This window comes from Limnohabitans sp., from assembly GCF_038134685.1.
In the GTDB taxonomy this organism is placed as follows: domain Bacteria; phylum Pseudomonadota; class Gammaproteobacteria; order Burkholderiales; family Burkholderiaceae_C; genus Limnohabitans_A.
The window spans coordinates 1-51,724 of sequence record NZ_JAYPVP010000017.1; the positions used below are offsets into that span (position 1 = coordinate 1).

Here is a 51,724-nt window from a genome sequence, read left to right on the forward strand (position 1 = left end):
GTCTACTGGGTCTACTGGGTCTACTGGGTCTACTGGGTCTACTGGGTCTACTGGGTCTACTGGGGTGCTGCGGACGGTGGAGCTAGACAGTGCCACCCCACTGGCTACAAAGCCACCGATGAGGGCACTCATGGATGTTTGCGTAGCGGGCAGAACAGATGCACTGGCAGTCGATACCACGCTTTCCCAAATAAGCACTTCACTCACAGCGCTGTCTGCCAGCAAAGTATGGCTGCTGACCTGGATATACGCTTGAGCCGTATTTTCGGTAACTATGACAAATTCACTGGCGGACTCAACCGCGGCAATTGACGGATCGTTTGGATAGAAATCCTGCAATTCGAGCGTTGTTCCTGACTGTAGCTCCACATGAAGGTCCCGGTTTTTTCGCTGTACCTTCTTGACGCTTTGTATTTGGTCCGTAGCGGCGTCTACGATGCGATAACTGTTGCCCGGCTGCGTCCTGACGACGACAGGGCCTGGTTCAATCGGAAGTTTGAGCAGTGTGATGCCCGGATCAACGGGCTGCGTGGCAAATTCTTTCGAAAATTGAGTCGATTGCTGAAGCAAAAGTTGAGCCATGTGAGATCCAGATCGAGATGAGTTTGATCAGCTCGATTTTTCGATCGAATGGCTCAAAAAATGATAAATCTTGTAAAGGGAAACTTGAGGATTTCAGATCCAGCGATTCATTTGACTGCCGATCCATAGGGCCTGGAGATGGCTTGTCTTGAGTTTGTCTGGAATCTGATGAGCGCGAATGTGCTCACTGGGGTTGGGGAGTTGGACTTTTTGCTTTGTCGTAAACAAGGTGATGATCAGACGCAGTTTTTGCTTGGTGCAACTTTTGACGAGATCTTGAATGAGCAGTTCGAGTTCGGACGTGCTGCGATCGAGTTCGATGATGAGTAAACCAAACGTACGTTGATTCAGAAGAAGCATGGCTTCCATAATGGAGCCTGTAATCTGGATCATTTCTTGATGACCAATTCGTAGCCAACCTTCTTGTTGGGCCGCTAATTTCTTGGAGTCATCTGTGATGAGCAGCACGCAGTGTTCTGTGGGTTGGTCACTGATGGCGATAGGAAAGGGGTGCTTGTGCAGGTAATCCAGCACGGATTGTCTGTGTAGCCTGCGGTGTCCACCCGATGTCCGCCAGCCCATGATTTGCTTTTCGTCGGCCAGTTTTTGCACTGTGACTGTCGATAGGCCAAGAATTTTGGCTGTTTCGCCAGAAGTGATGAAGATCTGTCTCTGGTTTGTTTGTTTAGGGGTTTTGGGCTTCATGAGAGCTCTTGCGCTGTTCAAATGAACGTATGTCAGTGATATTCGTCATTGGACTTGCAGCGTGCTGGCTAATTTATTAATTCTCGTAAATTCATTAAATGTTTTAAAAATCAGTCCGCTGCCAATGGAATGTCCAGTGCAATCCATGCCAGTGGCGTGACGCTGTCGCGATAGGGAATTTGCATATGAAATTTGCCTTCGTGACGCAGCGTGGTGGTTTTGACAAATTTGAGACCGAGTCCAAATCCTTTGATGTCTTGGAGTGGTTGTAAATTTCCAATGGGGTTGAGGATTTCGATACGTGCCATGGATTGCTTTTGATCGTGGTGGATCGATGTGCGGATGGTGACTTGGCTACCCGATACACCATGTCGGATTGCGTTGTGCAGAAGGTTGAGCAGTGCGCGGATCACGAGGTGTGTATCTACCATGACGCGAAAGAGAGAGTGGGTTTCAATGAGCTGAAGTTGCACTTGGTGTTGCTCAGCCAGTGGTTGTGCCTGCTCGATAGCGTCGTCTAGCAAGTCGCTGAGCAGGCAGCTGGTGAGGTGCAAGGGCATTTCCTGGGCTTGGCTGTGGACGATGAAGCCGTCCATCATGTCCATGAGCCGCTGTGCACTTTGAGAGATCTGTTCTGCACAAGTCTGTACTTGGGGCATGTTGCCGACGGGCAGCTGCAGCAGTCGCTTTTTGAGAGCCAAGATGGTAGCGATGGGCGTGCGCATATCGTGCGACAGGAACTGAAGTGTTTGTTCGCGTTGTATCTGATGTCGTTGATTGGCCGTGATGTCGGTGAGTGTGATGAGTTTGAGTTTGTACGAGTCGGCGCTTTGAATTTCTGAAGTTTCCAGCACAAAGTAAAGGTTGGGCAGGTTGTATTGACTGAGACTGACGATGATTTCCTCCTTGCTGGATGAGGTAGCCCGTGATGTGGATACTTTCAGAGCGCTGATCAATTGTTCAAAGTCGTAGTGAGTGCTCTGGTTGGTTGCGAGATTCAACTTTCTGGCCAGGCTGTTCATAGCCTGGTTGCTGATCAGGTGTTTGTTGTTGATGTCAAAGATGGCTACAGGAGCCGGGATTTGCTGCAGGATGTTGTTGAGCAGCTGAAGATCGTTGGTTTGAAGTTCAATAGCGGTATTGAGTTTTTTGACGACGCGGTGTGTCTGGTCGGTGAAGGGGTCGAATGTTGGCTGCGAAGAAGGTTCTGGGATGGCCTCTCCAAGCTGCAAAGCGGTGCTGTGCTGCGTTTTTCCAAGTTGGTCTTTGATTGCGCTGACGGTGGTCATGAGCCTTCGCCATGACCAGAAGCCACCCATGAAGCTGATGACGATACCGCACGGAACGATGTTGATCCAGATGTTGAATCTGCTGAGCAAGACATAGTCAATGACACAGATTGCAGTCAACGCCGCTGCGGTGACAACAAAGACTCTGGATGGATTGCTCCAGAAGAGCAGCAGCGAGATGAGGGTCAGTAAAATGGCGCCCAGAATCCATGCTGTTGAATCCGGGAGAACATTGATCCATTGGTCGTTGAGGGCTTCGTTGAGGATGCTGGCAACGATATAGATACCCGGGGTGCTTGCACCGTTGATGCCAGAGTAGATGGTGGAGTGGTTGTCTCCCAGGCTGGAACTCGTCAGTCCGATCAGGATCCATTTGTCCTTGAAGATATCGCTTGCCAAGTATGGGCTCTGTACGTCGGATAGAGAGATGGTGGTGAAGCCTACTTCAGGATCGACCATCCGGAATCTTTGAGATGTTTGTCTCTGGTTGTAGGTTTTGACTTTGTCAATTGCTTTAGGGTCTCCGCTTCGCAGCACCATGGCCAGTGCCATGTGAGGTAATTGGTTGATGCTGTGGGGAATACTGCGGCTGATACCGTCCAGGTCGTAATTGAGCTGGATGTGCCCATACGTTTTGACTGCATGGGCCAGGCTGGGGGTCGTTTCCATGCTTCGCTCTGGTGGCGCTGGCAGGACGACAGGCAGGTCTTTCATGGCATGGGCCAGTTGTACGTCGTCATCTGTGGCATCAATAAAAAGCAGGTCCAGACCGATGGCTTTGGGTCGGTTGGCTGGATCGCTCATGCGCTGCAGGAGATGGGCGTAATGTCTCCGCTTCAAGGGCCAACCCCCCAGTTCTTCAAGGGTGCGATCGTCAATGCCTACTACAACGATGTCGGATCTGGCGGTGTAGCCCTTCTGCATCAGCATGGAGTCGTAGAGCCGTAAATTGGCGCTGCTGCCAAACATCATGTGGTGCAGGCCGCTCAGCAGCAGCTGCGCGCATAGCAGGGTGATCAGCCAGTCAAGAGCTGGGTGGTGCTTCCAGCCTGCTGGAATCAAGCGCATCGTCACTGCGATGCGACAGTTCTGGGGCTGGACAAGATGAAGTCACCTTGTGTCCTGATAGCCTGAGACGGTTGAGCACTTGAAGATGATGAGTTGTACTCAATACTCCACTGGTAGTGCCCAGGCTTGAGCCCTGCTGCGATCATGCTGGCCATCGTGCCTGATATTTGTGTGCTCAGCATGGTTTGTGACGTCTGACCCTGGATGTGTTTGAGCTCAAAGCGCTTGATGTGTCCTTGTGCTTCACTCAAGTCAAATGGAATGTTGCAAGCTGGCTGACCACACATGGCATAAGTGGCTGATGGCCCTTTAAGCCCACTGGGGGTAATGGACGCGGCCCGGTAGAGTTCTGCCGCCGACGTTGGATTTACCGGCGGTAACACATACGGTGATGGCGTGATGTGTGGAGTCTCCTCCACCGAGGTGTTGGCATTGGCAAGTTTCTCGATGGCATAAGCGCTTGCATGTGTGACGGGCAGGAAGACCCAGCCTTGAGTTTGGCTGTTGTGCGATAGCTGTGGCGCCGGCAGCAACTTTTCTGGCTCGTGGCTTTGACCTTCTGCGCTGATCACAAGTCCTTCGAGTTTGTCGATGGTCGTCGCCTGTTGATCTGAGTTGCCGTGAGCCTGGACTTTCCCTTCGAGTACTTCAATCAGGGTGTCTTGTTGCTGCGGTGAGAGGCCCACTCGGAATTGTGTGCCGCGAACACCGGTGGTTGCTTTAGGGGTCTGGACTTCGATGCGCGAGCGAGCAGGACGCTGTTTGTAGATGTCCAGTCCCAGTCGACCTTGAAGCAGGCGAATTTGTACCAAGGGTGCTTTATGCAGCACTTGCTGACGCAAGACGTCCAGGCGTACGACCGCACCAGAGGGAAGATACAGGCGCGATCCGTCTTGAAGCAGCAGGCCAACCTTGCATCCGATCGGAACCTTGATGGTGCTGCCTTCTGCCAGCCATTGGTCTGGCGCCAGGACTCTACCGTCAGAAAGCTCGGGTAAGAGTGTGCCTGTGCAAGTCATTTGCGAGACGCGCAGTGGAGATGAGTCCTGACGTAGCCAGCTTTGCGGAACTTTAAGTGCGTGACCTGGCCGCAAAGCAGTAATGCTGTGGCTCGGGTTTATTGTCTTGAGTTGATGCAGCGCTTGCGCACTGTCCTCAGGCAGTTGCAAGTCTCCAATCAGACTTGCCAAAGTATCTCCAGGCTGGACGGTGTAGGACGTGAGCTCATGAGGCTCGGTGCTGGGCGCGAATGCCTCCGTGCAATGAGCGCTGCTGTGCAGGCAAATAACGGCTGCAAAGGTTTTAAAGAGGTGTTGAGGTACGGAATTCATCTGATGAACTTTCTGCACTGATGATTCGATAACCAAATCCATGAATGGCTTTGAGGCGCAGTAACCTGGAGGTTGCCGACAAGTCGAGCTTGATGCGGATTTGAGAGATATGCACATCCAGTGTTCGAGAGCACGCGTCATCATCTCTGCCCCAAATGTGGGTCATCAAGCGCTTTCGCGACAGGGATCGTCCCGTGTTCTCGAACAGGAACAGGGCCAGGTTGAATTCCTTTTCAGACAGCTTGGCCACTTGGTGGTTACCTTGCGATGTCCATTGCACTGTGTTGTCCAGTCGGTTGAAGGTGTAGCCTGTGAGCTTTTGCAATGAAGTGTTCTGGCCATCGTTCTTGTAGGCCCTGCGCCCGAGGGCGGCAATGCGTGCCATGAACTCGTTTTCCCTGAGTGGCTTGGCACAGTAATCGTCAGCTCCGCAAGTCAGGGCGTAGACGATTTCTTGTTCAAATTGCCGGCTGGTCAGGAAAAGAACCGGGATGGCGCTGTTGAGTTCTTCGCGAACATGTTGGAGAACGCGAATGCCACTGAGGTCAGGCACGTTCCAGTCCAGCACCAACATGTCGAATGTCTGGCGCTGCAAGGCTTTGAGCAAGGCTTTTCCGCTCGTGAAAATTTCCGCTGTGTGCTGGGCGTTCTGGAGCAGGTCCTGGGTATGTTGAGCCAGGATGTACTCGTCTTCAAGAATGGCGATGTGCATGGTCTTATCGCTCGTTGAGGGCGCCTCCAAAGGCTTTGTGCAAAGGTTTGGTGAGGTAGCTCATGATCGAGCGGCGTCGGGTCTGGATGTCAATGCTCGCGGTCATCCCGTGCTTGAGCATGTCGGTACGTAGCTTGGCTTGCTCGGAGGTGGGGTTCAGCTTTACGTGTACTCTGTAGTAAGTGCTGGAAACACCGGCTGGGCTGGTTTCATTAAGGGTGTCTGAGCTGATGTAAGTGAGTACGCCTGTCATGGTGCCGTAGGTGCTGTAGTCAAAGGCATCAAACTTGATGGCGACGGGCAAGCCTGTGTGAAGTTGGCCAATGTCGGCAGGGTTGACCTTGGCTTCAATGACCAACTCGCTGTCAGTGGGAGAGATTTGCATCAATTCGTCTCCGGCGCGCAGAACTCCACCTACCGTGTTGACCTTGAGGTACTTGACGATGCCTGCTGTGGGTGTTGTCAATTCAGTGTGCTCAAGGACACTTTGTCGTTCTTCCAGTTTGTGCTGATGGGTAGATAACTCGTCGTGGAGGCGGATGACTTCTAGCCTTGCCTCTTGCTGGTATTTGTTGCGGACCGACTGGAGTCGACTTTCGATTTCGCTGACTTGGCGTTGTGTGCGCAGCACTTCCACTTTGCTGGCATCGCCTGTGGTGAAAAGGTTGAGGTTCATTTGATGTTCCTCCAGCGCTAGCTTCAGGGCGGTGCGCTGCGCATGGAGTTCGTCATCAAGTCCCTGACGACGCTGTAGGTAATGCGCCATTTGGGCCTGTATGAATTCAGGGTATTGCTGCAAAGGGTCGGTAAAAACGGGTGTCCTCAGTTGCGCTTCTGCATGTGCCCGGATGAGAGCGATCTGTAGTGAGGCTACTTTGGCCTGCGTTTCTGAATAGGCTGCATGGCTACGGTCTTTCTCCAGGACGGCCAGTCGCTCGCCTGCCTCTACTTGTTGACCTTCGTGTACAAGGATCTCGGACAGTACGCCACCATCTGCCGTCTGGATGATTTGGGTTCGTGTGCCAGGAATGATCTGGCCTGTCGCACGTACGCTTTGGTCGATATCAAACCAGCTGGCCCACGCGATGAAGCCGGTCAGACCGCATGCCATGACCAAGGTCATGCTGGGACGAAAGTTTTGTATCTGGCGTTTCATGTTGCAGTTCCCTGCGGGGTGCCCGCCAAGCGTGCTAAAGCGACGTCTTTAGGAGCATCCAGCACGATTCGGTGCTTGGCGACAACGACGATGCGATTGACCAGCTCTAGCAGCTCGTTTTTGTGGGTGACCAGAATGAGGGTGTCTTCGGGACGCAGGCGTTGCTTGAGGACCTGGATGATGCGATGCTCAATGTTTTTATCCATCGAAGCGGTCGGCTCGTCGAGCAGCCAGATGCGAGGACGTCTGAGGATGACACGTGTGAAGTTGAGCAGCTGGCGTTGTCCTCCTGATAGACCCAATCCGCCTTCGTCAATGACTTGATGTAGTCCTTGCGGATGTGGGTGTATGACGTTGGCCAGCAAGCCGGTTTCCTGCGCAGCAGCGAGGATGGCTTCGTCTCCAGGGTCGGGCATACCCAGAATCAGGTTTTCGCGCAGTGTGCCGGCAAACAGGCGCCCTTCTTGCTGGAGGTAACCCATGCGTTCGCTGAGGACGGGTTTGGCGATGTGTGACAAATCGATACCATCGAGTGTGATGGTGCCGATTTGCGGTTTGTACATGCCGCTGAGCATGCGCAGCAAAGTGGTTTTTCCAGAGCCAATAGGGCCCAGTACGCCTATTTTTTCTCCCGCTGCAATACGCAGATTAGGGATGTTCAGTGCGGGTGTGATGCCGTGACTGAATTGAAGTTTCTCGATGTTATAGTCGCCCCGAACAGTGCTCAGCACAATCGGGTGCTCTATGCCGTGGTGGTCGTCATGCAATGCCCACAAGTGCTCTAGCGATTTGAGTGCTGCTTTTGCATGTGCCCATTGTGTGATTTGTTGAGGCAGTTGGCTGACGGGTGTGAGGATACGGCCAGACAAAATGGTGCAGGCGATCAGAGCACCCATGGTCATTTCTCCCTGTGAGACCCACAGTGCGCCTGTGGCCACTATCAGGACATAAGACAGTTGCTGCATGGCTGCAATCAAATACTGGTTGTGCTCGCCCAGTTGTCGCATGTGTTTGTCTTCCTGCCTGGACTGGTCTGTGTTTTGCATCCAGCGGGTCAGCATGCGCCAGCCGCTTTGTCCCGATTTGATGGTTTCAGCCCCTTCGATGGCTTCGACCAGAAGTCCTGTCTTGCGGTGGCTGGCTTGTTGTACTTGCATGCCAAGTTGTTCGATACGCTGGTGCGACCACACGCCCAGTGCTACTGATGCAAGTAAAAATACGAGTGGGATGACGGCCAGCCAGCCTCCGAGTGCTACCACGACGCAAGTGAATATCAGTGCGAACGGAATTTCCACCAACCATTGCGTCGCGCAATTGGTCAGGAACTGGCGAATGGTTTCGTAACTTCTGAGTTGCGAAGCCAAAGCGCCAACTTTGCGCGGCATCTGATCCAGGCGGATGGCCAGAAATTTGGAATAAACAGCACGGGAGAGTTGCTGATCGACATGGTCAATGATGTTGTCGTACAGGCGCGACCGTGTCCACTTGGCTATCAGTTCGAAGGCTGTGGCGCCAATCACGCCCAAGGTCAGGACCCAGAGGGTTTGACGGGCTGAGGTTGGAATGACCCGGTCATATACCTGCATGCTGTACATGGAAGCCGCAAGTGCAACGATGTTGATCATGACGCTGCCGAGCAGGGCCTCGACAATTTCCCTTCGACGGGTGTTGATGGCTCTTTTGACGTGTTCAAGCACTGGACTGGCGTTGTTGACACTGTCAAAGTGCAGTTGTGTCACCAGTAGCCCACCAAGCGAGGGCAGGCAGATTTCCTGCCAGCCCGCCTTGTCGGTGTTCCAGCTCTCCATGACCCATTCGGATTGAGCAGACTGGCTATGCAAAACAGCCCACCCCGTTTGAGGGCGATGGACCAGACAAGGCAGACAGGTGGGGTCAATTTCCTGCGGATCGCGCCAGCGCAAGCGTATTGTTGGCCAGTGTTTGACCAGAGACTGCAATTGCTTTTTAGGATCTTGTTCTTGTTGGAGGCTGTCGGTCATGGTCACAAAGAGCGCGCTCTTGTCCAGGAATTGACCTTGCCGTTGTGCCAGCCTTAGCAGTGCAGGAAACAATGTGATCATGGGTGTAGTTGTCCAATCTCTCAGGGCGAGGTGGCTGGTTTTTCCAGGCCCCGAGTCAGGATGTGCAGGCGCCAGGCCGCGGTCAGTGCCATGGCCTGTGCCTCTGCGATCTGGACGTGTGCCTGGGTCAGTTCGCGCGCAGCGTTCATCACATCAATCCAGGTTTTTCGGCCTGCATTGAACTGTCGGGCATAGGCTTCCTGGATGGACTGGCTTGCTTGCACGTGCAACGCGAGGCTGGTTATGCGGTCCTGGCTGGCGCGTAGCCAGAGCACTTCTGTCTGTATTTGTTCCCGCAAGTTCCTGTGTGCAGCTTCGACTTCGGCTTCAATAGCGCGTTCCCTTTGCAGCAGGCTGTCCATTTGCTTGCTCAGGCTCAAGCCGGCGCCAGTTGAGGCTGTCAAGCCGATAAACACCCGGTTGCCGGAAAATGCTTGGGGGGTATCGGCACTGCCGGCCTGGTGCTCTGCCCGCACATAAATCTCGGGCCAGCGAGTGGCAGCTTTTTCTTCGCGCTCATGAACTACGATAGCCTGTTGTGCTTTGAGGCGTTCCAATATAGGGGCTTGCTCGATCGCCTGTGCGTGAAGGGCTTCTTCAAATAGAGTATCGATCACAGGTGCCGGGGTGTAAGACGCTTTCAGACTTGAAATGCTCAGGCCCTGGCTGCTGAGCTCTTGTAACCTTGTCAAAGCCACAGCGCCTTGTGTACGCGTGTTTTGTACTTCTGCACGGAGTTGTTCGAGTCTTGCCGTGCTGAGTGTGACCTCGCCCTGAGCTGAGGCGCCTTGCTGGGCCCGATGACTGATTTGTCGTTTCAGCTCAGTATGGATGGCCAGACTGTTCTCCAGGGCCTGATGTTTATGCTCGGCTGCCCACCACTCACCATAAGCCTGAACGATTCGTAGACCGAGTTGAATCTGGGTTTCGCTAAGTTGGGCTATGGCCAGTCGATGCTGTGCCCGTGTTTTATCCAGATTGGCTGTCAGGCGCCCCCCTGTCCATAGCGGTTGTTGCAGCCTTGCCAATGCGACGCTCTGCCCGCTGGCATAGGCGTTGTCCGCATGACTGCGGCTTTGTGCTTTTTCCCAGCTCAGGTTGAACGAAGGAAGAAACTGCTGCTGCGCCAGCTCGATGTCGGATTGACTGGCCCGAACCTGGGCTTCTTGTGCGCGAACGCTGGGGTGGCTGTCGAGACTGGTTGCAATGAGCTGTTGCAGGCTTTGTGAGTGGAGCCACTGAGGCCACATCAGCATCAGCAACACCCATGTGGATCGCTGGATATGGAACTTCATGGGGGCACTGCCAATGTTTTGATTTACCTGGTTTTTGTGAATCTTTAAAAATTATTTTTGATTTATTTGATTGGCCAAAGATCAGGATTTGTAAATTCCAGAGCGCACAAGGCCAGCCCTGTGCGGTTGGCACACGACTTGGCTGGGGCAGGCCCCAAAGGTTTGGAGAAGTTAGACCCGGTGCGCCACGGTGGTCATGACCCTGGCGGCGCTGCGCATCAGGCCTTGCACCAGGGACGGCAGCTGCACCGCGCCTTCGCGCTGGGCCATGCGGGCGTGTTCCACCTCGTCGGTTTTCATTTGGTCGACGATGGCGCGTGAGGCGGCATCGGCCGCGGGCAGGCGCTCCATGTGGATGGCCAGGTGGGCTTCGACCTGGTTTTCGGTCTCGACCACAAAACCCAGGCTGACTTTGTCGCCGCCCAGCTTGCCGGCAGCAAAGCCAATGGCAAAGGCGCCGGCGTACCACAGGGGGTTGAGCAGGCTGGGCCGGTCGTCCAGCTGGCGCAGGCGCTCCAGCGTCCAGGCCAGGTGGTCGGTTTCCTCACGGCTGGCCTCCATGAGCTTGGCTTGCAGCGCGGGGTTGCGGCTGGCCAGGGCCTGGCCGGTGTACAGGGCCTGTGCACAGACCTCGCCCACGTGGTTGACGCGCATCAGCGCCGCAGACTCCCGGCGCTCCGCTTCAGACATTTCTACACTGGCCACCCCCTGCGCAGGGTTGGCCCGGGCGGCGCGCGGCTCGGCCCAAAGGGTGCGCAAGGCGCTGTCAGCGGCAAGGATGAGGGCGTCGGGGGTCATGGTTTTGAATTTAGCAATCGGTCAACCTCATGGGCAACTGCGTCGACAGTTTGGAAAAACAGTTCACAGGCGCCCCGGGCTTCCAGCAGGTTGTCGAGAAACACCTGCGCATCGAACATGTACTCGTGCACCAAGGCGTTGCGCAACCGTCGTGCGGCAATAAAGGTATTGGCATCACTCAAAACCTCTGCCCGTTCGGCAAAGGCCAAGGTGTCGATCAGGGTTTTGGGCGATTCCCCAACCAGAGCCGCATATCGGGGCAACAACTTTTCCCCAATATGGTCTTGCAGACGAGCAAAGCGGCTGACAAAAGCTTCTACCTTTTCGGCCAAAACCGGTTGTTCGCCAAGCGCGTTCACCCAGGCCAGGTCAATCGGAAGCGCAAACAAGGTCTGCTGGCTGTAAAGCAAATGAGCCGCTTCCCGCTGGGCAAGCTCTACAGCCTGCTGCATGGCCGGCGCGTGTTCAGGCAAATAACGCAGCGTCACAACAAAACTCCTGTTTCCCGGGCCAGCTTCATGACCGGGGCTTCGGCGGTGCGGGCGTCTTTGAGCAAGACATCGATCTTGCGATCGCCCAGCTGACGAATGAGCGACACGTACAAGGCCGACTCGCGCGCCGTTCGGTCGGGCAAGGCGTGAGGGGTTTCAAACATCAGGTCAATATCCCCGCCGCGGCGAGCATCGTTCACGCGCGAACCGAACAAAGTAACCCGCGCGTCAGCACCCAGCACAGTCTGTGCTGTGAGCTTGATAGCCTGGATTTGATCGTTTGTGAGTCGCATGTAGGGATTTTGGCTGAAAACCGGTGACGCTGGCAGTCAATGTAGCCAAATGCTTCGCCCCTGAACTTGATAAATCACATGAAGTTGTGCGCCCACATTGCTGGTTTTTTGAACAAATCTACGGAAAAACCCGAGTTTCTGTTGCATGGCCGCAACAAAAGGCCCGTTTTTTGACCAGTCAGGGTGGAAAACGTCACAAGAGTCTGTTTCAATACGCTCAACCTTCAGAAAACGGAGGTTGGCTCGGGGTTCCAAGGGAAGAATTCGCTTCCCCCAACACCGGGACCCTTGTCTAACTCTTTGGAGAAATTTGCAATGAAAAAGACTCTGATTGCTCTGGCTGCCCTGGCTTCCACCGCTGCTTTCGCTCAATCCGTTACCCTGAGCGGTAACATGGGTTATGGCGTGTCTCAAGTTGGTACTGGCACTGCCGCTCTCGGTTTGACCGATGGTGGTTTCACTTTCGCAGCTACTGAAGATCTGGGTGGCGGTATGAAAGTTTCCGCATCCCAATCCGTGGCAGTTAAAGGTCACGACAACGCTGCTAAGGCCGACGGTGGCTTCCTGGCGATTTCTGGTGGCTTCGGCGAATTGAAAGTTGGTCAGGCTTGCGCAGGCAAAGCTCTGGGCGAAGGTAACCTGGGCGGCGCTTACGGTTTGGCCCACGCCTTCGGCAACGGTACTGATTGCAGCGCCAACTGGCAATATGGTCTGTACACCTTGCCCACCATGGTGCAAGGTCTGACCGTTGCTGCTCGTATCAGCAAAACTGCTGGCGACATCAGCGTTGAGGGTTTCAGCGCTGCTGAGAACAGTGCTCAGTTGCGTTTGGCCTACGCTAACGGTCCTCTGAGCGCAGCTTACTATGTCCGTAGCAACACCGGTGAAATCCACGCTTCTTATGATCTGGGCGTTGCCAAGGTTTCCTTCGGTATGGACACCAAGACCTCTACCGCTACAAACGAGCGTACGGAAGTTGGCGTGAGCGTTCCCATGGGCGCCACCACCTTCTCTCTGGGCTATGGCAAGCAAAAAGACACCAACATCAAGGGTACCCAAGTTGGCGTCAAGTACGCTCTGAGCAAGCGCACTTCCATCGATGCAGTGTACGGTTCGTTCACCAACGCTCTGAACGGTTCCGCTGCTGTGAAAGACGCATCCCGCGTTCGCCTGCTGCACACTTTCTAATTTGACGCTGGGGTAACCTAGCTTCACAAAGAAAAGAGTTAAACCCCGCCGTGGCAACACGGTGGGTTTTTTTATTGGCAGTAATCTTGTGGTGTTCAAGTCATATCAAGCTTTAACACGTCACCTCATACTAGCCTTGTTGGATTGAACGATCAAACTCAAAAAATCAGGTTTCGCCTTGTCACCAATGGAGAACGAACAAAAGCTATGCCCTTGCAGTGCAAGTGCACTCTGGCGTTTTCAGGACGAATGCGAAATAAAAACCCCCACCGTGTTGCCACGGTGGGGGTTTTATTCAATCTGAAATGAAGCTGGGTTACCCCAGCGTCAAATTAGAAAGAGTGAGCCAACAGGATGGTGGTCTTCTTGTCGGTCTTGGCGCCAGCACCTTCGGTGTCGTCCCAAGAAGCGATGTTAGCCGACAGGCTAGTACGCTTGCTCAGAGCGTAAGAAACGCCAAAAGAAGTACCGGTCTTGTCACCAGCGGTAGCAGTGGTATCGTTCTTGACCCACACTGCGCCAACGGTAACAGCACCCATAGGAGCGCTCACGCCAACCATGGTGTACTTGTTATTGCCGCCACCGAAGAGTTTCTGGTTCTCGAAGCCAGCACCAACTTTAGCAACACCCAGGTCGTAGCTGCCAGAAACGCGATAACGGCTATCCAGCTTGCCGGAAGCAGGGTTCTTACCGTCTGTGAAGTCGACACCAGCGGAAACTGGACCTGCAGCATAAGAAACACCAACGGTGTAACCAACGGATTGGGCAGCAGTAGAGCCAGCAGCCGCGTTCATACCGTCTGACAGCTTAGGAGCGCCGGCGTTTTCGGTGATAGAAGCGGAGAAGGTGAAATCGCCCATTTTAGGAGCGGTGAAGCCAACGAAGTCGTAGTTGGCAGCAGCGCCCAGAACTTCACCTTCCATGTTGTTCACAGGAGCGCCAGCTTGTGCGCGACCACGAATGCCAGAGCCAATTTCCAGAGCGCCGAATTTCAGAGCACCGAAACCACCAGCCAGCTCGAGGGAGCTGTCTTCGCCGCCAACAGTAGCGCCACGAGCCAGACCACCAACAGAAACAACACCAGTAACTTTCATGCCACCGCCGAGGTCTTCAGTCACGGTTGCCTTCAGAGCAGCGGTATCCATACCGAAACCCTTGGCAGTAGTGCCAGCGGAAGCGTCTTTAGTGGACTGGTAGCCGTAAGCCACGCCGCCGGACAGGGTAACGGATTGAGCGAAAGCAGCGGTGGAAGCCAGGGCAGCCAGAGCATCTACATTGAATCTCTTTTTTGTGTCCTAAACAATGAAGAGAATTCAACCCATTCATGCCGCTGTCGGCATGAGTCTGGACGACTTTTTGCTTGACCCTTTGCACGCCGTGGCCCAGCTGGCGGGCCAGCGCGTCGCCATTTTGCGTGGTGGGTGCGTAGCGTTTTATGTGGAGCCCAGTGGGTTGTTGCAGGGCTCACCAATGTCGCACATGGACCAACCGCGCTCCGAACAGCTGCAGGCGGGCGACCGTTTTGACTTGCTCGCGGGGGAGGTGTTGGCGCACGAGGCTCTGCGGGTGCAGCGCAAGGAGTTGAGTGCGGCGTCGATGGGCATTTTGCGCAACCGCTTGGACGCGCATGTGTTGCCGCACTTCCGGGACATTCGCCCCAGCCAGATCAAGGCCCGTGATCTGGATGCCTTTGTGCAGCGGTTGACCGCGCAGCACATGTCCACCACCACCATCTCGCAATACCTGGTGATCGTGCGCAAGTTGCTCAAGCTGGCACGCAAGCAGGAATTGATTCGCGATTTGCCCGAGATGCCGCAGGTCAAAATCACCAACCGGCCGCGTGCCATGCTCACTGTGGGCGAGTACCGCCGAGTGGTGCAGGCCGCCATGCGTCTAACCCGCACACAGAGCCTGTCGCCCGAGGTCAAGGCCACCGATGGCGAGCGCGAGCGGTTTTGGGTGCAGCCGCGTAACCGCACCTTGCCGCCGGATATGGCGTGGGCGATTCGCTTCATGGTCAACAGTTTTGTGCGCCCGGGCGATGTGCGCCAGCTGCGGCACAAGCATGTGCAGGTGGTGCGTGGCGAAAGCCTGTATTTACGTCTGACTCTGCCCGAGACGAAGCGACACGACACGCCCATGGTCACGCTGCGTCCTGCGGTGCAGGTGTACGAGCGTTTGTTGGCACAGGCAAAAGCGCAAGGCCGGGGCGGCCCGGAAGACTATGTGTTTTTACCGGCCGAGCAAGACCGCAACTACGCGCTGGCGGTGCTCGGCTTCTGGTTCAAGTGGGTGCTGCGCGAGGCGGGCGTGGCTACCGAAGACACCTTTGGCCGCCCGCGCACGCTGTATTGCCTGCGGCACACCTCCATCATGTTCCGCCTCTTGTACGGGCAGGGCATTGACATGCTGACCCTCGCACGCAACGCCCGCACTTCGGTGCAGATGATCGAAAAGTTCTACGCCAGCGCCCTCAGCGGCGAGATGAATGTGGCCCTGCTGCAGAGCCGGCGCACGCAGCGTTAGGTTTGGTCGTCTTGAGTAATTAGACTCGTCCTGCCAAATGCAAAGATGCACGCAGTGTTTCGTTGATGCGTGTTTGCCAGCCTTCGCCACTTGCGCGTAAGGCGCTCAGGACGTCAGCGTCTAGGCGGATTTTGACGGCTTGTTTCGTCGTTGCTGCTTTGGGTCGGCCCCGGCTTTTGAGCTCCGTGCCTGCGTAAACATCTGCAGTCTTGAAGAAAGCTTCTGTCAGCTCAGGCGCATCGTCAGGGTCATTCCAGGTATTGGGCGTAGAACGCTTTTTCGCGGTCATTGGCTTTCCTCATGCTGATGATGCGGCGTACCTCGCCGCGTGGTGTCCAGACCATGACAATCAATCGGGCATCCAGCAATCCAACGGTGATGAATCTGTCTTCTGCATAGTCTGCCCTGGTGTCCTGTCCTGTGAAATGAGTGCCACTGAAAACTTCTGCCGCACACGCAAAGTCCAGCCCTCGTTCGTGCAGTGTTTTTTCGCGTTTGTCAGGGTCAAACTCAATTTTCACGGATTTATTGTACCCCCAATAAATAAACTTGCTTTCAGCGTTTTCCAAACATCCGCCACAGCGGCGGCGCGATCAGCAGCAGGCTGGCAATGGCCAGCAGCGTGCCCGACAGCGGGCGGGTGGCGAAGGTGGTCCAGTCGCCCATGCTGATGGTCAGGGCCTGGCGCATGGATTGCTCGGCCATGGGCGCCAAAATCAAACCCACAATCAGCGGCGCGGCCGGAAAGTCAAAGCGCCGCATCACGTAGCCGATCAGGCCAAACGCAAACAGCAGGCCCACGTTGAAGACCGAGTTACCGGCTCCGTACACCCCGGCGGTGGAGATGACGATGATGCCGGCGTACAGCCAGGGCGGCGGAATTTTCAGCAGCTTGACCCACAGGCCCACCAGCGGCAAATTGAGCACCAGCAAAATCACGTTGCCGATGTAGAGGCTGGCGATCAGCGTCCACACCAGGCTGCTTTGCGAGGCAAACAGTTGTGGCCCGGTCTGGATGCCGTAGCCCTCAAAGGCCGAGAGCATGATGGCTGCGGTGGCCGAGGTCGGGATGCCCAGGGTGAGCAGGGGCATGAGCACGCCCGCTGCCGCAGCGTTGTTGGCGGCCTCGGGGCCGGCCACGCCTTCGATGGCACCGTGGCCAAATTCTTCAGGGTGCTTGCTCAGTTTTTTCTCGGTGTAATACGACAGCAGCGTGGGCAGTTCGGCGCCGCCCGCAGGCATGGCCCCAATCGGAAAACCGTAGAACGCACCGCGGAACCAGGCCTTCCACGAGCGGCCCCAGTCGCTCTTGCTCATCCACAAGCTGCCCGAAAGTTTCATGACTTCGCCCGCTTTGGACTCGCGGCCTTGCCAGGCCAGGTACAGCGCTTCGCCCACCGCAAAAATGCCCACGGCGGCCACGGTGACTTCAATGCCGTCGAGCAAGGCGGCTTCGCCAAAGGTGAAGCGGGGTTGGCCGGTTTGCAGGTCGATGCCCACCAGGCCCAGCAGGGCGCCTACGGTCAGCGCGAGCAGGCCGCGTAGCATGGAGTTGCCCAGCACGGCTGACACGGCCACGACCGACAAAATCATCAGGCTGAAGTATTCGGCCGGGCCAAACGCGAGGGCGGCTTCCACCACCATGGGGGCAAAAAACGTCAGCGCCAGGGTGCCGATGGTGCCAGCCACAAAGCTGCCAATGGCAGCGGTCGCCAGAGCCTGGCCGGCGCGGCCGCGGCGTGCCATTTTGTTGCCTTCCAGCGCGGTCATCATGGACGAGGCTTCGCCCGGTGTCTTGATGAGGATGGAGGTTGTCGAGCCGCCATAGGCTGCGCCGTAATAAATGCCGGCAAACATGACGAACATGCTGGTGGCGGGCACGTGGTAAGTGAGGGGCAGCAACAGGGCAATGGTCAGCGCCGGGCCAATGCCGGGCAGCACCCCGATCAGGGTGCCGACAAAGCAGCCGACAAAACCCCACATCAGGGTGACCGGTTGCAGGGCGTTGCCAAAGCCCGCCAGCAGGGCGTCAAGAGAAGACATCAAAAACTCCGAAGAGGGTAGGGCTTACAACAACCAGGGCAAGCCTGGGCCCAGACCCACGCCCAGGATTTGGGCAAACACCACCCAGAATGTGGTGGCGATCAGACCGCAAATGGTCAAGGACTTGAGGTTGAGCGGCGCATCAAACGCACGGGCCACGCCCATGCCGCACAGGGTGCCAGGAATGATGAAACCCAGGGGAATGACCAGTGCCATGAAGGCCAGACCACCAGCCAGCAAAAACACCATGCGGGTGTTGGCGCCGGGCAGGGGGGTCTGGTCTTCCTGAAGGCTCTCGTCGGCCTGGCGTCCCCGCCAGGCGCTGATGCCATACAACACGGTCAGCACCGCCAGGCCTGCCGTCACCACGGCAGGCACCAGTGTGGCCCCAACCGTCATTTGCATGAGCGATTGGGGAATCACACTGACCTGCCAGGCGGCCACCCCGCACAGGGCGGCCAGCAAGAGGGCGACGCGCAGCGGGGTCATGCCAGGCCCAGCTCTTTCATCAGCACTTCCTTGTCGGCAATGTCCTTGGCCAGGTCACGCTCGAAGGGGCGCTCGGTCATGAAGGCGTTGGTCCACTTGCGGGTTTCCAGCTCCTGCTTCCAGGCGGCAGACTGGGTGACTTTGGTGACGAAGTCGATCAGGGTTTCGCGCTGCTTGTCGCTGATCCCGGGGGCGGCAAACACGCCGCGCCAGTTGGACTCGGAGACGTTCACGCCCAGCTCGACCAGGGTAGGCACGTTCACGCCCGGAATGCGGCTCTTGCCCGACACGGCCAACGGGATCATCTTGCCCGCCTTGATTTGTTCTTCGAACTCGGAGTAACCGGAGATGCCAGCCACCACCTGGTTGCCCAGAATGGCTGCGTTGGCGGGGCCACCGCCAGCGAAGGCCACATAAGCAGCGTCGCGTGGGCTTTGACCCAAGGCTTTGATGACCATGCCCAAAATCAGGTGGTCAGTACCACCGGCGCTGCCGCCAGCCACAGACACGGCCTTGGGGTTGGCCTTGATGGCGGCTTCGAGTTCTTTCCAGGTCTTGATCTTGCCGCTGGCGGGCACGACGATGACGCCAGCCTCTTCAGTCAGGCGGGCAATGGGCGTGACGTTTTTGATGGTGATGGGGCTCTTGTTGGCAATGCCGGCGCCGATCATGACGGAACCGCCGACCATCAGGCTGTTGCCCTGGCCTTTGCGCTGGTTCACAAAGCGGGGCAGGCCCACCATGCCGCCGGCGCCGCCGACGTTTTCAAAAGCCATGTTGCCCACCAGGCCAGCGGCCTTGGCGGCGCGTTCGATGGCGCGGGCGGTTCCGTCCCAGCCGCCACCGGGGGCTGCGGGCACGAACATGTTGATGGTGTCAAACAGGGGTTTGCCTTGGGCCCAGGCGGGCAGCACCAGGCTGGCGCCAGCGGCGGCGCTCATGCTCAGGAAGTCACGTTTGCTGATGTTCATGGAAGTCTCCTGTGTAAAAATGAAAAAACAGACGGCTCATGCCACCTTGGATCGCATTGTGGTTCGGGGCCGGGGCTGCTAACTTTCAATCACCTGTCAATTGAGCTTGGTACATACCCTCACCCCTCGTGTGCTGCTGGTGGAAGACACGCCCGACATTGCGGTGTGGCTGGCCACGGCTTTGCGACAAGCGGGGCTGGACGTCAGCCATGCGGCAGACGGGCAGGCCGCTTTGCAGGCGCTGGAGCCTGGCCATGGGCTGGATCTGGTCTTGCTGGATTTGCAGTTGCCCGGAGTGGATGGCTTGAGCGTGCTGGAGACCTTGCGCCAGCGGGGGGACGATGTGCCGGTGCTGGTGCTGACGGCGCGGGCCAGCGTGCCGGACCGCGTGCTGGGCCTGCAGTTGGGGGCCGATGATTATTTGACCAAGCCTTTTGACCTGGCCGAGCTGGAGGCGCGTATTCAGGCCTTGTTGCGCCGACCGGGGCGTATGCGCTCGCCGGTTTTGCGCCTGGGCGCGCTGGAGATGTCGGCTGATGCATCGGCTGTGCTCTGGCAAGGTCAGGCGCTGGCCCTGACCCCGCGCGAGGTGGCGGCTTTGCAGGCTTTGCTCATGTCGCCGCAGCGGCCAGTGTCCAAAGAGGGCCTGCATGAGCGGGTGTTTGGCAACGAGGCGGCCGAGCTCGAAGCGGTAGAGGTGCTGATTCACCGTTTGCGCAAAAAGCTGGAGAGCCTGACTGGTGCGGGCGGTGTACGCATTGCGACCTTTCGCGGCATGGGCTATATGTTGACCACGGGTGCGGCGCAGGATGTCTGAGCGCCAGACCTTGTCGCTGCGCTCGCGCTTGTTGCTGGGCTTGCTGTTGCCTTTGCTGGTGCTGATAGGGGCCAACGCCTGGTTTGGCTACGACCGCGCGGTACAGGCTGCCAATGAGGCTTACGACCGCTCTTTGTATCTGGCTGCGCGCACCCTGGCGGAAGACCTGCAATCCCACAACGGACGGCTGGTGTTGCAGATGCGCCCGGGCACCGGCTATTTGTTCGAAAACCATACCGGCTCGCGCTTGTTCTACCAGGTCAGCGATGCGCAGGGCCAGACCTTGCTGGGCGCCCACGATTTGCCCGCGCCGGGGGCGAATGTGGAGCGGGTGCATTTTTTTGCTTTGGTGGAGTTTGCAGATGCGCGCTACAACACCTTGCCTGTGCGCTTGGCCCGCTTGACGCATGTCTTGCCCACCGATGGCGTGGACTCGCCGGTGTTGCATGTGACGGTGGTGGAAACCCGCGAGGCACGCGATGCTTTGATTCAAACCATCTTGCTCGAGACCTTGGGCAGCCAGGCTTTGTTGCTGGTGGCGGCGGCGGTGTTTGTGTCTTTGGCGGTGCGCCGTGCGGTCAGGCCTTTGCACCAGTTGCGTGACCTGATGGAATCCAAAGCCGATGACGATTTGCGCAGCTTGCCCGACCGCCCTTGGCCGCGCGAGCTGCAGCCTTTGGTGGGCGCCATCAATGGCTATACCCAGCGTCTGGGGCGCCTGATCGGCATTCGTAAACGTTTTCTGGACAACGCTGCGCACCAGCTGCGCACGCCGCTGACAGCACTCAAGACGCAGCTGGGCTTGATGCAACGCCAAACTCCTGCCGAGCGCGACCCGGCTTTGCTGCAGGCGGCGCAGCGCACCACCGACGATGCCGTGCGGCTGACCGCGCAGCTTTTGAGCCTGACCCGCGCAGAGCATGGGCCGGACATGGACAAGAGCACCGAAGTCGAGCTGGTGGCGCTGGCCCGGCAGGTCACGGAAGACCATTTGTGGCGTTCGCACGAGCGGGGCGATGATCTGGGGTTTGAGGCGCTGGCCTCGCGTGTGGTGGTGCACGGTAATGCCTTGTTGCTGCAGGAGGCCTTGGCCAACCTGATTGACAACGCCATGCACCATGGCGGGCGTGGGGTGCACATCACCGTCAGGGTGGGGCCACGTAGCCTGGAGGTGGAGGACAACGGTCCGGGTATCGCGCCTGAGCATCAAGCCCATGTGTTCGAGCGTTTTTACCGTGCTGCTGCGGTGGGTGTCAGTGGCAGTGGCCTGGGCCTGGCCATTGTTCAGGAAATTGCGCGTCAGCACGGCGCGCAAGTGCAAGTGCACAGCCCCGTGCGCGATGGGCGAGGGACGCGGGTGCGCCTCTACTGGCCCGCCTGATTGCATACAGAAAAACCCTAATTTGCTTAAATATTGTGCAAATTAGGGGATTTTTCGGGATTCCTTGTATACATTACGACCCAAGGAGATTTGCGGCATGAATGCCTTGCGTCGTCAAACCGAGCCCGATGGTGTGCTGGAAGACTCCGCTTCTGCGGCGGTCAAGGCGCAGCTGCGCTTGCGCGAATGGGTGCTCGCTGGGGACTTGCCTGCGGGTGGCCGCGTGACCGAGGTGATGCTGGCGCAGCGCTTGGGCGTGTCGCGCACACCGGTGCGTGCGGCTTTGGTCAAGCTGGAGCAAGAGGGCTTGTTGCAGGCGCTGCCCAACGGCGGGTTTGTGGTGCGCACGTTTTCGGAGCAGGAGGTGGCCGACGCCATTGAGCTGCGTGGCACGTTGGAAGGTTTGGCGGTACGGTTGGCGGCCGAGCGCGGTGTGCGCGCGGCGGTGCTGGAGCAGGCCCGTGCCTGTCTGGACGAGATTGACGAGGCGCTGCGCGATGCGTCGCTGAGCGAGGCGATGTTCTCTCGCTATGTGGAGCTCAATGCACGTTTTCACCGTTTGTTGACCGAGATGCCGGGCAGCGAAGTACTGCGCAATGAAATTGAGCGGGCGGCGGCGCTGCCGTTTGCCTCGCCTTCGGGTTTTGTGGGTGTGCGTGTGGGCGATGCGGCGGCGCGTGATGCCCTGGTGGTGGCGCAGTACCAGCACCGACAGGTGCTGGAGGCGATTGCGCGGCGCGAGGCGGGGCGTGCAGAGGCCTTGATGCGCGAGCACTCGCGTCTGGCGCGGCAAAACATGCAGCAGGCGTTGCGCGCACCGGCCGGGCAGGGCTTGCCCGGCGTGCAATTGATTCGCTCGGCTTGAGCCGGGCTTTGAATGCGGAGATGGATATGTTTGTGATGAACACCTGGTATGTGGCCTGTTCCCTGGCCGATCTGGACGCCTTGGGCGACAAGCCTCTGGGACGCACCATATGCAACGAGAAGATGGCGTTCTTCCGTGACGGCAGTGGCAAGGTGGTGGCGGTAGAAGATTTTTGTCCGCACCGCGGCGCGCCCATGTCGCTGGGCAAGGTGTGCAAAGGCCAGCTGCGCTGCGGCTACCACGGCCTGGAAATGGATGGGACAGGCAAGGCCGTGAGCATGCCGGGCCAGCGCGTGCGCGGCTTCCCGGCGGTCAAAAGTTATGCGGTGGTGGAGCGTTACGGTTTTGTGTGGGTGTGGCCTGGCGATCAGAGCAAGGCCGACGTGGCGCAGATGCCGGTGTTCAGCTTTTTCGACGACCCGGCCTGGGCTTATGGCGGTGGGCTGTACCACGTCAAGGCCGACTACCGCCTGATGATCGACAACCTGATGGACCTGACGCACGAGACCTATGTGCACGCCACCAGCATTGGCCAGCCCGAGATTGACGAAACACCTTGCGATACCAAGGTGGACGGCGACAAGGTGGTGCTGCAGCGGCACATGGAAGGCATTCAGGCGCCGCCGTTCTGGCGCATGGCGATGCAGGCCAATGGCCTGGACCCCGAAGCCAAGGTGGACCGCTGGCAGATTTGCCGCTTTACGCCGCCGAGCCACATCATGATTGACGTGGGCGTGGCCTTGCAGGGGCACGGTGGCTTTGACGCACCGGCAGACAAAAAGGCCTACAGCGTGGTGGTGGACTTCATCACGCCCGAGACCGAAACCTCGCACTGGTACCACTGGGGCATGGCGCGCAATTTCAAGCCCGACGACGCGGCGCTGACCGACAGCATCCGCAAAGGACAGGGCACGATTTTTGGTGAAGACATGGAGATGCTGGAGCGCCAGCAAGCCAACCTGCTGCGCTGGCCCGAGCGTAAATTGCTGATGCTCAACATCGACTCGGGCGGTGTGCAGGCGCGCCGCGTGATCGACCGCTTTTTGGCACAAGAACAACAGGAGGCTTCATGAGCGCGCAAGACAACCCTTTGATCGAAGACGGCGCTGCGTTTGAGGTGCAGCTGGCGCAGCGTGGCATCACGGTGCAGGTGCCGGCGGACAAAACCTTGTTGCAGGCTTTGCTGGATGCGGGGGTGGAGGTGCCGTTTTCGTGTTCGGAAGGTATTTGCGGCACCTGTGTCACAAAGGTGCTGTGCGGCACACCGGATCACTGGGACAGTTACCTCCTGCCCGAAGAACAGGAAAAAGGCGACCAGATCATGCCCTGCTGCTCACGCAGCAAAACCGCGCGACTGACGCTGGATTTGTAAACAACCTTCATGACCATGAACGCAACCTTGGTGCTGGTGCCAGGACTGATGTGTGACCACACGGTGTGGGCCGATATGCGCACGCACATGGGCGCTACCGGGCTGGGCGCGGTGGTGCCCGACCATGGGCGCGCCAACAGCCTGACGCAAATGGCCGAGCAGATTTTGCAGCGCTACCCCGGCCCGCTGGATGTGGCCGGGCATTCGATGGGTGGGCGTGTGGCCCTGGAGATGTGGCGTTTGGCGCCCGAGCGGGTGCGGCGCCTGGCTTTGCTGGACACCGGTTTTGCGGCTTGCCCCGCTGGCGAAGCCGGCCAGGCCGAAGTGGACAAGCGCTACGCCTTGTTGGCGACGGCCAAACGCGATGGCGTGCAGGCCATGGCGCGGGTGTGGGTGCAGGGCATGGTGCATCCGCAGCGTTTGTCGGACGCAGGTCTGTTGGATGAGATTGTGGCCATGTTTGCGCGGCGCGATACGGGGCATTTCGAGGCGCAAATTCAGGCGCTGCTGGCACGCCCGGATGCCACTGCGCAGTTGCAAAGCATTCCCGGACAGGTGTGGCTGGTGTGTGGCGCGCAGGACAGCTGGTCGCCCCCTGCACAACACGAAGCGATGGCAGCGCTGTTGCCGCAGAGCACCCTGGAAGTGATTGAAGACGCGGGCCACATGGCCCCGATGGAGCGGCCGCAAGCCGTGGCGCAGGCTTTGCTGCGCTGGTTGCAGTCGCCGGCCATGGTTTGATTTTTAACCCCAAAAGGAGACAGTGATGGCTTTGAAAGTACGGATGGTTCAGGTCGCTGCGGCGGCATTGACGTTGGCTGGTGTGGCTTCGGCCCAGGCCCAGGAGGTGGTGCTCAAGCTGCACCACATGTGGCCCACCGTGGCCATGGGCCACAAGCGTGTGGTCGAGCCTTGGTGCGAAGCGATTGCCAAGGATTCGGGCAACAAGATGCGTTGCCAGATTTTGCCGGCCATGACCGGTGGTGGCTCGCCGGCGCAGCTGGTGGACCGCGTCAAGGATGGCGTGGACGATGTGGTGCTGACGCTGCCCGGTTACACCCCGGGGCGCTTCCCGATCATGGAAGCGTTTGAGCTGCCTTTCATGACCAACAATGCCGAAGTGGCTTCTGCCGCGGCCTGGGACTTCTATCAGAAGTACGCCACCAAGGAATTTACCGATACCAAGATCCTGGCCACCTGGGTGCATGACCCCGGTTTCGTGAGCACCTCGGGCAAGCAGATTGCCAAGATGGCCGATTTCCGTGGCCTGAAGATTCGTGCGGCCAGCCGTCAGTCGACCAAACTGTTGTCTCGCCTGGGGGCCACGCCAGTCGGCATGCCGATTCCGGCAGTGGCCGACGCCATGACCAAGGGTACGATCGACGGCTTCCTGACGGCGTGGGAAATCATTCCTTCCTTCAAGCTGCAGGAGGTGAGCAAGTTCCACACCGAGATCGACGACAACCGTCCCTCCATGTTCACCGCAGGCTTTGTGTTTGCCATGAACCAGGCCAAGTACGACAGTCTGCCCGCTGACCTGAAAAAGGTGATCGACAAGCACAGCGGTGGCGGCCTCTCGCGTACCATTGGCCGTTATTGGGACGAAGCCACTGCCGTGGGCCAGAAAGCGGCCAAGGACCGTGGCAACACCTTCATCAAGGTCAGTGCCGAAGAGACCGATCGCTGGATCAAGGCCTCGGCACCTTTGTATGACGAGTGGGTAGCTGACATGGACAAGCGCGGCCTGCCGGGCAAGCAAATGCTGCAGGACGCGCGTGATCTGATCAAGAAACACAGCAAGTAATTTGTCGTGTCCTCATGGCCCCGCCTGCAAGGGTGGGGCCATTGTTTTGCAGGAGTGATGCATGCGTGATGTGCTCAGGCGTTTGGGGCCTTTGTGTGCGGTGTTCGGTTCGCTGGGGGCGGCCGTGGCACTGCTGGTGGCTGTCTTGATGGTGGCCAGCGTGGTCATGCGCGCACTGTGGGATCAGCCGATTGCCGGGGATGTGGAAATGACCCAGATGGGCATTGCCCTCGGGATCTCCTTGTGTCTGCCCTACGCGCAGGTGCAGCGGGCCAACATCATTGTGGATTTCTTCACTCAGAAAGCGTCGCCAGGCACGCAGCGCGTGCTCGATGCTTTCGGTCAGTTCTTTCTGGCGCTGGTGTATGCCTTGCTGGCATGGCGGACCAGTGCAGGTGCACTGTCCGTGCGGGAAGCGGGCGAGACGACCATGATCATCAGCTTGCCCATGTGGTGGGCGTATGCCTCTTTGGCGCCCGGACTGGCGCTGGCTGCCGTGATCGCGGTGCTGCAGGGCTTGATCGGCCTGACTTCGAAAGATGCACAGGAGGTGCAGGCATGAGCGCAATGGGTCCCCAGCTGGGTGTGATGATGTTTGTGTCCATGCTGGTGTTGATGGCGCTGCGTGTGCCGATTGCAGCAGCCATGTTTGTGCCGGGTGTCGCAGGCTATTGGTTGTTGACGGATTCGATGAACACCATCAACTTCCTCAAGGGCAGCGCGGTGGCGCGACTGACGGTGTATGAGTTGAGCGTGATTCCCTTGTTTTTGTTGATGGGGCAGTTCGCCTCGCAAGGCGGCTTGAGCCGCGATCTGTTTCGCGCTGCAGCGGCCTTGATTGGTCATGTGCGCGGCGGGTTGGCCATGGCCTCGGTCTTGTCTGCCGGGGCGTTTGGCGCGGTCTGTGGCTCCTCGGTGGCGACTTCGGCCACCATCACGCAGGTGGCCTATCCACAGATGCGGGGTCTGGGTTACGGGGGGCGCTTGTCTACGGCTGCCTTGGCCAGTGGCGGAACCTTGGGGATTCTGATTCCGCCTTCGGTGCCTTTGGTGGTGTATGCGATTTTGACCGAGCAGAACATTGCCAAGCTGTTTGCAGCGGCCATGGTGCCCGGCCTGCTGGCCATGCTGGGTTATGTGATGGTGGTGGGGCTGTATGCACGCGCCAGGCCCGATCAGGCGCCCTTGATGGATCGTTTGCCCTGGCGCGAGCGTGGCCAGGCTTTGTGGTCCATCTGGCCCATCAGCCTGATTTTCGTGATTGTCTTTGGTGGCATTTACGGCGGTGTGTTTTCGCCGACAGAGGGCGCTGGTGTTGGTGCTTTCCTGACGCTGGTGGCCGGGTTGTCCAAGCGGGAGCTGAAGATGCCGGGCATTCGTGCTTCGCTGGTCTCTACGGCCGAGACCACGGGCATGGTGTTCATGATTTTTCTGGGTGCCGACATGATGAATGCCACCCTGGCGCTGACCGAAATGCCCAAGCATGTGGCCGAATGGGTGGCTGCTTTGCCCATACCGGATTTGAGCATTGTGGGCGCTGTTCTGCTGCTCTATATCCTGCTGGGCTGTGTGATGGACGAGCTGTCCATGCTGTTGCTGACGCTGCCGGTGATTTTTCCGGCGGTCATGGGGCTGGATTTGTGGGGTTTGAATTACGAGTCCAAGGCGTTGTGGTTTGGCATCTTGCTGTTGATGACGGTGAGCTTTGGCTTGATTGCGCCACCGATCGGGCTGAACGTGTATGTGGTCAACAGCCTGGCCAAGGACGTGCCGATGAGCGAGACCTACAAAGGCCTGGTGCCTTTCCTGGCCTGGGATGCGCTGCGCATGCTGGCCTTGCTGTTTTTCCCGATCATCAGCCTGGGGCTGGTGAGGGTGTTTTTCAGTTGACCTGTAGGGTCAAGGCTGCAAGGCCTTGACCAGGGTCTGCAGCGCCGCATTGACCGGCGTGGATACGCCCAGCTGCTGGCCTTGCCGCACGATGAAGCCATTGAGATGGTCAATCTCGGTGGCTTTGTTTTTTTGCAGGTCTTGCGCGGTCGATGAATACTGGCCCTGCATGGTGCGGGCAATGTTTTCGATCATGGGCCACAGCGGGGCGTCCAGTCTCACGCCTGCTGCGTGTGCCACGGCGATGCATTCGTCATGGGCGCTTCGCATGAGCTGCCACATGCCCGGTTGCTGCACCAGCTCGCCATAGGGGCGTTGGGTGATGGCGCTGGCAGCGTTGTAGGTGCAGTTGATGATGAGCTTGGTCCACAAGGCGCCTTGCACATTGTTCGAGACCGTGCTGGGAATGGCTGCTTGGCTGAGCAGCTCTGCGAGTTGTTCACTGCGAGCATGTTGACCCAGCACCAGATCGCCGCGGCCGAAGTGCTGCACATGGCCGGGACCGGCCATGGCGGTGGCCACGTAAACCACTGTGGCAATCACGTCCTGGCCGAGCACGGCTTGCAAACGCTGTGCGTTGTCCACGCCGTTTTGCAGGCTGAGCACGGTGGCGTCTTTGCGCAGGTAGGCCTTCATTTGAGCGCCTGCGCTTTCGGTGTCGGAGGACTTGACGCAAAACAGCACCAGCTCGGCATCTTTGAGCGCAGCCACATCGCTGTTGGCGTTCAGGGTAATGTGCTCGTCAGACGTGGCGGTTTGCAGGCGAAGGCCGTGCGCGGCAATGGCCTGCACATGCGACGGGCGGGCAATGAGGGTGACGGTGTGGCCCGCACGCGCCAGCAGGCCGCCGTAGTAGCAGCCCACGGCACCGGCGCCCATGACGGCGATATGCATGGCGGCTGACCTCAGGTGTAACGCTTGTTGCGCAGGTTGTTTTTCATGTCGCGCAGCAGGGGTTGCAGGGTCTCACCCAGACGCAGGGCCACGGTGGTGGCCAGGATGTCGATGATCAGCAAGTGCAGCAGGCGCGAGACCATGGGGCTGTATTTGTCATAGCCCTCCGGGTGGTCGGCGGTGAGGTGGATGTTGCCAGCGCTGGCCAGGGGCGAGCCGCTGGCAGTGATCACAATGGTGGTGGCGCCGCGCTTTTTGGCAATGTCGCAGGCGTCCATCAGGTCGCGGGTACGGCCCGAGTTGGAAATGATGACCACGCAGTCACCGGGCTGCAGCATGGAGGCGCTCATGACCTGCATGTGCCCGTCGCTGTAGGCAATGGCGTGCACACCCAGGCGGAAAAACTTGTGCTGCGCATCCTGCGCCACGATGCCGGAGTTGCCCACACCATAAAACTCGATGCGGCGGCCGGTTTTTTGCGTGTCGGCCAGGGCCTGTGCAGCGTGCTCCAGCGCGAAGGAGCTGGCGTCGTTGCGGTACTTGAGGAAAGCCGCCACGGTGTTGTCAATGACCTTGACGGCAATGTCGCTGGTCTTGTCGTCCACATCGACACTGCGGTGAATGAAGGGTACGCCTTCGCTCACGCTGCCCGCGAGTTTGAGTTTGAAGTCGGACAGGCCGTCATAGCCCATGCTGCGGCAAAAACGGACCACGGTGGGCTTGCTGACGTGGGCGCGATCGGCCAGCTCGGTCACAGGCAAGTTGGCAAACGCGCGCGGGTCGGCCAGTACCAGTTTGCCCACGCGCTGTTCAGCTGGGGCCAGAGAGGGTAGTGATGCCTTGATGCGGTCGAGCATGCCGGTCTCCAGAAATATTCAGCTCATTGTAGGAGCGGTCTCAGCTTTCCTCGCTCCAGCAAAAGCCGTCACGGGCGATCATGGCGCTCGATGCGCTGGGCCCCCAGGTGCCTGCAGCATAGGGGCGTGGGCCCACTGGATCGGCAGCCCAGTGCTGCAGGATGGGTTCGACCCAACGCCAGGCTTCTTCCTGCTCATCACTGCGTACAAAAAGGTTGAGGCGACCGTCGAGCACGTCGAGCAGCAGGCGCTCGTAGGCGCCCACGCGCTCGCTGCCAAAGCGGCTGTCAAAGTCCAGATCCAGATGGACCGGCGTCAGGCTTTGGTTGCCGCTGCCGGCGCCGCGCTTGCTTTGGCCGGTGGCAAACAGGTGCAGCTCCAGACCATCTTTCGGTTGCAGGTGAATGACCAGTTTGTTGACCTGGCCAGCAGGGCTCTGGAAGATCTGGTGCGGGGTTTGACGGAAGTTGATTTCGATATGCGCCTCGCGCGAGGCCATGCGTTTGCCGGTGCGGATGTAAAACGGCACGCCGGCCCAGCGCCAGTTGGCAATTTCGGTGCGCAGTGCGACAAAGGTTTCGGTGTTGCTCGCAGGGTCGACGCCTTGCTCATCCCGGTAAGCGGGTACGGCGTGACCATCCACATTGCCGGCTCCATACTGGCCGCGGATCACGTGTTGGCTCAGTGTTTCGGGGGTCCAGCGCTTGAGGGCGCGCAGCACCTTGAGCTTTTCGTCACGGATGGCGTCAGCATGGGCGTTGATGGGCGGCTCCATCGCAATCGCGCACAGCAGTTGCAGCGCGTGGTTTTGCACCATGTCGCGCATCGCACCGGTGCCTTCGTAAAAGCCACCGCGCTTTTCCACGCCCAGCTCTTCGGCCATGGTGATCTGGATGTTGGCGATGTGCTCGCGCCGCCACAGCGGCTCGAACAGCGCGTTGCCAAATCGCAGTGCAAACAGGTTTTGCACCGAGGGCTTGCCCAGGTAGTGGTCGATGCGAAAGATCTGCTGTTCCTTGAAGACCTTGCCCACAGCTGCGTTGATCGCGCGGTTGGACGCCAGGTCGTGGCCCAGCGGCTTTTCGAGCACGATGCGTGTTTTGGCGGTGTTCAGGCCACTGGCGGCGAGTTGCTCGCACACCGTGGTGAACAGGCTCGGCGCGGTGGACAGGTACATGACCACGCTGTCAGTCTGGCGCTCGGCCAGACGGGCTTTGAGACCGGCGTAGTCTTCGGGCTTGGACAGGTCCATACGCACATAGCACAGCAGGGCGGCAAAGCGGGCGAACTCTTCGTTGTTGGGGCGCTTGTCACCATCGACCTGTGCGAACTTGGCCTGGATGTTGTCGCGGTACTGCTGGTCGCTCAGGTCATCGCGGCCCACGCCGATGATGCGCCCGCCCTCAGGCAAAGTGCCATGACGGAAGGCCTGGAACAGGGCGGGCATGAGTTTGCGCCAGACCAGATCGCCGGTGCCGCCAAAGAAAACGAGATCGAATGCCATGTTGGTTATTGGGTTACATGAAACAACAGGAATGTAATGTAACTTTGTTTCATGTTTTTGGCAAGCAGGGTTACATCACCGGTGCGAAAAATTGCAGAGGCCCTTCAGGCGAGTGAAACGATCAAGGCTTCCCAGGGCTGCAACTGCAGAGTGTTCAGGGCAATGGCGGCGTCGCCGTGGTGGCGCTCGTCGGCCAAGCCGCGTCGCGCTGGCCCATTGCCCAGCAGCAGTTGGGCTGGCCTCGTGACCAGGTCGTGCGGCAGGTCTACGGCATGGATGGCATCGCTCCAGTTGCTGAGGATCAGCCAGCGTTGGTTCTGCCATTGCCGAAGGACGACGTCAATGTGGCGGTGCTCGGGCAGCAACAGGGTGGTCTGGCCCAGCGCCAGAATGGGGTGCTGCTGGCGCAGGGCGATCAGGCGGCGGTAGTGGTGGAACACCGAGTCGGGGTCTTGCGCTGCAGTGTGTGCATTGACCTCGGGCCAGTTGGCGTTGAGCTGAAGCCAGGGCGTGCCGCTGGTAAATCCGGCCTGAGGCGCATCAGCGCGCCAGGGCATGGGTGTGCGGGCGTTGTCGCGGCCTTTGGCGTGGATGCTGCGCAGCACTTGCGCGGGGTCTTCACCGCGCTCGATGACGGCGGTGCGCCAGTAGTTGCGGATTTCGATGTCCTGGTAATCGTCCACGCTGGCGAAGGCAACGTTGGTCATGCCCAGTTCTTCGCCCTGGTACACATACGGTGTGCCCTGAAAACCATGCAGCCAGGTGCCCAGCATCTTGGCGCTGGCCACGCGGTGCGCGGGGCTGTCGTTGCCAAAACGCGAAACGGGGCGGGGCTGGTCGTGGTTGCTCAGGTACAGGCTGTTCCAGCCTTGCCCATCTAGGGCGTCTTGCCAGCGCTGCATGGTGCGCTTCATGTCGCGCAAGTCCAGGGGTTTGAGCGCCCATTTGCCGCTCACATGGCCACCAACGCTGTCCAGATCCATGTGCTCGAACTGGAACAGCATGTTCAGTGCGCCGGCTGTCGGGTGGGTGAGTGCGCGGCCTTCTTCAACAGTGGCCAGCGGCGCTTCGCCCACGGTGATGCAGCCGGGGTAGTGGTCCAGCACGTCGCGTCGCATTTCGGCCAGAAATTCGTGCAGGCGCGGGCCGTTACAACTCAGGGCAAAGCCCGGCTGCAAAAAGCCTGGGCGCACCACAGGCGCGTCCGGCAGGCTGCCGTCTTCGCGCCAGGGCTTGCTGATCATGTTGATCACGTCCATGCGAAAGCCGTCCACGCCGCGATCGAGCCAGAAGCGCATGATGTCGTAGACCTCAGAGCGCAGGCGGGGGTTTTCCCAGTTCAGGTCCGGCTGTTTGCGGCTGAACATGTGCAGGTAGTACTCGCCAGTGGCCTCGTTCCACTCCCAGACCGAGCCATTGAAGGCGGCTTCCCAGTTCGTTGGAGGCTGACGATGGCCATCGTCACCGATGCGCGGCTCGCGCCAGATGTAGTGGTCGTGATAGGGGTTGTCGCGGCTGCTTCGGGCCTGCTGGAACCAGGCGTGTTCGTCAGAGCTGTGGTTGACCACCAGGTCCATCATCAGCCGGATGCCGCGCGCATGCATGGCCGCGATCATGGCGTCAAAGTCGGCCAGGGTGCCGAACTCGGGTGCGATGGCGCGGTAGTCGCTGATGTCGTAGCCGTTGTCGTCTTGCGGCGATGCGTAGATCGGCGAGAGCCAGACCACGTTGACGCCCAAAGCCTGCAAATGGTCCAGCTTGGCGGTGATGCCGGGCAGGTCACCTATGCCGTCACCATTGCTGTCGCAAAAGCTGCGGGGGTAGATCTGGTAGACAACCGCAGTGCGAAAGTCGATCGGCAGGCGCTTGGACATGGTGCAGGCTCAGGCAGGCAGGGTCATGCAGGCAGCTCGGGTGTGCGGTGACAGGCGTCGCCTTCGGCGTCGAACACGTGCAGGCTCTCGGTTGGGCACTGTACATGCACCGTTTCGCCAGTGCGCTGGGCGGTGGTGCCCTCCACCTTGACGGTGACCAGTTGCGTGGACGCAGGGGTGTTCAAGTACAGCAACGAGGCTTCGCCGAGCTTTTCGATGTGTTCAATGTGGCCACTGAGCACATTGGCCCCTGGACCAGCGGCCAGACGCATGTCTTCGGGGCGGATGCCGACCGACACGCTGGCTCCGGCAGCCAGGCGCGTGGCGTTCACAGCGGCTTCAAAAGGCGTGCCGTGGACACGCAGCTGACTGGTCATGGCATTGGCTTGTTCCAGTGTGCCTTCCAGGATGTTCATCTTGGGCGAGCCAATGAATTCGGCCACAAACAGGCTGGCCGGGCGGTGGTAGAGGGTGAGCGGCGAGCCGACCTGGGCAATCGAGCCTTTGGTCTGCACATCTTCACCAGCGCGCAGCAGCACGATCTTGTCGGCCAGGGTCATGGCTTCGACCTGGTCGTGGGTGACGTAGATCATGCTGGCGGTGCCAATGCGGTGGTGCAGCTTGGCGATTTCGAGGCGGGTTTGCACGCGCAGGGCCGCGTCGAGGTTGGACAGCGGCTCGTCAAACAGGAACACACGCGGTTCCTTGACGATCGCGCGCCCAATGGCCACACGCTGGCGTTGGCCGCCCGACAAAGCCTTGGGCAGGCGGTCGAGCAGGTGGGTGAGCTGCAAAATCTCGGCGGCTTCGCGCACCTTTTTGTCGATGTCTGCTGCATTGGCACCAAACACTTTGAGACCAAAGCCCATGTTCTCGCGCACCGTCATGTGCGGGTAGAGCGCGTAGCTCTGGAACACCATGGCCACGCCACGTCGTGCAGGAGCCAAGTCATTGACACGTTCGCCGCCGATCGACAGGTCGCCGCTGCTGATGTCCTCCAGGCCAGCCACCATGCGTAGCAAGGTGGATTTGCCGCAACCCGAGGGGCCAACGAAAACGCAGAACTCACCGTCTTCGATGGTGAGGTTGGCGTTGTGGATGGTCAGCGGCAGGCCCTCAGCGTAGCGCTTGCAGACGTTTTTGAATTCAATGCGGGACATGGTGTGTTCCTCGGATGTGGGCGTCAGGCCTGCAGATGCAGACCGCCCCAGGGTTCAAAGTGCAGGGCGCTGCCCTGGTGTTGGCCGCCAGCCAAGCCGCTGCCGCTCAAGGTATGGGCTTGTTGCCAGCTTGCAGGCAGTTCGATAAGGGCAGGTGCATCGCTGAAATTGAAAGCGCACAGCACGCGCTGGCCTTGGTGTTCACGTTCGAACACCAGCACCTGCGGGTGGCTGGGCCAGACGGTCATGCTGCCGTGGATCAGCGCGGGTTGCTGTTTGCGCCAGGCCAGCAACTGGGTGAAGTAGCCCAGCAGGCTGCCGGGTTGGCCCGCTTGCTGATCCACTGCAAGGGCCCGGTGGGCGGCATCCAGCGGTAGCCAGGTGCGTGCAGCGTCCGAAAAACCGGCGTGTGGTGCATCGCCCTGCCAAGGCATGGGCGTGCGGCACCCGTCACGGCCTTTGTATTCGGGCCACATGGTGATGCCGTAGGGGTCTTGCAGGTCTTCAAAAGCGACGTTGGCTTCGGGCAGGCCGAGCTCTTCGCCTTGGTACAGGCACACCGTGCCACGCAAGCTGACCTGGAAGGCGGCGGCCAGGCGCAGCAGGCGGGGATCGGGCTGCGCGCCGCCCCAGCGTGTCGCCGAGCGCACGCAGTCGTGGTTGGAGAGGGCCCAGCAGGGCCAGCCGTCACCCACCACTTCTGTAAAGCGTTGCAGTACGCCTTGCAAGAAGGGAGCGCTGTGCGGCTCGCCCAGCAGGTCAAAGCAATAAGCCATGTGCAGCTTGTCGCCACCGCTGGTGTATTCGGCCACGCGGGCCAGGCCGTCGTCGTCGCCAATTTCGCCGACCATGGTGGTGTCGGGGTATTGGTCGAGCAGCGCACGCAGCTTTTGCAAAAAGGGCAGGTTCTCGGGGCGACTCTTGTCGAAGTGGTGCCACTGCCAAGCGTAGGGGTTGAAGGGGTTGACGGCCGGGTCCGGGTTGTCGCGCGGGGGCTCGCCACGCGGGGGGTTGTCGCGCAACTGCTGGTCGTGGAAATAGAAGTTGGCGGTGTCCAGGCGGTAGCCGTCCACGCCCAGGTCCAGCCAGAACTTGACCGAGTCCAACAGGGCCTGCTGCACCTCGGGGTTGTGGAAGTTCAGGTCGGGCTGGCTGGTGAGGAAGTTGTGCATGTAGTACTGGCAGCGACGTGTGTCCCATTGCCAGGCGCTTCCGCCAAAAATGCTCAGCCAGTTGTTGGGCGGGTTGCCGTCACTCTTGGCGTCAGCCCAGATGTACCAGTCGGCCTTGGGGTTGTCGCGGCTGGCGCGGCTTTCCACAAACCAGGGGTGCTGGTCGCTGCTGTGCGAGAGCACTTGGTCAATCATGACTTTCAGGCCCAGTGCGTGGGCGCGCTCAACCAGGGCTTTGAAGTCGGCCAGGGTGCCGAACATCGGGTCGACGTCGCAGTAGTCGCTGACGTCGTAGCCAAAGTCCTTCATCGGGCTCTTGAAAAAGGGCGAGAGCCAGATGCCGTCGGCACCAAGTTTGGCAATGTGCTCCAGCCGGGCGGTGATGCCGGGCAGGTCGCCGATGCCATCAGCATTGCTGTCCTGGTAGGAGCGTGGATAAATTTGGTAGATGACGCCGCCGCGCCACCAGTTGTTGTTGGGTGCTTTGTTCATGAGGGTTCTTGGATGAGACTCAGCCTTTGACCGCGCCAGCAGTCAGGCCCGAAACGATTTTTTTCTGGAAGACCAGCACGAGCGCGATCAGTGGCAGCGTCACCAGCACGGAGGCGGCCATGATGTTGCCCCAGGGGATGTCGTATTTGCTGGCGCCTGAGATGAGCGAAATGGACACAGGCACAGTGCGCTCGTTGTTGTCGAGCACAAAGGTCAGCGCAAAGAGAAATTCGTTCCAGGCTGCGATGAAGGCCAACAGGCCAGTGGACACCAGAGCGGGCCACAGCAAGGGCATGAACACGTCCTTGATGATGCGCCAGGGGCTGCAACCATCCATGATGGCGGCCTCTTCCAGCTCTTTGGGCAGTTGCTTCATGAAGGTGGTCAGCACCCACACCGTGAAGGGCAGGGTGAAGATCATGTAGGGCAGCACCAGGCCCAGGGCCTTGTTGTAAATGCCCAAAAACCGGATGAGTTCGAACATGCCTGCCAGCACCGCCACCTGCGGGAACATGGACACCGACAGCACCGTGGTCAGCAGCAGGCCACGACCCTTGAATTGGATGCGACCGAGCGCATAGGCAGCAGTGACGCCGATGAACAGCGAAATCACCACCACGAGAACGGACACCAGGATGGAGTTGAAGATGTGTCTGCCAAAGGGTTGCTCGGCCAGGGTGAACAAGGAGATGTAGTTGTCCAGTGACCAGGAGGACGGCCAGAGCGTGGGCTCGAACAAGGCGCCGCCGCTTTTGAACGAGGTGGTCACTGCGTACAGAAACGGGTAGACAGAGAGCAGCACCACTACTGTGGCTGCCAGGTAGAGGGCAATGCGCCCAAACAATGGGGTTTTCATGGAGTCAGTCCTCCGCCATCTTCATGCGGCCAAGCTTGATGTAGGCCACGGTGCACAGGCCGATGATCAAAAACAGTGCAGTGGAAGCCGCAGAGCCGTAGCCCATGTAGCCGTTGTCCACCATTTCGCGGCGCACAAAGCCGGACATGGAAATCGTGCTGTTGTTGTTGGAGGTCAGCACATAGATCAGGTCAAACACGCGCAGCGCGTCGAGCAGGCGGAAGATCACCGCCACCATGAGCGCGGGCTTGATCAGGGGCAAGGTCACTTTCCAGAACACGCGCAGAGGGTGCACACCGTCGACCTTGGCGGCTTCGTAGCAGTCCTTGGGCAGGGTTTGCAGGGCGGCCAGGATCAGCAGCGCCATGAAAGGGGTGGTTTTCCAGACGTCGACAGTGACCACGGTCCACAGCGCAAAGTCAGGGTCGGCGGTCCAGGCGAGTTTTTCGGCCAGCAGGCCCCAGTCCACCAGCCACTGGTTGATCACGCCAAACTGGTCGTGCAGCATCCAGCCCCACATCTTTGCGGAGACGATGGTCGGGATGGCCCAAGGGACCAGCACGGCAGCGCGCACCCAGGCGCGGCCTTTGAATTCCTGGTTGAGCAGCATGGCCACGCCAAGCCCCATCAGGGTTTCGATGGTGACCGAGACGACGGAAAACTTGAGCGTGTTGACGATGGCTGTGCCCCAGTCGCTGGACCAGAAGCCATCGGTGTAATTGGGGTTGGCAAACAGCCCGTATTCGCCAAAGTAGTTTTCGAAGCCGATGAATTTGGCAGCGTCGAGGTTGTTGATGTTGGCATCCGTGAAGCTGAACCAGATGGTGCGTCCCAGCGGCCACAGGGCCACCAGCAACAGCACGATCAGCATGGGGGCCAGAAACAGCCAGGCGGTTCGGGTCTTGTTGTTCATGGAGCGTATGTTTCAAAGGAAAAAGCCGGCTGCAAGCGAATGGCCCGCAGCCGGCCGGTGGGCTCAGTCAGATTACCAGGCGTTGCGCTTGATCTGCTTGAGTTTGCCTTCCAGTTTCTTCAGGCTGTCTTCAGCGCTGGCTTTGCCGGAGAGCACGTCAGAGGTGGCGTTCCAGAAGGCGGCGCTGACCTCGGGGTACTTCAGGCCTGTGGCCGTTGCAGGACGGGGCACGGCGCTGGTGAACACGTTGTAGAGGCTGCCAAAGAAGGGGTTTGCGGCCAGCACGTCCTTGTCCTGGTAGAGCGAGGCGATGGTGGGGTTGTAGGAACCCTGGATCGCGCGCATTTTCTGCACTTCGGGGCTGGTCATGTACATGACCAGGGAAGCTGCGGCTTCGGGGTTCTTGGAGTACTTGGATACCGCCAGCTGCCAGCCGCCCAGGGTGGCAGCGTTTTGGCCATCAGCACCGCCTTTGGGCAGGGCAGACACGCCGATCTTGCCGGCGATCTTGCTGTCCTTGCCGTTGCCCAGCGACCAGGCGTAGGGCCAGTTGCGCATGAAGGCGGCGTTGCCGTTCTGGAACACGCCACGGGCTTCTTCTTCAGCGTAGTTCAGCACGCCTTGAGGAGCGATGGTGCCAATCCAGGAAGCAGCTGTTTTGAGGGCCTTGACGGCGCCAGGGTTGTTGATGGTGATCTCGCCCTTGTCGTTGACGATGTTGCCGCCCTTGTAGGAGTGGATCCACTCGACGGCGTCACAGGTCAGGCCTTCGTAGGCCTTGGCCTGGAAAACGAAGCCCTGGAAGTCCTTGTTGCCAGCGGCGCGTTCACCGTCCTGGATTTTCTTGGCGGTGGCTGCCAGCTCTTCCCAGGTGGTGGGGGCTTTGGCACCGTATTTTTCAACCAGGTCCTTGCGGTAGAACAGCAGGCCGGCATCGGTGAACCAGGGCATGGCCAGCAGCTTGCCGTCCACGGTGTTGTTGGCCACGATGGCGGGGAAGTGGTTCTTCTCAGCGCCTTTACTGTAGGGCTTGAGGTCGATCAGGTGATCCTTGATGACGCCAGGCCAGACCACGTCGACGTTGACCACGTCCAGGTCAGCGGACTTGGCTGCAAACATCTGGCGGAACAGGGCCAGGATGTCGGTGGTGCTGTTGGGTATGGTGAAGAGCTTGACCTCGTGGCCGGTTTTGGCGGCCCACTCGGAGGTGGTCTTCTTGCAGAACTCGAAGTCCTGGCCCACGGAACCGCAGGAAATGGTGATGGTGGCGGCTTGGGCGCTGGCCAAAGCCAATGGGGCCAGAGCGGCCAAAGCAATTGTTTTGAGCTTGAATTTCATGGGATGTGTCTCCATCGTTAACGGGTTGGGAACAGCCGTGATGATTTGGCTGTAAGCGTATTTTGACTGTTTTGCAAACGATTGCAATTTGGGGTTTACCCGTAATTTTGTTCCGTTCAAAATTACCTATTCAGGTAAATTAATTACAGGTGCGGCAGCGTTGTGTACGTGCGGCTGAGGCAGGCGGTCAGGCGTTGGTTAAAGCGGTACTGCTTTCGCGGATGCTCAATGTGGTGGGCAGCATCACGGACTGTACGTCCTCATGGTTCAAGCGTTTCAGCAACAGTTCGACCATGATGTGGCCTGCTTGCTCGGTAGGTTGTCGAACAGATGTCAGTGTTGGGTGTAGATAGGAGGACATTTGGACATCGTCATAGCCAACGACGCGAATATCTTCGGGCACCGACAGTTGCTTTTCCTTCAGTGCAGCAATCAGGGAATGGGCTGCAACGTCACTGGTGGCCAGGATGCCGTCGAAGTGAACGCCGTGTTCGAGCCAATCACTCAGCGTTTGACGCATGGCCTGATCGCCAAATGTGATGGGTTTGTACAAGCGTGGGTCGGCTTGGAGGCCCGCGAGGACATGGGCTTGCAGATACCCTTGATAGCGAAGCATCACCTCGGGATGTTGCACATCACCCAGAAACGCCAATTCACGACAACCTTGCTCCACAAGATGGCTGGTTGCCAGCAAGCCGCCCAGGTAGTTGTCCCCACCGACGACAGGGTAGTGACTATCGGGAAGCTTAGCTCCCCAGACCACCATGGGGACGTGTTGGTCATGGAGCTCGTTAAGGGTTTCATGCCGCGTAAGCTGGCCAATGATGAGCAGGCCGGAAACTTGTCCTGTAGCGTAGAGTTGAGCGATGTCAGGCTCTCGTTCGGGCGTGATACGCTGAAGTAGCAAATTGAGTCCCTTGACGTCGAGCGCATCTGCAATGTGACCGATCAGGCTCAAAATGAAAGGATCTGAAATGGATTGCAGGCTTTGTCCGAGCACGATGACGCCTACGTTGCGAATGGCACCTTTTCGGAGGTTGGCGGCACCGATATTGACCTGGTAGTTCATTCGCCGGGCTAGGTCGCCGATTCGCTCTTTTGTCTCGGCATTGACAAGCGAGCTCCCGCTCAGTGCCCTTGAAACAGTTGATGCTGATACCCCAGCCATTCGGGCAATATCTGCCATTTGCAGTCGGGTGGGCTTGCTGGTGATGCGGCTCATTTTCGTGATTATGGAGCGAAACAATCGTTTGCAAAACCAAAGGAGGCGTTCGTCAAATTAGCGAGTTACTTGAATATGAAATTGTCATGTAACTTTGTTTCAAAGATAATCCAGACACTTTTTCCCAAGCACTCTCATGAACCAACTCGAAGCCCTCAAAACACACACCACGGTGGTTGCCGACACTGGCGACTTTTTGCAACTGGCGCAGTTCAAGCCGCAGGATGCGACAACCAACCCGTCGCTTATTCTCAAAGCGGTTCAAAAGCCAGAATACGCGCCGCTGCTGAGCGAGACGGTGGCTGCGCACAAGGGGCAAGCGCTGGATGTGGTTATGGACCATTTGCTGGTGCGTTTTGGCCAGGAAATCCTCAAACACGTGCCGGGCCGTGTGTCCACAGAGGTGGATGCGCGTTTGAGTTTTGACACCGCCGCAACGGTGGCGCGTGCGCGCCGCATCATGGCGCTGTACGAAGCGCAAGGCATCGGGCGCGATCGGGTTTTGATCAAGATTGCCTCCACCTGGGAAGGTATTCAGGCCGCAGCGGAGCTGGAAAAGGAAGGCATCCGCTGCAACCTGACTTTGCTGTTCGCTTTTTGCCAGGCGGTGGCTTGCGGTCAGGCGGGCGTGCAACTCATCTCGCCTTTTGTGGGCCGCATTTACGACTGGTACAAAAAATCTGCAGGGGCGAATTGGGTGGAAGCTGACAACGCTGGCGCCAACGATCCCGGTGTGAAGTCGGTCACGGCCATTTACAACCACTACAAAAAGCACGGTATCCGCACCGAAGTGATGGGCGCGTCTTTCCGTAACGTGAGTCAGATCACCGCGCTGGCCGGTTGCGATTTGCTCACCATCAGCCCCGATTTGCTGGCCCAGCTGGCCGCTACAGAGGCACCGTTGCCTCAAGCGCTCAATGCCGATGTGGCCAAGACAATGGATCTGCCTGCTGTGTCTTTCGATGAAGCCTCGTTCCGCCTGGCCCTGAACGAAGACGCCATGGCCACTGAAAAACTGGCTGAAGGCATTCGCGCTTTCTGTGCGGATGCTCTCAAGCTTGAAGCTCTGATGCTAAAGGCCTGAGTCATGCGATGTGACCACACCCCAATCTGGACAGCCTTGCAAACCCATGCGCAGGGGTTCGGTGACTTTGATCTGCGCGAGGCTTTCAAGTTTGACGTACAGCGTGCAAGTCGCTTGAGCCAAAGCGCACCGTACCTGTTTGCAGACCTGTCAAAAAACCATACCGATGAGGCGACCGAGGCCTTGCTGCTGACGCTGGCCGAGCAGACGGGTTTGGCCGAACACCGCGATGCGATGTTCAGGGGTGAGCCCATCAACAACACCGAAGGCAGGGGTGTGATGCACTGGCTCTTGCGCCAACCCGCCGGGAGCCTGCAAGGCAAGCTGACCGCGCCATTGGCGCAGGTGCACGAGACGCTGAACGCCATGCTGGCGTATGCCGAGCAGGTGCGTGCCGACGACGCGATCACCGATGTGGTGAACATCGGCATCGGCGGCTCCGACCTGGGGCCGCAAATGGCGGTGCTGGCGCTGCAGGATTTTGTGCTGCCGGGCAAGCGCTTTCACTTTGTGTCCAACGTGGACGGGCATGAGCTGGCGGCGGTGCTGAAAAACCTGAAAGCGCAAAACACCCTGTTCCTCATCGCGTCCAAAACCTTCACCACCATCGAAACCATGACCAACGCCCGCTCGGCGCTGGCCTGGTTCAATGCGCAGGGCGGACAAGACGTGGCACGCCACTTTGCCGCGCTGACCACCAATGTCGAAGCCGCTGCGCAATTCGGCATCAGCACCACCTTCGGTTTTTGGGATTGGGTCGGCGGTCGCTACTCCATGTGGTCAGCCATTGGTCTGCCGGTGGCGATTGCGATTGGCGCACAAGGCTTCAAGGACTTGCTGGCAGGTGCGCACGACATGGACCAGCACTTTCAGAGCGCGCCGCTGGACAGCAATTTGCCGGTGCGGCTGGGTTTGCTGGACGTCTGGTACCGCAACTTTCTGGGCTACACCAGCCGTTCCATTGCTCCCTACCACAGCGCGCTGCGCCGTGTGCCTGCGTATCTGCAGCAGCTGGAGATGGAGAGCAATGGCAAGCGCGTGGACCGCAATGGCCAGGCGCTGCCCTATGGCACCTCGCCCGTGTTGTGGGGCGAGCCGGGCACCAACGGCCAGCACGCCTACTTCCAGATGCTGCACCAGGGCACCGATGTGGTGCCGCTGGAGTTCATTGCGGTCAAAAAGCCGACGCACGCTTTGGCCGATCACCACGAGTTGTTGCTGGCCAACGTGATCGCGCAGGCGCAGGCGCTGATGCTGGGCAAGAGCGACGAAGGTGGCCACAAGCACTTCACCGGTAATCGGCCCAGCACCTTTGTGCTGCTCGACGAACTGACCCCCGCCAGTTTGGGGGCGCTGATCGCCTTGCAAGAGCACCGCGTGTTCGTCAGCGGCGCAGTCTGGGGCATCAACAGCTTTGACCAGTGGGGTGTGGAGTTGGGCAAGGTGCTGGCCAAAGACATCCACGCACGCATCCTCTCGGGTGACGTGTCGGGGCTGGATGCTTCGAGTGCCGAGTTGCTTCGCCGCATTCGTTAAGGGGTTTACCGCCCAGCCAAGTCGGGCGTTTCAACCTTGGCTTATGATTTGGTCATGCGTCAATTTGTCCTTTGCTTCCTGCTGTGCCTGATGCCCCTGCGGCTGTGGGCAGGTGTCTGGATGCCCATGGCACAAAGCGCTTCGCACCATCCTGCGGGTTCGGTGCAACTCGCGCAAGCCCATTCGGCCCACGATTGCCACGAGGCCGTGGTTGAAACCATGCATCACCAGGCCCACGGGCAGGCTGCCGAGTTCGAAAGTGCTCTTCAAAACGCCGACTGTCACGATGGCAGTTGTTTGCTGTGCAGCGTTTGTCACCAAAGTGCAAGTCTTGCGGTGTGGCCTTTGATGCTGCCGGTGACGCAAGTGCAAGCATGGCCTGTTGGTGCCTTATGGATGCACGTCGCTCACACGCCTGCGCCCCTCACCAAACCCCCCATTTCCTGAACCTCACGCCACAGGTGCGTCCGCTTGCCGCCCGGGTGGGCGGACGCCATGTTCGTCTGTTTCAGGAAATTGACATGAAGCCCCTTTTTAAACGTGCCTTGGGTCCTTGGACTGCGGGCGCTGCGCTGCTGGCAGGCATGGGGTCTGCGGCTTGGGCGCAACACCATCATTCACCAGCGCCATCGGTGACGGCAGCGCCCACTGCCTTGAGCTGGCAAGACGCCAACCGTGCCGTCTCGCAGTTCCCCCGCGGCCACGCGGACGTGTTGCGCTGGGAACAAAAAAACATGCCGCCTTTGCCGGAGGCACCCGCCCACCCTGACGCGGGGCAGCTGACACTGATTCAGGCCCAGCGCTTGGCCCTGCAGGACGAGGCCCTGTGGCTCAAGCCCGGGATGAGCGCCCTGGAGGAGGCCGAAGTGCGTCAGCAAATGGCGGCCGTGCGCCGGGATGTGCAAAAGCTCTGGGTTGACGCAGTGACCAGCCGCCAGTCGCTGGCGCACAGCCGTGACGTTCTTGCGGTGGCGCAAGCCGGGACCGAACTGGGCCAACGCATGGCGCAGGTCGGTAACTGGAGCCGTGCGCGGCAAATCCAGGAGGAGCTGTCCTTGTGGGATGCGCGCACACGGTTGGACAAAGCGCAGCTGCAAGCCGATCGTGCACTGCAGGCCTTGTGGCAGCGCATCGGAGCAGGCATGACAGCACAAAAGCTGGCTGAGCAGTTGCCTTTGCACCTGCCCGTGCAAGCACCTTCAGACGGTTTGCCTGCGACCGCGGTTGACACTTCGGCGCAAGGTGTTGTGTCTGCCAATGACCTCGCGGCTTTGCAGTCGCAGGCGCTGCATGCCCATTCGCGCTGGTCTGTGCAAGACCTGGAAGCCCGTCGCCTGATGGCTGGGGCGGGCCTCAACGCGCAACAGCTGCAGTTGGTGCAAAAAGCCATGAACGATCTGGCTGGGCAGCAAACGCCTGCTTGGGACCCGCGCCATATGCGCTGGGGCCATGCCTTTGAAAAGGCGTGGCCAGCCCGTTTGCAGGCCGACCGGCTGGCGCGGCAGGTGCGTGCCGATGTGCAGCTGGCGGTGAACGCTTATGTGCAGGCACGACAGACGGCGCAGCACACGCAGGCACAGGTGCAGCGTCTGCACGAGGAACTCTCGCAAGAGACGCTGCTGCGCTACAACGGCATGCTCAAAAGCACTTGGGACCTGCTGGCCAGTGCCCGCACGCGCATCGACAGCGTGGATGCGTCCTTGCAAGCACAGCGCCAGCTGTGGCTGGCCCATGCCGACCTGGTGGCCGTGCTGGCGGGCTTGCCTTATCCAGCCGTAGCCAGCGATACATCTGGTGCACCCAAACCTTCCACCAACCCTGCAGGACACTGACCATGCAACGCCGAGATTTTTTCCAAAAAGCCGTGGCCGCCGCAGGCGTGGCCGTTGCCACCTCCGCCGTCACCCGCAGCGCGCTGGCTGCCTTGCCCGAGCCCGTCATCCAGACCCGCCCCGACACCGCACCGCCCTGGACGCCGCCAGGCGTGACCGGCGCCGGACGCCCCTACAGGCCGGTGGTCACCCTCAACGGCTGGACCTTGCCCTTTCGCATGAAGGACGGCGTGAAAGAGTTCCACCTGGTGGCCGAGCCGGTGGTGCGCGAGATGGCGCCGGGCTTTGTCGTCAACATGTGGGGCTACAACGGCCAAAGCCCTGGCCCCACGATCGAGGTGGTTGAAGGTGACAAGGTGCGCATCTTCGTCACCAACAAGCTGCCCGAGCACACCACCGTGCATTGGCACGGCCAGCGTTTGCCCAATGGCATGGATGGCGTGGGTGGCTTGAACCAAAAGCAGATCCCGGTGGGCAAGACTTATGTGTATGAATTTGTGGCGCGCAGGCCGGGTACCTTCATGTACCACCCGCACGCCGACGAAATGACACAGATGGCCATGGGCATGATGGGCTTGTGGATCACTCACCCCAAGGGCAAACACCCGCTGATCGCCGAGGTGGACCGCGATTACGCCTTTCTCCTCAATGCGTTCGACGTGACGCCCGGGGCCAAAACCCCCAATGTGAACACCATGCTCGACCAGAACATCTGGAGCTGGAACAGCCGGGTGTTTCCGGGCATCAGCCCGCTGGTGGCTCGCTTGAACGACCGGGTGCGGGTACGCGTGGGCAACCTGACCATGACCAACCACCCAGTGCACATTCATGGCATCGAGTTCGAGGTGACCGGTACCGACGGCGGTCCCGTACCCAAGACGGCACGCTGGCCCGAGGTGACCACCGATGTGGCCGTGGGCCAGATGCGCCAGCTGGAGTTCATTGCCGACGAGCCCGGTGACTGGGCCATGCATTGCCACAAGAGCCACCACACCATGGGGGCCATGGGCCACGATGTGCCCACCATGATCGGCGTGGACCACCGGGGCCTGGTGCAAAAGATCCAGAAGCTCATCCCGGACTACATGGTCATGGGCGAGCGCGGCATGGCGGACATGGGCGAGATGGAAATGGAGTTGCCCACCAACACCTTCCCGATGATGACCGGAACCGGTCCTTATGGCCCCATCGAGATGGGGGGCATGTTCACCACGCTCAAGGTGCGGGCCGATCAAAAAACGGGCGACTACAGCGACCCGGGGGATTACAAACAACCAGCGGGCACACAGGCTTATGAATACACCGGTCCGGCGGCGACCACACCAAGGGCGCCTGAGGCGAGCGCTCCACCTGCGGCGGTGCCGGCAGGCCAGGTGCGCAAGCCCCAGGGCCATTCGCACCATTGATTTGTTGCTGACATTCTTTCTGGAACATCCATCACAAGGACATTGGATATGAACATCACATTGAACGCCACGCTGTTGGCCCTCGGTCTCATGGCTCTGCCTCTGGCGCAAGCCCATTCACCAGCCCATTCGCCAGCGGCCCATGCCAGCCACGCCAACCATCACGCCCAGGCGCCGGCCGAGCAAAAAGACTGGGGCATCGCAGGAGACCCGAAAAAGGCCCAGCGCACCATCGAGATCCGCATGAGCGATGACATGCGCTTTGCCCCCAGGGAGATCCAAATCAAGCTGGGCGAGACTGTGCGCTTGGTCGCCGTGAATGCGGGCAAGGTCTTGCACGAGATCGTGATCGGCACGCCCCAAGAGCTCAAGGCGCATGCCGAGATGATGAAAAAACACCCCGGCATGGAACATGACGAGCCCTACATGGCCCACGTCGATCCCGGTAAAAAGGGCGACATTGTCTGGACCTTCAATCGCGCTGGTACGTTTGAATTTGCCTGCTTGATCCCGGGTCACTTCGAAGCGGGCATGGTCGGCCGCATTACCGTCAAGTAAAGGAAAGCACACCATGCAAAGACGTCAATGGATTCGTGCCGCAGCCCTGCTGGGGCTGGCGGCCACCGGTTTTCATCGCAGCGCACTGGCCCAAGCTGCCACGGTTCAGGTCTGGAAAGATCCGAACTGTGGTTGTTGCCATCTGTGGGTGGAGCACCTGCAGGCCAGCGGCTTCAAGGTCGAGGTGCGGGATGTGGGCAATACCGCTGCGCGCAAGCGCCTGGGCATGCCTGAAAAACTCGGCTCCTGCCACACCGCCACAGTGAGCGGCTACGTCATCGAGGGCCATGTGCCTGCCACCGACATTCATCGTTTGCTCAAGGAACGACCCGTGGCGCTGGGCCTGTCGGTGCCGGGCATGCCCATTGGCAGCCCGGGCATGGATGGCCCGGAGTACAAGGGCCGCAAAGATGCCTTTGATGTGCTGCTGGTGCAAAAAGACGGTAGCAGCAAAAGCTTCCAGCGATACCCGGGCCAGGCCCGCATGGCGCAAGGCGGTGGTATGCAGCGCGTCGGCGATGGCGCGACTGCCGCATTGCCCTGGGTGACGGCCGAGGTGCGACGCATTGACAAGTCTGCGGGCAAGGTCTCGCTCAAGCACGGCGAAATCCCGAATCTGGACATGCCGCCCATGAGCATGGTGTTCCAGGTCAAGGAGCCAGCGCTGCTGGACGCCTTGCAGGTTGGCCAAAAAGTGCGTTTTCAGGCGGTGCAGGAAAAAGGCGTTTACTGGGTGGTCAAGATTCAGCCTGACTCCATTTGATCTTCATCTGCCCATGAAAAAGCCCCGCCAGGCTTTCACCTGCGGGGCTTTGGAGCTTGGGAGCCGGGCGTGGATTACATGCCCATGCCGCCCATGCCACCCATGCCGCCCATGTCGGGCATGGCCGGAGCGGCTTCAGCCTTGGGGGCTTCAGAGATCATGCACTCGGTGGTCAGCATCAGGGAAGCGACAGAAGCGGCGTTCTGCAGGGCAGTACGGGTCACTTTGGTCGGGTCCAGGATACCCATTTCGATCATGTCGCCGTAGGTGTCGTTGGCAGCGTTGAAGCCGTAGTTGCCTTTGCCGGCCAGCACGTTGTTGACCACCACGCTGGCTTCGCCGCCGGCGTTGTAGACGATTTCGCGCAGGGGAGCTTCGATGGCCTTGAACACCAGGGCGATGCCGTGGTTCTGGTCTTCGTTGTCACCCTTCAGAGCGCCAACAGCCTGACGTGCGCGCAGCAGGGCCACGCCACCGCCGGCCACGATGCCTTCTTCCACCGCAGCGCGGGTGGCGTGCAGGGCGTCTTCCACGCGGGCTTTCTTTTCCTTCATCTCGACTTCGGTGGCAGCACCGACCTTGATGACGGCCACACCGCCGGCCAGCTTGGCCACGCGCTCTTGCAGTTTTTCGCGATCGTAGTCGCTGGTGGCTTCTTCGATCTGCACGCGGATTTGCTTGACGCGCGCTTCGATGTCTTGCGCAGCGCCAGCGCCGTCGATGATGGTGGTGTTTTCCTTGCCCACTTCGATGCGCTTGGCCTGGCCGAGGTCGGTCAGCTGCACTTTCTCGAGGGTCAGGCCCACTTCTTCAGCGATGACCTTGCCACCGGTCAGGATGGCGATGTCTTCCAGCATGGCCTTGCGGCGGTCGCCGAAGCCCGGAGCCTTGACGGCCACAACCTTCAGGATGCCGCGGATGGTGTTGACCACCAGGGTGGCCAGGGCTTCGCCATCGACGTCTTCGGCGATGATCAGCAGCGGACGGCCAGCCTTGGCGACGGCTTCCAGCGTGGGCAGCAGGTCGCGGATGTTGCTGATCTTCTTGTCGAACAGCAGCACGAAGGGGTTGTCCAGCAGGGCGGCCTGCTTTTCGGGGTTGTTGATGAAGTAGGGCGACAGGTAGCCGCGGTCAAACTGCATGCCTTCCACGACATCCAGCTCGTTTTGCAGGCTCTTGCCGTCTTCCACGGTGATCACGCCTTCCTTGCCGACTTTGTCCATGGCGTTGGCGATGATTTCACCAATGCTGTGGTCGCTGTTGGCGGAGATGGAGCCGACCTGGGCGATTTCCTTGGTGGTGGTGGTGGCTTTGGTGGCCTTCTTGAGTTCGGCGATCAGGGCTTCCACAGCCTTGTCGATGCCGCGCTTGAGATCCATCGGGTTGCCGCCGGCGACCACGTACTTCATGCCTTCGCGCACGATGGCCTGGGCCAGCACGGTGGCGGTGGTGGTGCCGTCGCCAGCGTTGTCAGAAGTCTTGGAAGCGACTTCCTTGACCATCTGGGCGCCCATGTTCTGCAGCTTGTCCTTGAGCTCGATTTCCTTGGCCACGGACACGCCGTCCTTGGTCACGGTGGGGGCGCCGAACGAGCGCTCGAGCACCACGTTGCGGCCTTTGGGGCCCAGGGTCACTTTGACGGCGTTGGCCAGAACGTTGACGCCTTCAACCATGCGGGCGCGTGCATCTGCGCCGAAAACTACATCTTTTGCTGCCATGTTGTTTAGCTCCTAATTAGCTGAAATCTTGAACGGAATGTGGTCGATCACTCGACGACGGCGAAGAGGTCTTCTTCTTTCATGACAAGCAGCTCGTCGCCGTTGACCTTGACGGTCTGGCCCGAGTACTTGCCGAACAGGACGCGGTCGCCGACCTTGACGGACAGGGCTTTGGTTTCGCCTTTGTCGTTGGTCTTGCCGGGGCCGACGGCCAGGATTTCGCCTTGGTCAGGCTTTTCTGCAGCGTTGTCGGGGATCACGATGCCCGAAGCGGTTTTGGTTTCGTTTTCCAGACGCTTGACGATCACGCGATCGGCCAGAGGACGCAGGTTCATGACTTCTCCTTGAGGATGAATACAGAGGTTGCAGATAAACAAATGCCAACGAATGTTGGCGCGAACTGACTTTTACACGGCGCTTGTTAGCACTCATGTCGTTCGAGTGCTAATGATAAGGGCTTTTGTGACGGTTTCAAGACCCGGCGCAAATCCCCGCACCGCTTCAGGGCAAAATCGGGCTCCATGTTGTTCTGGTTTCGCTTCTTCAGCCGTTGGCCTTTGTGGGCCTTGCACCTGCTTGGGTATCTGGGTGGGTGGGTGGCCTGGCTGGCGGCGCCTGATTACCGAAAGCGCTTCATGGCCAATGCCCGCCAAGCCGGTTTGAACTGGTCACAGGTGTGGGGCGCCATTGGGCAGGCTGGCTGCATGTCGGCCGAATTGCCCCGGCTGTGGCTGGGGCGAACGCCGCATGTGGAGTGGGCCAGCGAGGCGGCAGCCGCCCAGGCTTATGCAGCGGGTGATGGCGTGGTGTTTCTGACGCCGCACATGGGCTGCTTTGAAATCACGGCGCAGGCGCTGGCCCAGCGCTTTGGTCAGGCCCACGGTACCCTGACCGTGCTCTACCGCCCTGCGCGACAGGCACAGCTCAACGCTGTGATGGAAATAGCACGCAACCGCCCAGGGCTGGAGGCCGTGCCCACCACACTGTCTGGCGTGCGGCAAATGATCAAGGCTTTGCGCCAAGGACAGGCCGTGGGTCTGTTGCCCGACCAGGTCCCCCCCGATGGCTTGGGCCAATGGGCCCCGTTTTTTGGCAAGCCCGCCTACACCATGACCCTGGCCGCTCGCCTGGTGCAGCAAACGGGTGCCAGGCCGGTGTTGATATGGGGCGAGCGGCTGGCTTGGGGCCAGGGCTATCGTCTGCACACCCAGTCGCTGGCTTTTGAATTGTCTCAAGACCTGGCGACTGCGGTCGTGCAAATCAACCAGGCCATGGAAAAGATGGTGCTTCAGCGTCCGTCCCAATACCTGTGGGGCTACGCACGCTACAAATCACCGCGCAAGGACAACTGATGGCCCGTTTCCTGATTGTGTTCATGCGCTTTCTGGCCTGGTGGCCCTTGCCTGCTTTGCGCGCTTTGGGTGCAGTGCTGGGGTGGGTGCTGTATGCGCTGGCGCGCGAGCGGCGTCATGTGGCCAGCGTGAACCTGCAGCTGTGTTTCCCGCAATGGAGCGCGGCCAAGCGCCAGCGGGTGCTGCGTCAGCATTTCGTGTGCGTGATGCAGTCCTTGCTCGATCGTTCATGGTTATGGCATGCGCCCTTGCCTGTGTTGCAGCGGCGGCTACAGGTGGTGGGTGATATGCAGGCCATGCAGCAAGAGGGTGGCGTGGTGGTGTTTGCACCGCATTTCGTGGGGCTGGACGCAGGTGGTGTGGCTTTGACGCTGGTGCAAGGGCAGTCCATGGCCAGCATTTATGTGCCTCAACGCGGGCAGGCGCTGGACGATTGGGTGCGCCACGGCCGTAATCGCAACGGGCGCAACCGGCTTTACGAACGCCATGAAGGTGTGAAAACCATTGTGGCCGGATTGCGTCAGGGCGAGAAGCTGTACTTGCTGCCAGACATGGACTTTGGCGCGGCCGAGTCGGTATTTGTGGATTTTTTCGGGGTGCCCGCAGCGACGTTGCCCTCGCTGTCTCGTTTTGCCCGTCTGGGACGCGCGAAGGTGCTCACAGCCGTCACACGCATGACCCGCAGGGGCTACCGTGTTGAAGTGTCGGGTTCGTGGGACAACTACCCTTCAGATGAGGTGCTGCTCGATACCCAGCGCATGAACGAAGAGCTGCAGTCCCTGGTGTTGTCCATGCCCGAGCAGTATTACTGGGTGCACAAACGCTTCAAGACGCGTCCGCCGGGTTCGGATCCGGTGTATTGACGGGGTGGATCCAGTCCCACAGGTGCTTGGCCGTTTCTTCCACGCCTTGCTTTTTCAGGGCTGAAAACAGTTTGACATCGCCACCACCTGCTTGCAGTTTGGTGATGGACAAGACTTTGGCTTGTTCAGCGCGGGTGAGTTTGTCAGCCTTGGTCAGCAGCACCAAAAACTTCAAGCCTTCTTCCACCCGGGGGCGGATGATGTCGAGCAAGGCCTCATCCAGATCGGTCAGGCCGTGCCGCGGGTCGCAGAGCATGACCACGCCCAACAGGTTGGGACGGCTGACCAGGTAATTGGCCATGACCCGCTGCCAGCGCGCCTTGTCGGCTTTGGGCACCGCGGCGTAGCCGTAACCGGGCAGATCGGCCAGCACGGCGTCGTGTACGCCTTGCTTGCCCAGGGAAAACAGGTTGATGTGCTGGGTACGCCCGGGTTTTTTGGAGGCAAAGGCCAGCTGTTTTTGCTGTGTCAGGGTGTTGATGCAGGTGGACTTGCCTGCGTTTGACCGACCGACAAAGGCGATTTCGGGCAGCTCGTGCGCTGGCAGGTGCTGCAGCTGGGCTGCTGTGGTCAAAAAACGGGCGGTGTGCATCCAGCCCAGTGGCGTGACGCTGGCAGCGCCCGGGGTCGGGGCTGGGGCTGCCTCTGCGGGGCTTGGAGGGCGGGGTGCTGAATGGGACATGAATGGGAAGTGTATGAGCGTCAGGAAACAGACAATGGCCTCATTGTAGAATCCGATGGTTTTGCGCCGTTTCAGGATGTACCTCATGAAAGCACTGGTTTCCCTTTTGATGACTGCCCTGGTGGCAGGTTCTGCCCTGGCCAATGGCCCTGAATCCAAGGTCGCCAAGCCCGACCTGGCCAAGGGTGAGGCCACTTATACAGCGGTGTGCGCTGCCTGCCACGCTGCCGACGGCAATTCCACCACGCCGGCCAACCCCAAGTTGGGTCAGCAGCACCCGGAATACCTGGTCAAGCAACTGCATGAATTCAAGTCCGGTAAGCGTGCCAATGCCGTGATGAGCGGTATGGTGGCCGGTTTGAGTGATGCCGATATGCGCAACATTGCCTACTGGCTGGCTTCCCAGAAGGCCAAGCCTGGCTTTGCCAAGGACAAGGACACGGTCTGGTTGGGCGAGCGTATCTATCGCGGCGGCATCCCCGACCGCCAGATTGCGGCTTG

50 protein-coding genes and 1 pseudogene are annotated in these 51,724 nt (G+C 59.4%); 21 read left to right on the plus strand and 30 right to left on the minus strand.

The genetic code is table 11. The features are described 5' to 3' along the window. The 11 genes and pseudogenes from AAFM15_RS08360 to AAFM15_RS08410 form a co-directional block, all read right to left on the minus strand. Positions 1-582 (minus strand): annotated as a pseudogene (locus AAFM15_RS08360) (hypothetical protein); the annotation flags it as partial. Positions 583-675: 93 nt separating this feature from the next. Next, positions 676-1,287 carry an excisionase family DNA-binding protein gene (locus AAFM15_RS08365; protein ID WP_341686258.1) on the minus strand — a complete coding sequence of 204 codons (612 nt, stop codon included), beginning with the start codon at positions 1,285-1,287 and terminating at the stop codon, positions 676-678. Positions 1,288-1,397: 110 nt separating this feature from the next. Next, on the minus strand, positions 1,398-3,644 hold the full coding sequence (locus AAFM15_RS08370) for a CHASE2 domain-containing protein (protein WP_341686259.1): 2,247 nt from the start codon (positions 3,642-3,644) through the stop codon (positions 1,398-1,400). Between the two features lie 2 nt (positions 3,645-3,646). Further along, entirely contained in the window at positions 3,647-5,017 is a 1,371-nt protein-coding gene (locus AAFM15_RS08375; RefSeq protein WP_341686260.1) for a FecR domain-containing protein, read from the minus strand. Beyond that, positions 4,947-5,687: a response regulator transcription factor gene (locus tag AAFM15_RS08380; RefSeq protein ID WP_341686261.1), complete on the minus strand. Its 741-nt coding sequence runs from the start codon at positions 5,685-5,687 to the stop codon at positions 4,947-4,949. The genes AAFM15_RS08375 and AAFM15_RS08380 overlap by 71 nt, the downstream gene beginning before the upstream one ends. Positions 5,688-5,691: 4 nt before the next feature. Continuing rightward, a complete protein-coding gene (locus AAFM15_RS08385; RefSeq protein WP_341686262.1) occupies positions 5,692-6,843 on the minus strand; it encodes an HlyD family efflux transporter periplasmic adaptor subunit in 1,152 nt (383 codons plus the stop codon). Next, a complete protein-coding gene (locus AAFM15_RS08390) occupies positions 6,840-8,924 on the minus strand; it encodes an ATP-binding cassette domain-containing protein (protein WP_341686263.1) in 2,085 nt (694 codons plus the stop codon). The genes AAFM15_RS08385 and AAFM15_RS08390 overlap by 4 nt, the downstream gene beginning before the upstream one ends. Positions 8,925-8,944: 20 nt before the next feature. Beyond that, on the minus strand, positions 8,945-10,219 hold the full coding sequence (locus tag AAFM15_RS08395) for a TolC family protein (RefSeq protein ID WP_341686264.1): 1,275 nt from the start codon (positions 10,217-10,219) through the stop codon (positions 8,945-8,947). Between the two features lie 171 nt (positions 10,220-10,390). Beyond that, positions 10,391-11,017 (minus strand): 2-polyprenyl-3-methyl-6-methoxy-1,4-benzoquinone monooxygenase, encoded by a 627-nt coding sequence (coq7, locus tag AAFM15_RS08400; RefSeq protein ID WP_341686265.1) that lies wholly within the window; start codon positions 11,015-11,017, stop codon positions 10,391-10,393. Continuing rightward, a complete protein-coding gene (locus AAFM15_RS08405) occupies positions 11,014-11,505 on the minus strand; it encodes a hypothetical protein (RefSeq protein WP_341686266.1) in 492 nt (163 codons plus the stop codon). Before AAFM15_RS08405 ends, coq7 begins: the two co-directional genes overlap by 4 nt. Continuing rightward, positions 11,502-11,801 (minus strand): nucleotidyltransferase domain-containing protein, encoded by a 300-nt coding sequence (locus AAFM15_RS08410; protein ID WP_341686267.1) that lies wholly within the window; start codon positions 11,799-11,801, stop codon positions 11,502-11,504. Before AAFM15_RS08410 ends, AAFM15_RS08405 begins: the two co-directional genes overlap by 4 nt. A gap of 315 nt (positions 11,802-12,116) precedes the next feature. Between AAFM15_RS08410 and AAFM15_RS08415 the strand changes: the two genes are divergently transcribed. Continuing rightward, complete coding sequence (locus AAFM15_RS08415; protein ID WP_341686268.1) at positions 12,117-12,989, plus strand: porin; 873 nt, start codon at positions 12,117-12,119, stop codon at positions 12,987-12,989. A 332-nt stretch (positions 12,990-13,321) separates the two neighbouring features. Here AAFM15_RS08415 and AAFM15_RS08420 read toward each other — a convergent pair whose 3' ends face one another. Continuing rightward, positions 13,322-14,254, minus strand: a complete 933-nt coding sequence (locus AAFM15_RS08420; protein WP_341686306.1) for a porin — start codon at positions 14,252-14,254, stop codon at positions 13,322-13,324. Between the two features lie 37 nt (positions 14,255-14,291). Here AAFM15_RS08420 and AAFM15_RS08425 point away from each other — a divergent pair, with 37 nt between their 5' ends. Beyond that, complete coding sequence (locus tag AAFM15_RS08425; protein WP_341686269.1) at positions 14,292-15,515, plus strand: hypothetical protein; 1,224 nt, start codon at positions 14,292-14,294, stop codon at positions 15,513-15,515. Positions 15,516-15,534: 19 nt separating this feature from the next. On the opposite strand, the gene AAFM15_RS08430 is transcribed toward AAFM15_RS08425, so the two are convergent. Genes AAFM15_RS08430 through AAFM15_RS08450 form a run of 5 tightly spaced genes read right to left on the minus strand, consistent with a single transcriptional unit; the run spans position 15,535 to position 19,018 of the window. Beyond that, positions 15,535-15,804: a BrnA antitoxin family protein gene (locus AAFM15_RS08430; protein ID WP_341686270.1), complete on the minus strand. Its 270-nt coding sequence runs from the start codon at positions 15,802-15,804 to the stop codon at positions 15,535-15,537. Continuing rightward, complete coding sequence (locus tag AAFM15_RS08435) at positions 15,764-16,036, minus strand: BrnT family toxin (RefSeq protein WP_341686272.1); 273 nt, start codon at positions 16,034-16,036, stop codon at positions 15,764-15,766. The genes AAFM15_RS08430 and AAFM15_RS08435 overlap by 41 nt, the downstream gene beginning before the upstream one ends. Positions 16,037-16,070: 34 nt before the next feature. Further along, positions 16,071-17,558 (minus strand): tripartite tricarboxylate transporter permease, encoded by a 1,488-nt coding sequence (locus AAFM15_RS08440; RefSeq protein WP_341686273.1) that lies wholly within the window; start codon positions 17,556-17,558, stop codon positions 16,071-16,073. A 24-nt stretch (positions 17,559-17,582) separates the two neighbouring features. Then, entirely contained in the window at positions 17,583-18,047 is a 465-nt protein-coding gene (locus tag AAFM15_RS08445; RefSeq protein ID WP_341686274.1) for a tripartite tricarboxylate transporter TctB family protein, read from the minus strand. Continuing rightward, the gene (locus tag AAFM15_RS08450) at positions 18,044-19,018 is read right to left on the minus strand and encodes a tripartite tricarboxylate transporter substrate-binding protein (protein ID WP_341686275.1); all 975 of its coding nucleotides are present in this window, start codon (positions 19,016-19,018) and stop codon (positions 18,044-18,046) included. Before AAFM15_RS08450 ends, AAFM15_RS08445 begins: the two co-directional genes overlap by 4 nt. A gap of 106 nt (positions 19,019-19,124) precedes the next feature. On the opposite strand from AAFM15_RS08450, the gene AAFM15_RS08455 reads away from it, so the two are divergent. The 9 genes from AAFM15_RS08455 (at position 19,125) to AAFM15_RS08495 (ending at position 27,147) form a co-directional block, all read left to right on the plus strand. Next, positions 19,125-19,835, plus strand: coding sequence for a response regulator (locus AAFM15_RS08455; RefSeq protein WP_341686276.1), 711 nt, complete (start codon positions 19,125-19,127; stop codon positions 19,833-19,835). Further along, positions 19,828-21,216: a sensor histidine kinase N-terminal domain-containing protein gene (locus AAFM15_RS08460; RefSeq protein WP_341686277.1), complete on the plus strand. Its 1,389-nt coding sequence runs from the start codon at positions 19,828-19,830 to the stop codon at positions 21,214-21,216. The genes AAFM15_RS08455 and AAFM15_RS08460 overlap by 8 nt, the downstream gene beginning before the upstream one ends. Positions 21,217-21,313: 97 nt before the next feature. Beyond that, complete coding sequence (locus AAFM15_RS08465; protein WP_341686278.1) at positions 21,314-22,081, plus strand: GntR family transcriptional regulator; 768 nt, start codon at positions 21,314-21,316, stop codon at positions 22,079-22,081. A gap of 26 nt (positions 22,082-22,107) precedes the next feature. Continuing rightward, positions 22,108-23,154: an aromatic ring-hydroxylating dioxygenase subunit alpha gene (locus AAFM15_RS08470; protein ID WP_341686307.1), complete on the plus strand. Its 1,047-nt coding sequence runs from the start codon at positions 22,108-22,110 to the stop codon at positions 23,152-23,154. Further along, a complete protein-coding gene (locus AAFM15_RS08475; protein WP_341686279.1) occupies positions 23,151-23,453 on the plus strand; it encodes a 2Fe-2S iron-sulfur cluster binding domain-containing protein in 303 nt (100 codons plus the stop codon). Before AAFM15_RS08470 ends, AAFM15_RS08475 begins: the two co-directional genes overlap by 4 nt. 9 nt (positions 23,454-23,462) lie before the next feature. Continuing rightward, the gene (locus tag AAFM15_RS08480) at positions 23,463-24,194 is read left to right on the plus strand and encodes an alpha/beta hydrolase (protein WP_341686280.1); all 732 of its coding nucleotides are present in this window, start codon (positions 23,463-23,465) and stop codon (positions 24,192-24,194) included. A 25-nt stretch (positions 24,195-24,219) separates the two neighbouring features. After that, the gene (locus AAFM15_RS08485; protein WP_341686281.1) at positions 24,220-25,257 is read left to right on the plus strand and encodes a TRAP transporter substrate-binding protein; all 1,038 of its coding nucleotides are present in this window, start codon (positions 24,220-24,222) and stop codon (positions 25,255-25,257) included. Positions 25,258-25,318: 61 nt separating this feature from the next. Continuing rightward, complete coding sequence (locus tag AAFM15_RS08490) at positions 25,319-25,819, plus strand: TRAP transporter small permease (RefSeq protein WP_341686282.1); 501 nt, start codon at positions 25,319-25,321, stop codon at positions 25,817-25,819. Further along, a complete protein-coding gene (locus tag AAFM15_RS08495) occupies positions 25,816-27,147 on the plus strand; it encodes a TRAP transporter large permease (RefSeq protein WP_341686283.1) in 1,332 nt (443 codons plus the stop codon). Before AAFM15_RS08490 ends, AAFM15_RS08495 begins: the two co-directional genes overlap by 4 nt. A gap of 9 nt (positions 27,148-27,156) precedes the next feature. Here the strand turns inward: AAFM15_RS08495 and AAFM15_RS08500 are convergent, their stop codons facing one another. The 10 genes from AAFM15_RS08500 to AAFM15_RS08545 all read right to left on the minus strand — a co-directional run bounded on the left by AAFM15_RS08500 (position 27,157) and on the right by AAFM15_RS08545 (position 39,429). Further along, positions 27,157-28,041, minus strand: a complete 885-nt coding sequence (locus tag AAFM15_RS08500) for a 2-dehydropantoate 2-reductase (RefSeq protein WP_341686284.1) — start codon at positions 28,039-28,041, stop codon at positions 27,157-27,159. A gap of 11 nt (positions 28,042-28,052) precedes the next feature. Then, positions 28,053-28,898 (minus strand): SIS domain-containing protein, encoded by an 846-nt coding sequence (locus AAFM15_RS08505; RefSeq protein ID WP_341686285.1) that lies wholly within the window; start codon positions 28,896-28,898, stop codon positions 28,053-28,055. 40 nt (positions 28,899-28,938) lie between these two features. Next, positions 28,939-30,402: a glucose-6-phosphate dehydrogenase gene (gene zwf, locus AAFM15_RS08510; protein ID WP_341686286.1), complete on the minus strand. Its 1,464-nt coding sequence runs from the start codon at positions 30,400-30,402 to the stop codon at positions 28,939-28,941. A 104-nt stretch (positions 30,403-30,506) separates the two neighbouring features. After that, a complete protein-coding gene (locus AAFM15_RS08515; RefSeq protein WP_341686287.1) occupies positions 30,507-32,276 on the minus strand; it encodes an alpha-glucosidase in 1,770 nt (589 codons plus the stop codon). 23 nt (positions 32,277-32,299) lie between these two features. Further along, the gene (locus tag AAFM15_RS08520) at positions 32,300-33,436 is read right to left on the minus strand and encodes a sn-glycerol-3-phosphate ABC transporter ATP-binding protein UgpC (RefSeq protein WP_341686288.1); all 1,137 of its coding nucleotides are present in this window, start codon (positions 33,434-33,436) and stop codon (positions 32,300-32,302) included. Between the two features lie 23 nt (positions 33,437-33,459). After that, positions 33,460-35,100: an alpha-glucosidase family protein gene (locus tag AAFM15_RS08525; RefSeq protein WP_341686289.1), complete on the minus strand. Its 1,641-nt coding sequence runs from the start codon at positions 35,098-35,100 to the stop codon at positions 33,460-33,462. Between the two features lie 19 nt (positions 35,101-35,119). Continuing rightward, a complete protein-coding gene (locus AAFM15_RS08530) occupies positions 35,120-35,956 on the minus strand; it encodes a carbohydrate ABC transporter permease (RefSeq protein WP_341686290.1) in 837 nt (278 codons plus the stop codon). A 4-nt stretch (positions 35,957-35,960) separates the two neighbouring features. Continuing rightward, positions 35,961-36,869, minus strand: a complete 909-nt coding sequence (locus tag AAFM15_RS08535) for a sugar ABC transporter permease (protein WP_341686291.1) — start codon at positions 36,867-36,869, stop codon at positions 35,961-35,963. A gap of 72 nt (positions 36,870-36,941) precedes the next feature. Beyond that, the gene (locus AAFM15_RS08540) at positions 36,942-38,207 is read right to left on the minus strand and encodes an ABC transporter substrate-binding protein (protein WP_341686292.1); all 1,266 of its coding nucleotides are present in this window, start codon (positions 38,205-38,207) and stop codon (positions 36,942-36,944) included. Between the two features lie 187 nt (positions 38,208-38,394). Beyond that, positions 38,395-39,429 (minus strand): LacI family DNA-binding transcriptional regulator, encoded by a 1,035-nt coding sequence (locus AAFM15_RS08545; protein ID WP_341686293.1) that lies wholly within the window; start codon positions 39,427-39,429, stop codon positions 38,395-38,397. A 136-nt stretch (positions 39,430-39,565) separates the two neighbouring features. Between AAFM15_RS08545 and tal the strand changes: the two genes are divergently transcribed. The 7 genes from tal (at position 39,566) to AAFM15_RS08580 (ending at position 46,608) form a co-directional block, all read left to right on the plus strand. Continuing rightward, positions 39,566-40,513, plus strand: a complete 948-nt coding sequence (gene tal / locus AAFM15_RS08550) for a transaldolase (protein ID WP_341686294.1) — start codon at positions 39,566-39,568, stop codon at positions 40,511-40,513. Positions 40,514-40,516: 3 nt separating this feature from the next. After that, positions 40,517-42,049: a glucose-6-phosphate isomerase gene (pgi, locus tag AAFM15_RS08555; protein WP_341686295.1), complete on the plus strand. Its 1,533-nt coding sequence runs from the start codon at positions 40,517-40,519 to the stop codon at positions 42,047-42,049. Positions 42,050-42,103: 54 nt separating this feature from the next. Beyond that, complete coding sequence (locus AAFM15_RS08560) at positions 42,104-42,496, plus strand: hypothetical protein (protein WP_341686296.1); 393 nt, start codon at positions 42,104-42,106, stop codon at positions 42,494-42,496. 74 nt (positions 42,497-42,570) lie between these two features. After that, on the plus strand, positions 42,571-43,881 hold the full coding sequence (locus tag AAFM15_RS08565; protein WP_341686297.1) for a hypothetical protein: 1,311 nt from the start codon (positions 42,571-42,573) through the stop codon (positions 43,879-43,881). Between the two features lie 2 nt (positions 43,882-43,883). Further along, complete coding sequence (locus tag AAFM15_RS08570) at positions 43,884-45,287, plus strand: copper oxidase (RefSeq protein WP_341686298.1); 1,404 nt, start codon at positions 43,884-43,886, stop codon at positions 45,285-45,287. A gap of 48 nt (positions 45,288-45,335) precedes the next feature. Continuing rightward, on the plus strand, positions 45,336-45,845 hold the full coding sequence (locus AAFM15_RS08575) for a cupredoxin family protein (protein WP_341686299.1): 510 nt from the start codon (positions 45,336-45,338) through the stop codon (positions 45,843-45,845). Positions 45,846-45,858: 13 nt separating this feature from the next. After that, complete coding sequence (locus tag AAFM15_RS08580) at positions 45,859-46,608, plus strand: DUF411 domain-containing protein (protein WP_341686300.1); 750 nt, start codon at positions 45,859-45,861, stop codon at positions 46,606-46,608. 74 nt (positions 46,609-46,682) lie between these two features. On the opposite strand, the gene groL is transcribed toward AAFM15_RS08580, so the two are convergent. Together groL and groES are read right to left on the minus strand one after the other, a co-directional pair. Further along, the gene (gene groL / locus AAFM15_RS08585; protein ID WP_341686301.1) at positions 46,683-48,326 is read right to left on the minus strand and encodes a chaperonin GroEL; all 1,644 of its coding nucleotides are present in this window, start codon (positions 48,324-48,326) and stop codon (positions 46,683-46,685) included. Positions 48,327-48,373: 47 nt separating this feature from the next. Continuing rightward, positions 48,374-48,661: a co-chaperone GroES gene (gene groES, locus AAFM15_RS08590; protein ID WP_341686302.1), complete on the minus strand. Its 288-nt coding sequence runs from the start codon at positions 48,659-48,661 to the stop codon at positions 48,374-48,376. Between the two features lie 186 nt (positions 48,662-48,847). Between groES and AAFM15_RS08595 the strand changes: the two genes are divergently transcribed. After that, complete coding sequence (locus AAFM15_RS08595; RefSeq protein ID WP_341686303.1) at positions 48,848-49,678, plus strand: lysophospholipid acyltransferase family protein; 831 nt, start codon at positions 48,848-48,850, stop codon at positions 49,676-49,678. Beyond that, positions 49,678-50,541: a lipid A biosynthesis acyltransferase gene (locus tag AAFM15_RS08600; RefSeq protein ID WP_341686304.1), complete on the plus strand. Its 864-nt coding sequence runs from the start codon at positions 49,678-49,680 to the stop codon at positions 50,539-50,541. Before AAFM15_RS08595 ends, AAFM15_RS08600 begins: the two co-directional genes overlap by 1 nt. Here the strand turns inward: AAFM15_RS08600 and yihA are convergent. Next, a complete protein-coding gene (yihA, locus tag AAFM15_RS08605) occupies positions 50,504-51,223 on the minus strand; it encodes a ribosome biogenesis GTP-binding protein YihA/YsxC (protein WP_371833098.1) in 720 nt (239 codons plus the stop codon). The two genes, AAFM15_RS08600 and yihA, sit on opposite strands and share 38 nt — an antisense overlap. Before the next feature lie 85 nt (positions 51,224-51,308). On the opposite strand from yihA, the gene AAFM15_RS08610 reads away from it, so the two are divergent. After that, positions 51,309-51,724: cytochrome c (locus AAFM15_RS08610; protein WP_341686305.1), on the plus strand; the 416-nt coding region annotated here is incomplete at its 3' end.

Excerpts from the sequence above, each read along its gene's own strand:
- AAFM15_RS08575 (WP_341686299.1), top strand. The coding sequence starts at position 45,336 with ATGAACATCACATTGAACGCCACGCTGTTGGCCCTCGGTCTCATGGCT.
- AAFM15_RS08495 (WP_341686283.1), top strand. The coding sequence starts at position 25,816 with ATGAGCGCAATGGGTCCCCAGCTGGGTGTGATGATGTTTGTGTCCATG.
- groL (WP_341686301.1), bottom strand. The coding sequence starts at position 48,326 with ATGGCAGCAAAAGATGTAGTTTTCGGCGCAGATGCACGCGCCCGCATG.
- AAFM15_RS08480 (WP_341686280.1), top strand. The coding sequence starts at position 23,463 with ATGACCATGAACGCAACCTTGGTGCTGGTGCCAGGACTGATGTGTGAC.
- AAFM15_RS08500 (WP_341686284.1), bottom strand. The coding sequence starts at position 28,041 with ATGCATATCGCCGTCATGGGCGCCGGTGCCGTGGGCTGCTACTACGGC.
- AAFM15_RS08410 (WP_341686267.1), bottom strand. The coding sequence starts at position 11,801 with ATGCGACTCACAAACGATCAAATCCAGGCTATCAAGCTCACAGCACAG.
- AAFM15_RS08380 (WP_341686261.1), bottom strand. The coding sequence starts at position 5,687 with ATGCACATCGCCATTCTTGAAGACGAGTACATCCTGGCTCAACATACC.
- AAFM15_RS08465 (WP_341686278.1), top strand. The coding sequence starts at position 21,314 with ATGAATGCCTTGCGTCGTCAAACCGAGCCCGATGGTGTGCTGGAAGAC.
- yihA (WP_371833098.1), bottom strand. The coding sequence starts at position 51,223 with ATGTCCCATTCAGCACCCCGCCCTCCAAGCCCCGCAGAGGCAGCCCCA.
- AAFM15_RS08365 (WP_341686258.1), bottom strand. The coding sequence starts at position 1,287 with ATGAAGCCCAAAACCCCTAAACAAACAAACCAGAGACAGATCTTCATC.
- AAFM15_RS08595 (WP_341686303.1), top strand. The coding sequence starts at position 48,848 with ATGTTGTTCTGGTTTCGCTTCTTCAGCCGTTGGCCTTTGTGGGCCTTG.
- AAFM15_RS08600 (WP_341686304.1), top strand. The coding sequence starts at position 49,678 with ATGGCCCGTTTCCTGATTGTGTTCATGCGCTTTCTGGCCTGGTGGCCC.
- AAFM15_RS08485 (WP_341686281.1), top strand. The coding sequence starts at position 24,220 with ATGGCTTTGAAAGTACGGATGGTTCAGGTCGCTGCGGCGGCATTGACG.
- AAFM15_RS08385 (WP_341686262.1), bottom strand. The coding sequence starts at position 6,843 with ATGAAACGCCAGATACAAAACTTTCGTCCCAGCATGACCTTGGTCATG.
- AAFM15_RS08425 (WP_341686269.1), top strand. The coding sequence starts at position 14,292 with ATGAAGAGAATTCAACCCATTCATGCCGCTGTCGGCATGAGTCTGGAC.
- zwf (WP_341686286.1), bottom strand. The coding sequence starts at position 30,402 with ATGGCATTCGATCTCGTTTTCTTTGGCGGCACCGGCGATCTGGTCTGG.
- AAFM15_RS08430 (WP_341686270.1), bottom strand. The coding sequence starts at position 15,804 with ATGACCGCGAAAAAGCGTTCTACGCCCAATACCTGGAATGACCCTGAC.
- AAFM15_RS08535 (WP_341686291.1), bottom strand. The coding sequence starts at position 36,869 with ATGAACAACAAGACCCGAACCGCCTGGCTGTTTCTGGCCCCCATGCTG.
- AAFM15_RS08520 (WP_341686288.1), bottom strand. The coding sequence starts at position 33,436 with ATGTCCCGCATTGAATTCAAAAACGTCTGCAAGCGCTACGCTGAGGGC.
- coq7 (WP_341686265.1), bottom strand. The coding sequence starts at position 11,017 with ATGACCCCCGACGCCCTCATCCTTGCCGCTGACAGCGCCTTGCGCACC.
- AAFM15_RS08540 (WP_341686292.1), bottom strand. The coding sequence starts at position 38,207 with ATGAAATTCAAGCTCAAAACAATTGCTTTGGCCGCTCTGGCCCCATTG.
- AAFM15_RS08440 (WP_341686273.1), bottom strand. The coding sequence starts at position 17,558 with ATGTCTTCTCTTGACGCCCTGCTGGCGGGCTTTGGCAACGCCCTGCAA.
- AAFM15_RS08560 (WP_341686296.1), top strand. The coding sequence starts at position 42,104 with ATGCGTCAATTTGTCCTTTGCTTCCTGCTGTGCCTGATGCCCCTGCGG.
- pgi (WP_341686295.1), top strand. The coding sequence starts at position 40,517 with ATGCGATGTGACCACACCCCAATCTGGACAGCCTTGCAAACCCATGCG.
- AAFM15_RS08460 (WP_341686277.1), top strand. The coding sequence starts at position 19,828 with ATGTCTGAGCGCCAGACCTTGTCGCTGCGCTCGCGCTTGTTGCTGGGC.
- AAFM15_RS08445 (WP_341686274.1), bottom strand. The coding sequence starts at position 18,047 with ATGACCCCGCTGCGCGTCGCCCTCTTGCTGGCCGCCCTGTGCGGGGTG.
- AAFM15_RS08545 (WP_341686293.1), bottom strand. The coding sequence starts at position 39,429 with ATGAGCCGCATCACCAGCAAGCCCACCCGACTGCAAATGGCAGATATT.
- AAFM15_RS08375 (WP_341686260.1), bottom strand. The coding sequence starts at position 5,017 with ATGGATTTGGTTATCGAATCATCAGTGCAGAAAGTTCATCAGATGAAT.
- AAFM15_RS08525 (WP_341686289.1), bottom strand. The coding sequence starts at position 35,100 with ATGAACAAAGCACCCAACAACAACTGGTGGCGCGGCGGCGTCATCTAC.
- AAFM15_RS08370 (WP_341686259.1), bottom strand. The coding sequence starts at position 3,644 with ATGCGCTTGATTCCAGCAGGCTGGAAGCACCACCCAGCTCTTGACTGG.
- AAFM15_RS08505 (WP_341686285.1), bottom strand. The coding sequence starts at position 28,898 with ATGCTCGACCGCATCAAGGCATCACTACCCTCTCTGGCCCCAGCTGAA.
- AAFM15_RS08415 (WP_341686268.1), top strand. The coding sequence starts at position 12,117 with ATGAAAAAGACTCTGATTGCTCTGGCTGCCCTGGCTTCCACCGCTGCT.
- AAFM15_RS08470 (WP_341686307.1), top strand. The coding sequence starts at position 22,108 with ATGTTTGTGATGAACACCTGGTATGTGGCCTGTTCCCTGGCCGATCTG.
- groES (WP_341686302.1), bottom strand. The coding sequence starts at position 48,661 with ATGAACCTGCGTCCTCTGGCCGATCGCGTGATCGTCAAGCGTCTGGAA.
- AAFM15_RS08490 (WP_341686282.1), top strand. The coding sequence starts at position 25,319 with ATGCGTGATGTGCTCAGGCGTTTGGGGCCTTTGTGTGCGGTGTTCGGT.
- AAFM15_RS08390 (WP_341686263.1), bottom strand. The coding sequence starts at position 8,924 with ATGATCACATTGTTTCCTGCACTGCTAAGGCTGGCACAACGGCAAGGT.
- AAFM15_RS08565 (WP_341686297.1), top strand. The coding sequence starts at position 42,571 with ATGAAGCCCCTTTTTAAACGTGCCTTGGGTCCTTGGACTGCGGGCGCT.
- AAFM15_RS08450 (WP_341686275.1), bottom strand. The coding sequence starts at position 19,018 with ATGAACATCAGCAAACGTGACTTCCTGAGCATGAGCGCCGCCGCTGGC.
- AAFM15_RS08580 (WP_341686300.1), top strand. The coding sequence starts at position 45,859 with ATGCAAAGACGTCAATGGATTCGTGCCGCAGCCCTGCTGGGGCTGGCG.
- AAFM15_RS08530 (WP_341686290.1), bottom strand. The coding sequence starts at position 35,956 with ATGAAAACCCCATTGTTTGGGCGCATTGCCCTCTACCTGGCAGCCACA.
- AAFM15_RS08515 (WP_341686287.1), bottom strand. The coding sequence starts at position 32,276 with ATGTCCAAGCGCCTGCCGATCGACTTTCGCACTGCGGTTGTCTACCAG.
- AAFM15_RS08475 (WP_341686279.1), top strand. The coding sequence starts at position 23,151 with ATGAGCGCGCAAGACAACCCTTTGATCGAAGACGGCGCTGCGTTTGAG.
- AAFM15_RS08395 (WP_341686264.1), bottom strand. The coding sequence starts at position 10,219 with ATGAAGTTCCATATCCAGCGATCCACATGGGTGTTGCTGATGCTGATG.
- AAFM15_RS08570 (WP_341686298.1), top strand. The coding sequence starts at position 43,884 with ATGCAACGCCGAGATTTTTTCCAAAAAGCCGTGGCCGCCGCAGGCGTG.
- tal (WP_341686294.1), top strand. The coding sequence starts at position 39,566 with ATGAACCAACTCGAAGCCCTCAAAACACACACCACGGTGGTTGCCGAC.